Annotated in this window: 40 protein-coding genes (1 of these 40 only partly in view); 20 read left to right on the top strand and 20 right to left on the bottom strand. The window is 67.3% G+C overall.

Features of this window, described 5'->3' with window-relative positions; all coding sequences use genetic code 11:
* Positions 1-150: 150 nt before the first annotated feature.
* A complete protein-coding gene (locus QZ749_RS06205) occupies positions 151-396 on the bottom strand; it encodes a hypothetical protein (RefSeq protein ID WP_373896788.1) in 246 nt (81 codons plus the stop codon).
* 209 nt (positions 397-605) lie between these two features.
* Between QZ749_RS06205 and QZ749_RS06200 the strand changes: the two genes are divergently transcribed.
* Positions 606-2,867 carry a family 1 glycosylhydrolase gene (locus tag QZ749_RS06200; RefSeq protein ID WP_296944540.1) on the top strand — a complete coding sequence of 754 codons (2,262 nt, stop codon included), beginning with the start codon at positions 606-608 and terminating at the stop codon, positions 2,865-2,867.
* 196 nt (positions 2,868-3,063) lie between these two features.
* On the top strand, positions 3,064-4,044 hold the full coding sequence (locus tag QZ749_RS06195) for a VirK/YbjX family protein (RefSeq protein ID WP_296944538.1): 981 nt from the start codon (positions 3,064-3,066) through the stop codon (positions 4,042-4,044).
* Between the two features lie 124 nt (positions 4,045-4,168).
* On the opposite strand, the gene waaF is transcribed toward QZ749_RS06195, so the two are convergent.
* The 3 genes from waaF to QZ749_RS06180 are packed head-to-tail and all read right to left on the bottom strand — an operon-like array spanning position 4,169 to position 8,179.
* Positions 4,169-5,209 (bottom strand): lipopolysaccharide heptosyltransferase II, encoded by a 1,041-nt coding sequence (gene waaF / locus QZ749_RS06190; RefSeq protein WP_296944535.1) that lies wholly within the window; start codon positions 5,207-5,209, stop codon positions 4,169-4,171.
* Positions 5,206-6,945 (bottom strand): lipid A export permease/ATP-binding protein MsbA, encoded by a 1,740-nt coding sequence (msbA, locus tag QZ749_RS06185; protein WP_296944532.1) that lies wholly within the window; start codon positions 6,943-6,945, stop codon positions 5,206-5,208. The genes waaF and msbA overlap by 4 nt, the downstream gene beginning before the upstream one ends.
* On the bottom strand, positions 6,938-8,179 hold the full coding sequence (locus tag QZ749_RS06180) for an O-antigen ligase (RefSeq protein ID WP_296944529.1): 1,242 nt from the start codon (positions 8,177-8,179) through the stop codon (positions 6,938-6,940). The genes msbA and QZ749_RS06180 overlap by 8 nt, the downstream gene beginning before the upstream one ends.
* Before the next feature lie 55 nt (positions 8,180-8,234).
* Here QZ749_RS06180 and QZ749_RS06175 point away from each other — a divergent pair, with 55 nt between their 5' ends.
* Complete coding sequence (locus QZ749_RS06175; RefSeq protein WP_296944526.1) at positions 8,235-9,068, top strand: glycosyltransferase family 2 protein; 834 nt, start codon at positions 8,235-8,237, stop codon at positions 9,066-9,068.
* A gap of 70 nt (positions 9,069-9,138) precedes the next feature.
* On the opposite strand, the gene QZ749_RS06170 is transcribed toward QZ749_RS06175, so the two are convergent.
* The 6 genes from QZ749_RS06170 to QZ749_RS06145 all read right to left on the bottom strand — a co-directional run bounded on the left by QZ749_RS06170 (position 9,139) and on the right by QZ749_RS06145 (position 19,028).
* On the bottom strand, positions 9,139-11,790 hold the full coding sequence (locus QZ749_RS06170) for a hypothetical protein (protein ID WP_296944523.1): 2,652 nt from the start codon (positions 11,788-11,790) through the stop codon (positions 9,139-9,141).
* 393 nt (positions 11,791-12,183) lie between these two features.
* Complete coding sequence (locus QZ749_RS06165) at positions 12,184-12,309, bottom strand: hypothetical protein (protein ID WP_296944521.1); 126 nt, start codon at positions 12,307-12,309, stop codon at positions 12,184-12,186.
* Between the two features lie 83 nt (positions 12,310-12,392).
* Positions 12,393-15,887: a DNA polymerase III subunit alpha gene (gene dnaE, locus QZ749_RS06160; RefSeq protein ID WP_296944519.1), complete on the bottom strand. Its 3,495-nt coding sequence runs from the start codon at positions 15,885-15,887 to the stop codon at positions 12,393-12,395.
* Positions 15,888-16,010: 123 nt separating this feature from the next.
* Positions 16,011-16,727, bottom strand: a complete 717-nt coding sequence (locus QZ749_RS06155; protein ID WP_296944516.1) for a PEP-CTERM sorting domain-containing protein — start codon at positions 16,725-16,727, stop codon at positions 16,011-16,013.
* A 324-nt stretch (positions 16,728-17,051) separates the two neighbouring features.
* Complete coding sequence (locus QZ749_RS06150) at positions 17,052-18,176, bottom strand: acyltransferase (protein ID WP_296944515.1); 1,125 nt, start codon at positions 18,174-18,176, stop codon at positions 17,052-17,054.
* A 30-nt stretch (positions 18,177-18,206) separates the two neighbouring features.
* The gene (locus QZ749_RS06145; protein ID WP_296944513.1) at positions 18,207-19,028 is read right to left on the bottom strand and encodes a sterol desaturase family protein; all 822 of its coding nucleotides are present in this window, start codon (positions 19,026-19,028) and stop codon (positions 18,207-18,209) included.
* Between the two features lie 158 nt (positions 19,029-19,186).
* Here QZ749_RS06145 and QZ749_RS06140 point away from each other — a divergent pair, with 158 nt between their 5' ends.
* A complete protein-coding gene (locus tag QZ749_RS06140; RefSeq protein WP_296944511.1) occupies positions 19,187-20,071 on the top strand; it encodes a sulfurtransferase in 885 nt (294 codons plus the stop codon).
* A gap of 64 nt (positions 20,072-20,135) precedes the next feature.
* On the opposite strand, the gene QZ749_RS06135 is transcribed toward QZ749_RS06140, so the two are convergent.
* From QZ749_RS06135 to QZ749_RS06095, 9 genes are all read right to left on the bottom strand, one after another.
* Positions 20,136-20,687, bottom strand: coding sequence for a DUF4214 domain-containing protein (locus tag QZ749_RS06135; protein WP_296944508.1), 552 nt, complete (start codon positions 20,685-20,687; stop codon positions 20,136-20,138).
* A gap of 238 nt (positions 20,688-20,925) precedes the next feature.
* Positions 20,926-21,072 (bottom strand): hypothetical protein, encoded by a 147-nt coding sequence (locus QZ749_RS06130; RefSeq protein ID WP_296944505.1) that lies wholly within the window; start codon positions 21,070-21,072, stop codon positions 20,926-20,928.
* Between the two features lie 2 nt (positions 21,073-21,074).
* Positions 21,075-21,203 carry a hypothetical protein gene (locus tag QZ749_RS06125; RefSeq protein WP_296944503.1) on the bottom strand — a complete coding sequence of 43 codons (129 nt, stop codon included), beginning with the start codon at positions 21,201-21,203 and terminating at the stop codon, positions 21,075-21,077.
* 163 nt (positions 21,204-21,366) lie between these two features.
* Positions 21,367-22,899 (bottom strand): methyltransferase regulatory domain-containing protein, encoded by a 1,533-nt coding sequence (locus QZ749_RS06120; RefSeq protein WP_296944500.1) that lies wholly within the window; start codon positions 22,897-22,899, stop codon positions 21,367-21,369.
* A gap of 177 nt (positions 22,900-23,076) precedes the next feature.
* Positions 23,077-24,429: a TolC family outer membrane protein gene (locus tag QZ749_RS06115; protein WP_296944497.1), complete on the bottom strand. Its 1,353-nt coding sequence runs from the start codon at positions 24,427-24,429 to the stop codon at positions 23,077-23,079.
* 4 nt (positions 24,430-24,433) lie between these two features.
* Positions 24,434-25,792 carry an HlyD family type I secretion periplasmic adaptor subunit gene (locus QZ749_RS06110; protein ID WP_296944494.1) on the bottom strand — a complete coding sequence of 453 codons (1,359 nt, stop codon included), beginning with the start codon at positions 25,790-25,792 and terminating at the stop codon, positions 24,434-24,436.
* Positions 25,793-25,795: 3 nt separating this feature from the next.
* A complete protein-coding gene (locus QZ749_RS06105) occupies positions 25,796-27,637 on the bottom strand; it encodes a type I secretion system permease/ATPase (protein ID WP_296944492.1) in 1,842 nt (613 codons plus the stop codon).
* 437 nt (positions 27,638-28,074) lie between these two features.
* A complete protein-coding gene (locus tag QZ749_RS06100) occupies positions 28,075-30,753 on the bottom strand; it encodes a DUF4214 domain-containing protein (RefSeq protein ID WP_296944490.1) in 2,679 nt (892 codons plus the stop codon).
* 439 nt (positions 30,754-31,192) lie between these two features.
* Complete coding sequence (locus QZ749_RS06095; protein ID WP_296944488.1) at positions 31,193-32,683, bottom strand: FecR family protein; 1,491 nt, start codon at positions 32,681-32,683, stop codon at positions 31,193-31,195.
* A 243-nt stretch (positions 32,684-32,926) separates the two neighbouring features.
* Between QZ749_RS06095 and QZ749_RS06090 the strand changes: the two genes are divergently transcribed.
* The 15 genes from QZ749_RS06090 (at position 32,927) to QZ749_RS06020 (ending at position 53,662) form a co-directional block, all read left to right on the top strand.
* Positions 32,927-34,783, top strand: coding sequence for a CHASE2 domain-containing protein (locus QZ749_RS06090; protein WP_296944486.1), 1,857 nt, complete (start codon positions 32,927-32,929; stop codon positions 34,781-34,783).
* Positions 34,784-34,791: 8 nt separating this feature from the next.
* Positions 34,792-36,009 (top strand): tetratricopeptide repeat protein, encoded by a 1,218-nt coding sequence (locus QZ749_RS06085; RefSeq protein WP_296944483.1) that lies wholly within the window; start codon positions 34,792-34,794, stop codon positions 36,007-36,009.
* Positions 35,997-37,112: an acyltransferase gene (locus QZ749_RS06080; RefSeq protein WP_296944481.1), complete on the top strand. Its 1,116-nt coding sequence runs from the start codon at positions 35,997-35,999 to the stop codon at positions 37,110-37,112. Before QZ749_RS06085 ends, QZ749_RS06080 begins: the two co-directional genes overlap by 13 nt.
* A 70-nt stretch (positions 37,113-37,182) precedes the next feature.
* On the top strand, positions 37,183-37,542 hold the full coding sequence (locus QZ749_RS06075) for a VanZ family protein (RefSeq protein WP_296944478.1): 360 nt from the start codon (positions 37,183-37,185) through the stop codon (positions 37,540-37,542).
* A 32-nt stretch (positions 37,543-37,574) separates the two neighbouring features.
* Positions 37,575-38,333 (top strand): Crp/Fnr family transcriptional regulator, encoded by a 759-nt coding sequence (locus QZ749_RS06070; RefSeq protein ID WP_296944476.1) that lies wholly within the window; start codon positions 37,575-37,577, stop codon positions 38,331-38,333.
* 191 nt (positions 38,334-38,524) lie between these two features.
* Positions 38,525-39,325: an ABC transporter permease gene (locus tag QZ749_RS06065; RefSeq protein ID WP_296944474.1), complete on the top strand. Its 801-nt coding sequence runs from the start codon at positions 38,525-38,527 to the stop codon at positions 39,323-39,325.
* Positions 39,325-40,548 carry an ABC transporter ATP-binding protein gene (locus QZ749_RS06060; RefSeq protein ID WP_296944473.1) on the top strand — a complete coding sequence of 408 codons (1,224 nt, stop codon included), beginning with the start codon at positions 39,325-39,327 and terminating at the stop codon, positions 40,546-40,548. The genes QZ749_RS06065 and QZ749_RS06060 overlap by 1 nt, the downstream gene beginning before the upstream one ends.
* Complete coding sequence (locus QZ749_RS06055; protein WP_296944471.1) at positions 40,545-42,017, top strand: FkbM family methyltransferase; 1,473 nt, start codon at positions 40,545-40,547, stop codon at positions 42,015-42,017. The genes QZ749_RS06060 and QZ749_RS06055 overlap by 4 nt, the downstream gene beginning before the upstream one ends.
* Entirely contained in the window at positions 42,018-44,930 is a 2,913-nt protein-coding gene (locus QZ749_RS06050) for a glycosyltransferase (protein WP_296944469.1), read from the top strand.
* Complete coding sequence (locus QZ749_RS06045; RefSeq protein ID WP_296944467.1) at positions 44,931-46,373, top strand: UbiA family prenyltransferase; 1,443 nt, start codon at positions 44,931-44,933, stop codon at positions 46,371-46,373.
* A 17-nt stretch (positions 46,374-46,390) separates the two neighbouring features.
* Entirely contained in the window at positions 46,391-48,310 is a 1,920-nt protein-coding gene (locus QZ749_RS06040; RefSeq protein WP_296944465.1) for a hypothetical protein, read from the top strand.
* 69 nt (positions 48,311-48,379) lie between these two features.
* Positions 48,380-49,357 carry a glycosyltransferase family 2 protein gene (locus QZ749_RS06035; protein ID WP_296944462.1) on the top strand — a complete coding sequence of 326 codons (978 nt, stop codon included), beginning with the start codon at positions 48,380-48,382 and terminating at the stop codon, positions 49,355-49,357.
* A complete protein-coding gene (locus tag QZ749_RS06030) occupies positions 49,354-49,749 on the top strand; it encodes a GtrA family protein (protein WP_296944459.1) in 396 nt (131 codons plus the stop codon). Before QZ749_RS06035 ends, QZ749_RS06030 begins: the two co-directional genes overlap by 4 nt.
* Positions 49,746-51,866, top strand: a complete 2,121-nt coding sequence (locus QZ749_RS06025; protein WP_296944457.1) for a hypothetical protein — start codon at positions 49,746-49,748, stop codon at positions 51,864-51,866. Before QZ749_RS06030 ends, QZ749_RS06025 begins: the two co-directional genes overlap by 4 nt.
* Before the next feature lie 59 nt (positions 51,867-51,925).
* Positions 51,926-53,662, top strand: coding sequence for an ATP-binding protein (locus QZ749_RS06020; RefSeq protein ID WP_296944454.1), 1,737 nt, complete (start codon positions 51,926-51,928; stop codon positions 53,660-53,662).
* A 62-nt stretch (positions 53,663-53,724) separates the two neighbouring features.
* Here QZ749_RS06020 and QZ749_RS06015 read toward each other — a convergent pair whose 3' ends face one another.
* Positions 53,725-55,203 carry a DEAD/DEAH box helicase gene (locus QZ749_RS06015; RefSeq protein ID WP_296944452.1) on the bottom strand — a complete coding sequence of 493 codons (1,479 nt, stop codon included), beginning with the start codon at positions 55,201-55,203 and terminating at the stop codon, positions 53,725-53,727.
* 341 nt (positions 55,204-55,544) lie between these two features.
* Here QZ749_RS06015 and QZ749_RS06010 point away from each other — a divergent pair, with 341 nt between their 5' ends.
* Positions 55,545-56,176 carry the 5' portion of an EF-hand domain-containing protein gene (locus QZ749_RS06010; protein WP_296944449.1) on the top strand. It continues 7 nt past the right edge of the window, so only the first 632 of its 639 coding nucleotides appear in the window; it begins with the start codon at positions 55,545-55,547; its stop codon lies beyond the right edge, outside the window.

Here is a 56,176-nt window from a genome sequence, read left to right as displayed (position 1 = left end):
GCAAGGTGCTCAAGCACGTGCTGGCGACGCTGGCGGCCGGGCTGGCGTAACGCCGCCGCTCCCCGCCGGCACGGGGCCGCACCCGCGCCTGCCCGATCAACCCGGTCGGGCGGCCACCCCGTGCCGTCCGCGCCGGCGCGGCTTGCCGCGCTACCGCCGGCGCTTCTTCCAGTCGTAATCCGGCCCCGTCACGTCCACGCCCGGATGCCCCACCGCGTCCGGATGCTCGGAGCACATCGTCACGAAACGGATCGCCCCGCCTTCGCGCTGGCGCCGGCGCAGGTCTTCCATGAAACGCATCGCGTCCACCATCGCATCGGTGGCGAACGGCCGTGCCCGCGGACCGGCGGGGCCGTCGCCGTCGCCGTCGTCGGTGACGACGGTCCAGTACACCATGTACATCGATTCCTCCCTTCAAGTGGGGGTCCAGCATCGGCGCGCGCCGGGCGCGTGTCAAGTGCACCCGAATCGGGCATGCCTGGATATAACTTGCGTACATGACGTAGGACTACTCCTAAATCGCGCTTATATGTGGGCCAGACCACATAACGAGCCGTGCTGCTTGTCTAGGCTTAGACCTTGGATCAAATACGCAGGAAACGCTCATGAATTTCAACAGTCATATTCAGCCAGCAAGTTCTCCGCTCCAGCTCTGGGGCGGCCTCGAATGCACCGTCAACCGCGTACGCGACGAATACTTTTCCCAGATGGACCGCAACGGTCATGCAGAACGCCTGCAGGACCTGGAACGCTTTGCCTCGCTCGGCATCCGCGCCATCCGCTACCCGGTCCTGTGGGAGCGCACGGCGCCCGACGGCATCGACTCGGCCGACTGGTCGTGGCCGGACGAGCGCCTGCCGGTGCTGCAGCAACTCGGCGTCAATCCGATCGTCGGGCTGATCCACCATGGCAGCGGCCCGCGCCATACGAGCCTGGTGGCCCCCGATTTCCCGGAAAAGCTGGCCGACTATGCCGGCGCGGTGGCGCGGCGCTATCCCTGGGTCGAATACTGGACGCCGGTCAACGAGCCCTGCACGACGGCCCGCTTCTCCGGTCTGAACGGGGTCTGGTATCCGCACGGCGACACCCACGACGCCTTCATCCGTGCGCTGGTCAACCAGTGCCGCGCGACGGTGCTGTCGATGCGCGCGATCCGCGCCGTGAACCCGGACGCCAAGCTGGTGCAGACCGACGACCTGTCGCGCACCTACGGCACGCCGGAAATGGCCGAGATGACCAACTTCTACAACGAGCGCCGCTGGCTGGCCTGGGACATGTTGTGCGGGAAGATCGACCAGGACCACCCGCTGTGGAACTACCTGGTCGAGCACGGCGCCGGCGCCGACGAACTGCTGTGGTTCCGCGACAATCCCTGCCCGCCCGACATCATCGGCGTCAATTACTACATCACCAGCGAGCGCTGGCTCGACCACCGGCCCGAGCGCTACCCGGAGACGCACCGCTTCGAGCACGCCGGCGTCGCCCACGCCGACATCGAGTGCCCGCGCGTGCTGGCCACGCCGACGCCGGGCATCGGCCCGCTGCTGCAGGAAACCTGGGACCGCTACGGCCTGCCGATCGCGATCACCGAGGCCCATATCGACGCCAACCGCGAAGACCAGCTGCGCTGGCTGGTCGAGATCTGGAACGCGGCCCGCAAGGTGCAGCAGGGCGGCGCCGACATCCGCGCCGTCACGGTCTGGGCGCTGCTCGGCTCCTACGACTGGAACTGCCTGGTCACCGAATGCCGCGGCTACTACGAGTCCGGCCCCTTCGACGTGCGCGGTCCGCAGCCGCGCCCCACCGCCGTGGCCACGCTGATGCGCGAGCTGGCCAGCGGCCGGCCGCTGTCGGCCCCGGTGCTGCAGGGCCAGGGCTGGTGGCGCCGGCCGGGACGCTTCCTGGCCAAGCCGGTGGCCACGCCCACGGCGGTGGCCGACATCGCCGAACGCGGCGCATTCCGTTCCGCCTTCCCGCAGCCGATCCTGATCACCGGCGCGACCGGCACGCTGGGCCGCGCCTTCGCCCGCATCTGCGAGCGCCGCAACCTGGCCTGCCACGTGCTGACCCGGCAGGAAATGGACATCGCCGACCCGGCCTCGGTCGAGGCGGCGATCGTGCGCTTCAAGCCCTGGGCCATCGTCAACGCCGGCGGCTACGTGCGCGTCGACGAGGCCGAGGACGACGTCGAGCGCTGCATGCGCGAGAACGCCCACGGGCCGACCATCCTGGCCCTGGCCGCGATCCGCCACGCGCTGCGCTTCGTGACCTTTTCCAGCGACCTGGTATTCGACGGCACCCTGGGCCGTCCCTACGTCGAATCCGACCCCGTCGCGCCGCTGAACGTGTACGGCCGCAGCAAGGCCGACGCCGAGCGGCGCGTGCTCGACGCCGATCCACAGGCGCTGGTGATCCGCACCAGCGCCTTCTTCGGCCCGTGGGACGGGCACAACTTCGTCGCCCAGGCCCTGGACGCGCTCGGCAACGGCCGCGAATTCGTCGCCGCGGGCGACATGACGGTGACGCCGACCTATGTGCCGGACCTGGTGAACACCTGCCTGGACCTGCTGATCGATCGCGAATGCGGCATCTGGCACCTGAGCAACGGCGAGGCGATGAGCTGGGCCGAGCTGGCACGCCGTGCCTGCGCCGCGGCCGGCGTCGACGCGGCGGGATTGCGCGAGGCGCCGGCGGCAACGCTGGGCCTGCGCGCCGCCCGGCCGGGCAACAGCGCCATGACCAGCGAGCGCGGCCTGCTGCTGCCCTCGTTCGACGATGCGCTGGCGCGCTACCTGCGCGAGCGCGAGTGTGGCGGCGCCCGCCAGGACAGCGCTGGCACGCCCTACATCCAGTCCAGGGAGGCGTAATTACAACAGCCGGGGCCATATCGGCCCCAGCTGTAATGTTTCCTCCTGCCAAGGCATGGCATAGTATTTACCTCAAGCATCGCGGTTGATACACTACGTTACATAGCGTTACTTTACGCAACTCCAGTGTATCGAGGTTAGCCATGTCAGTCAGTCCGCGTCCCCGTCATCCGCATCGGCATGGCGGAGGGCGCACATGAAGCTCTACACGCCCGACCATGGCTTGGCCGAGCGCCTGATCGCGGCCGCCGTCCCGTCCGTCACGCTGCGCTCGGCGATACCGGGCGGAATGACGGGCCTGCGCTACATGCGCGAACTGGCCAAGATCCGCCTGCGCGCCCTGTTGCACCGGCGCGTCGCCCCGCACTGGCTGCACCTGCTCAATTCCCATCCGGCGTTCTCGGAATACGTGCGCCACTGCCCGCGCTTCCTCTACAAGGTGTTCCGGCCTTACAACAGCCATGCCTTGACGCCGGACCAGCGCCTGGAAGCGATCCGCGCCCACTACCTGTTCATGTTCCGGCGCGGCCTGGGCCAGACGGTGGCGCGCGCCAGCCAGGGACCCGTCGTGCTGGCCGAGGCGACCGGCAAGAGCGGCCGGCCCTACCAGGTCCAGCTGCGCACCGTGGACAGGTTCGACCGCGAGGGCGAACTGGTGCTGCAACTGGCGCAGGGCGACAAGATCGTCTATACGGTGGCGTTCACGGTGGCGCCGCGCGACGGCCTGCCGGCGCTGTCGATCGGCTGCGTCCAGGGCGGCAAGACGGACGATGCGCGCGAAGCGATCCGCCTGGCCACGCGCGACCTGCACGGCGTGCGTCCGAAGCAGCTGATGGTGATGCTGGTGCGCCAGCTGGGCCACGAATATGGCTGCGAACGCCTGCTGATGGTATCGAACCGCAACCGCGTGATCTACAAGGCGATCCGCAACGGCCGCGTGCTGGCCGACTACGACCAGCTCTGGGAAGAACTGGGCGCCGCCCGGCGCGCCGATGGCGACTACGAGATGCCGTGCGCGCCCTTGACGCCGCCGGACATGGAATCGATCCCGTCGAAGAAACGCTCGGAAGCGCGCAAGCGCCACGAACTGGTGCTGGCCCTGGCCGAAGGCGTCTGCGTGCGCCTGCGCGCGCGCCAATCGCTGCTGACGGCAACGACGCTGGCAGCAAGCCTCTAGACACTCATCAAGCCCCCTGCTCGCCCGCCCCCACCCTTTAACATCCCTCAAACCGGGGTCAGAGCCGGGCTCTGACCCCGGTTTGAGGGATGTCAATTGGGTTGGGTAACGGAAACGTGGGGCGTCACCGTTGCCCGACTTTTTCGAGGATCGGTGCGAGCTCGCTCCACACCAGGTCCACGCTCATCTTGTTCATGCAGTCATGGTGCCCCAGCGGGCATTCGCGCTTGCGGCAGGGCGAGCATGCCAGGCGCAGCGACACGGTGCGGGACATGTCGGACAGCGGCGGCGCGTAGTCGGGATCGGTGGAGCCGTACAGCGCCACCACCGGGCGGTTCAGCGCCGACGCGATGTGCAGCAGGCCCGAATCGTTCGAGACCACCGCGCAGGCCTGCGCGATCAGGGCGATCGCATCGTCCAGCGAAGTCTGGCCGGACAGGTCGACGATGCCGCCGGCGGCGCTGCCGGCCGCCGCGCGCACCTGCTCGCAGGTCTCGCGGTCGTTCGGCGAACCGAGCAGCGCGATCTGCACGCCCGGCACGGCGGCCGCCACGCGCGCGGCCAGGGCGCCGTAGTGCGCCGGCGGCCAGCGCTTGGCGATGCCGAACTCGGCGCCCGGCGCGAACACGACCAGCGGCCGGTCGAGGGCCAGGCCCAGGCGCGTGCGCACGTCGTCGGATTCCTCGCCGCCCACCACCAGGAACGGCCGCACCGGCTGCGGCGTCGGCAGTTCCGGCTCGCGCGCCAGGGCGGAATAGAACGGCACCATCGAGCGCGACTCGTCGTCGTGGTGCATCACGTTGATCATCCCGTAGCGCATCTCTCCCTTGTAGCCGACCCGGCGCGGGATGCGCGCCAGCCAGGGGATCAGCGCATATTTGAGGGTATTCGGCAGCACGTAGGCGTCGCCGTAGCCGCGGCTCTTGAGGATGCGCGCGTACTTCAGGCGCTCGCCCAGCTGCAGCGCGCGGTGGCGGAACGGCGTGACGAGGATGTCGTCGGCTTCGCGGATGCGGCGCCACACCGGCACCACCTGCGGCGGCGCCAGCACGTCGATGGGACGCTCCGGATGCTGCTGCTTGAGCATGCTCAGCAGGGGCTGGGCCATCACCGCGTCGCCGATCCAGTTCGGCGAGATGACGAGGGTACGCACCTTGCCGCTCATGAGGTCTCCACGGCGCCGGTGAACTGCAGGTGGTACAGCTTGGCGTACATGCCGCCGCGCACCAGCAGCTCCTCATGCGTGCCCTGCTCGACGATGCGGCCATGCTCCATCACCACGATCAGGTCGGCACCCTCGATGGTCGACAGGCGGTGCGCGATGACGAAGGTGGTGCGGCCCGCCATCAGCGTGTCCAGCGCCGCCTGCACGGCGCGCTCGGACTCGTTGTCCAGGGCCGACGTCGCCTCGTCCAGGATCAGGATCGGCGCGTCCTTGTAGATCGCGCGCGCGATCGCCACGCGCTGGCGCTGGCCGCCGGACAGGCGCATGCCGTTCTCGCCGATGTTGGTGTCCACGCCCTCGGGCAGGCGCGCCACCACGTCGTCCAGGTGCGCGGCCCGGACGGCGGCCTGCAGGCGCGCCTCGTCGACGACGTCGACGCCGTCGACGCCGTAGGCGATGTTGGCGCGCAGGGTGTCGTCGAACAGCACCACGTTCTGGCTGACCAGCGCCAGCTGGGCGCGCAGCGACGCCAGCCGGATGTCCTGGTACGGCACGCCGTCGAGCAGGATGCGCCCGCCCTGCGGCTCGTAGAAGCGCGTGACCAGGTTCACGAAGGTCGACTTGCCGCCGCCCGACATGCCGACCAGGGCCACGGTCTGGCCGGGCCGCGCGTCGAGCGAGACGCCGTCCAGCGCCCGCGCCTGCGTGTTCGGGTAGGAGAACACCACGTTCTCGAAACGCACGTGGCCCTCGGCGCGGCCCAGCGTGCGCGTGCCCGGATCGTTCTCGGCGGGCGCGTCGATCATCTCGAACACGCTCTCGGCGGAGGCGATCCCGCGCTGCATCGGCCCGTTCACCTCGGCCAGCGCCTTCAGCGGCGTGAGCAGCATCAGCATCAGCGTGACGAACTGGACGAATTCACCCTGGGTCATGCCGGCCTGCAGCGCCAGCACGACGACCAGCGACAGCGCCAGCGAGGTGGCGATCTGGGTCACCGGCGTGGTCGCCGCGAACGCCACCGTCATGCGCTGCGAGAAGCCGCGCAGGGCCTCGCTGCGCTGGTGGAAGCGGCGGCTCTCGTAGCGCTCGCCGGAAAACACGCGGATCACCTGGTGGCCGCGCGCCGCCTCCTCGACGACCTGGGTCATCTCGGCGGTGACGCGCTGGTTCTCGCGGTTCAGCTGGCGCAGGCGCTTGCTGGTGGTGCGCACGATGACGGCCGTCAGCGGCACGACGACGATCGCGACCAGGGTCAGCTTCCAGTTCAGCCACAACAGGGAGCCGAGCAGGCCGATCACGACCAGCACGTCGCGCACGCAGGCGACGAATACCGAATTGATGGTGTCGACCACCTGGCGCACCTCGCCCACCACCGTGTTGATGATCTTGCCGGTCGACTCTTCGTGGAAGCGCGCCACCGGCAGGCGCAGCACGCGCTCGAACACCATGGCGCGCAGGTCGTTCAGCACGCGGCTGATGACCCAGTTGTTCAGGTAGGCGGTGGCGAAGGTGCCGATGCCGCGCAGGACGAAGACCGAGACCAGCGCGCCGGGAATCCACCACAGCGAAAAGCCCGGCTGGTCGCGGAAGCCTTCGTCCATCAGCAGTTGCAGCGCCTTGGCGAGCAACGGCTGGGTGGCGGCGGTGAGCGCCATCGCCAGCAGCGAGCCGAAGGCACGCCCGCTGTACGGTTTGACGACCGCCCAAAGGCGCTTGATGATGACACTGTTATCCAATTTTTTCTTTCGCATTCAGGCAGAAGCCCACCAGCATGAAGACCATGAGGGCGTAGAACAGGCTGCCTTTCATCGACCAGAAGATCACTTCGGTCAGTCCGAATCCCATGTAGCCGAGCACGACGACGACACCGGCCAGCGCGGCCGCGAACTGCGGCGCACGCATGTCCCGTCCCAGGCGGCGCAGGAAGAACGCCAGCGGCGCCGCCAGGATCGCGGCCCACAGCGCGAAGCCGACCACGCCGCCCGTCGCCAGGGCCTGCAACCCGTCATTATGCAGGTGCGGCAGCTCGAGCACCATCGGATCGAGCGTTCCCGCGCGCGCGTACTCGGCCAGGCGCGCGCGGCCTTCCTCGAAATCGCGCCCCAGCAGCGGCCGTTCCTCGACCAGCATCAGGGCGCCCTTCCACAATTCGAGCCGGCTGCCGACATTGGTCCAGACCTGGCCGCCGGCATACCAGTCGCGCGCCTCGTCCACGCCCTCGACGAAGCGTGCATGCAATCCCAGCCCGGGCGCGAACCACACGGCCGCCAGCACCACGGCGGCGCCCGCCAGCAACATGCCGCCGCGGCGCGTACCGAACATGCCGCGCCGCGGCAGCAGCACCAGCCCCATCAGCAGCAGGCCGAGCCAGCCGCCGCGGGTGCCCGTCATCAGCGACGCGGCGATCCCGGCCAGCGCGCCGGCGCCGGCCAGCAGCGCCTGGCGCGGCCGGTCGCGCAGGTCGATCGCGCCGACCAGGGCCAGCAGTCCCAGCAGCAGGGCCAGGTCGCCGAAGGTGATCGCATTGATCAGTCCGCCCGGCCGCTCGATGCCCAGGCCGAGGCGTTGCCAGGCGATGAACGGCAACGCCGCCAGCCCGCCGGCGGCGGCGCCCCACCACAGGGTGGCGCGCGGCGGCCGCGCCGCGAGCACCATGGCCAGCGCGCTCGCGGCGAACAGCATGCGCGCCGGCTTTTCCACCGGTCCCATGGAAGCGCCGCGCAACACGGCGCAGGCCAGCACGAACAGGAAGTGCAGCAGGAAGGCCAGCACCACCCAGCGTATCTGCGGCCAGTGGCGCCGCAGCGCATCCCGAGCCGGTTTGAACGAGATCAAAGCGCTGATCAGGAACAAAAAACTGACAAGACTGACGCCGAACAGGGTGACGAGGCTCAAAAAGGGTAACAAGAATGCCAGGGTGCCGATCCAGATCCGGGCCGGCTCCCGCGTGTTCGTCGAATTACTGTTCATTGATGTTCTTGTGGGATACTCTTGCCCCTGAATACAGCAGTGTACATCGGACCTTATGCGGCACGCACAGACAATCTCGGTCGTGATCACCACCTATAACCGGCCAGACGCGCTGGAGGCGGTGGTGCGGGCATGTTTCATGCAGAACGACAAGAATTTCGAAATCATTATCGCTGATGACGGCTCGACTGCCAACACGCGTGCCTGCGTGGAACGGCTGGCGGCGGCCAGCCCGGTGCCGTTGCGCCACGTCTGGCAGCCCGACCAGGGGTTTCGCGCCGCCATGGCGCGCAACCGCGGCACGCTGGCCGCGCACGGCGACTACATCGTGTTCCTGGACGGCGACTGCATCCCCCAGCGCGATTTCATTGCGCGCCACCGCGCCCTGTCGCAGCCCGGCTGCCTGGTATCGGGCAGCCGCATCCTGCTCGACGAAGCGCTGACGCGCCGGGTGCTCGACGAGGGCATCGACGTGGCCGCCGCGCCGCTGTCCGCACGCCTGGGCTGGCGCCTGCGTGGTCATATGAACAAGATCATCCAACTGGCAGTGCGCTGGCCCGACCTGGGACGCACGAAAAAATCATTCAGCTGGCGCCGCATCAAGAGCTGCAACCTGGGCGTCTGGCGCAGCGACCTGGAGCGCGTAAACGGCTTCGACGAGAGCTTTACGGGTTGGGGCCACGAGGATTCCGACCTCGTCGTGCGCCTGTTCCATGCCGGCGTGATGCGCAAGGACGGCGCCTTCGCCACCGAAGTCTTTCATCTATGGCACCGCGAGGCCCGGCGCGACCAGGAATCGAGCAACCGCAAGGTGGTGCTGGAACGCGCCGCGGCCAGGGTCACGCAGGCCGCCGTCGGCCTGCGCGAGCACGCGCACGAGGCGGCGTAGCCCGCCGCGTGCAACACGCCTGCGCACCCTCCATGCCGGCTGTGCCGGGCATGGAGGACGCCTCGCACACTCAGGGCTTGGCCGAGAGGGAAATGCGCCCCATCAGCATGGGGCTGCGATTGAGCACGGCCGGCACGGGCGCCACGACCAGCTTCGCATCGCCAACGAAGAACAACGTCTTGCCGTCAGGGCTGATCGTGCCCAGCGCACGCGTATTGCATTCATAGGCGCTGACGTTGCAAGTCGGGTAATCCGCCAGGTCGAAATAACCCAGCAGCGGCAAGTTCGTGGTGGTAATCATGCGCGTACTGGTGTCGAAAACGTAGACGCGCGGCATGACCGTACTACCGCTGTACAAACCGCTACTGTTATATGCCAGCACATACAGGCGCGAACCGTCCGGCGAGAACACGGGGGTGCGGCCAAAATAACTGGTATCCGGCAAGTTGACCTTCCCCACGATATTGAAGTCACGGTCCCACACCGTGTACGTGCCTTCGGCAAAACGTTCGCCGCGCAGGCTTTGTGCGGCTTCGTACCAGAACGTCAGGCCAGCAGTGCTGGGCGTCGCCACGGTATCCTTGCTATCGAGCGTGACCATCGGCGGCGCCGGCGTATAGCTGGCCGATTGCACGATATGAATACGCGCGCCGTCGCCCGAGGCGACAGCCCAGCCGAACCCGAAGTTGCCGCCGATATTGCCGAACTTGCGCGTGACAACATCGAAATAGGACATGCCTCCAGCGCCGCCATCGACGCCCGATCCGCCGTTGAACAATGCCTTGCCGTCGTTCCGCATGACGAGGTCGGGCAAGGAATTGAGCTCGTATCCATCGACATACGCGGCTTTGTAGCTGCCTTGCTGCGCCAGCGTGTCCGGGTCCAGCAGCAGTACCTGGCCACTGGCGGAAGTCACCACCAGGCTCTTGCCATCAGGTGACAGCACGACCCCTTCGGCCCGTTGCACGGAAACGCTATCGGCGCCCCACGTGGCACCATTCTTCTTGAAGCGCATCACTGCACCCAGCGTCTTGTTGGCCGTATAAACGGACTGGCGCTCTGCATCGAACACGATGCCACCCTTGGCGCCCTGCGCCACGACGGCAGCATACCCAAGAGCAGGCTGTTCCACGACCTTCAATGCGACGGTGCCGGAATCGATGCCCAGGCTGTTGGCCAGCGCGACCGTCGTCCGTCCCTGTTGCTGCGCGGGCAACATCAGTTCGAACTGCGTATCGTTGACGCGGGTAATCCGGGTCGGCATGACGCCGGTGATCCGCAATGCTTGCGTCAGGTCGGCGATACCGTCCAGGCCGCGACCGCGCACGATATAGTTACCAGCTTCGCCAGGGAGACGCGTCGAGGGACTGATGAAGTGCAATTCCGGCACTTTCTTGTTCAGCGTAATGGTGAACTTGGTCGGCGCCACCTTGCCGCTCGCCAAACTGATCGTCAATTCAGCCGTGTGCGACGCAAAATTTTCCATCGAAGCCACGCGTGCCGCATCGACCGACACATCCACTTGGTGGGTACGGGTCGCTCCGGTTGCACGCGACAACTTCAACCAGTTGGCGTTGCTGGAAACATTCCAATCCTGGACCGGCAGGTTCGGGATATCGATGCTTAACCTGCCGCCAAGTTGGGATATGGCGCTGTTGCCGTCAACCGTGATCGTGGACGGGCCGGCAATGGCCCAGTTGGCCGCAATGACGTTGAAAGTGATCGGCACCGATACCGGGGCCACGTCCGGTCCTGCGGATAACAGCAAGGTGGCCTGATAATTTCCGCTTGCCAGGTTGGTGGCGGATGCGGTCAGGGTCAGGGTACCCGGCGCGCCGGCCACGACCGACAGCCAGCCGTTGGCGTTGCCGCCATACTGCACGGTACTCGACAATTCCTTGGCCCATGCCGGCAGCGCCACGTTCAGCACATGGCTGTCGCTCACGGTGCCTGCGGTCGCCGTGAAATCATCCGACCTGCGGTCAGGCGTGATACTGGTAATGCTGGCCCCATCCGTGCCGACCTCGTAAGTGACGGGCACGACTTTCGATCGGCCGCCGGCATCGAGGGTAATCATGCCTTGGTAGATACCCGGCGCCTTGACGTCCCCAGTGATCGTGAAGCCTTGGTTTGTGATATTTGAAACCTTTATCCAAGGCACATTGCTGACAGCCGTGAAGCTGGTCACGCCAGCAGGCAATTGCACGGCGACATTCGCGGTAGGGCGTACACCGGCCACGGCGCGCAATCCCACGGTCGTCGGGGTCGCCGTCAAGCCTGGAGCAATGGTAATGGTGTAAGGAATTTCAACGGGAGACCCCTTGATGTGCTGGGTGCAACGTTCGTCCGTGCAGGCGAACAGGCGCACGCTTCCCTTGTATTCGCCGGCCGTCAACTGGGACTTTGGCTGAATGGCAAAGCGCACTTGATCGGCAACAACCTGCATCACGATACTGTCCAGCGAGGCGCCAAGATCCAGGCCGCCCGCGTAAATGGTAGCGGGCGGCGTGCCGCCGCTGCCGCTGCCGATCACGACCTGGGCTGGAATGGCCGAACCTTCATCGCCTTTGAACGACAGGGCGCTGCGATCGATGGAAACCGAGAACCCGGACCCGGGAGAGGGAGTGGTGCCGGTGCCGGTACCGGTGCCGGCGCTGCCGTTGGCAGGGGTGCCACCGCCACCGCCTCCTCCACATGCGGTCAGCACGGCTGCGAATGCCATGACCGCAACCGCCTTCACAAACTTGCACGAAGTAATCATATGTAACTAATCAATCAACGGAAACATTGAATTGTAGTACGTGCCCGTTGTAATTACATCGAGGAATCAAAAATTATGTGAATGACTTCCCATGGTGACAAAATGTGCATTTTTGCCATGACAAAGCGTGCTAAGCTTCCATATCCAACAGGCTTGGCTGGCGGCGCATTCGCCGTGCATGCCCGACCACGCTGTCAACGTCGAAACCGCGTAGCTCCGAGGCCGACGCCGACAGCACGACGGCCGACAATGTCCCCCGTGGTCCCCACTGCAGGGACTTGACACCATCGTCCTGGTAGATACCGACCACCGGGGTGACAGGACCATGATTGCCGCGGCTTTTGCGCGGCGACGTCACAAGCGTCCGAAATCGAGGACGTAGCGCACATCATTCCGGCCTTTGTCCGGCGCCATGGCGAGCGCCGTGACGAGACGCTGGCGCTGCAGCCAGCGCTCGACCGGGTTCCTGTCGTTGAACACCCCGTCGGTATCACTCGTGCATGCTCCAGACGGGACGAACCGCACGGCCGGCGACGGCAGCGATGCTACCCGTCGGGCAGCGCTCAATACTCGACCGCCACCTCTTTCGCCCCCAGCTGCAGCTCGAGCGCGTATTTCAATTCGTCGGACGGCGCCACCCGCCAGTCGTCGCCCAGTTGCAACGTGCACGGGATGCCCTGCGGCGTCACGCGCAGGCTGACCGGCAGGCCGTCCTGCACGCGGTAGGGTTGCAGGATCTCGGCCAGCTTCGCGGGCGAGACCGAGCAGGCCACGTCCATCTCCAGCTTGTGGCCGTACTGGATGCGCGCCTGGGCGATGTCGAACGCCTTTTCCGCCGTGATGCGCAGGCCGCCATTGAAGCGGTCCTCGGACACCTTGCCGACCACCAGCAGGAACTCGTCCTCGCGGAAGATGTTCTTGTTCTGCTCCATCAGCTCGCTGTAGATCGTCACTTCCACCACGCCCGACTTGTCGTCCAGCTGGACGATCAGGATCTTGCCGCGCTGGGTGAGCTGGGTGCGCACGCCGGTGATCACGCCGCACAGCATGCGCGGGTCGCGCGACGGCTCCAGGTCCGACAGCTTGGTCTTGGCGAAGCGCCGCACTTCCTTCGCGTACGAGTCGAACATATGGCCCGACAGGTAGTAGCCCAGCGCGGTCTTTTCCTCGGACAGCTTCTGGCGGTCGGTCCAGGGCGTGGCCTTCACGTATTCCGGCGGCGCCACCAGGTCGCTGTCGTCGCCGCCGAACAGGCTGACCTGGTTGGCCGACGCCGCGGCCTGGTCGGCCACCTCGATGGCGAACGACACGGACGCCAGCAGCACCGCGCGGTCGACGCCGAAGCAGTCCATGGCGCCGGCGCGGATCAGCGATTCGACGGTGCGGCGGTTGATCTGCTTGCGGTCGACGCGCTTGCAGAAGTCGAACAGGTCCTTGAACCTGCCGCCCGATTCGCGCGCGGCGATGATCGCCTCGATCGCGCCCTGCCCCGCGCCCTTCACGCCGCCCAGGCCGTAGCGGATGTTCGACACCTGCTTGCCGGTGACGGACGGCGGCGGCCCCTCCGGCGTGAAGCGGAACTGCGATTCGTTCACGTCCGGCGGCAGGATCGTCAGCTTGCAGACGTCGATCGCATCCTCGACCAGGATCTTGATCTTTTCCGTGTCTTCCATGGCCAGCGACATGTTGGCGGCCATGAACGCGGCGGTGTGGTGATGCTTCAGGTAGGCCGTGTGGTAGGACAGCAGCGCATAGGCGGCCGCGTGCGACTTGTTGAAGCCGTAGCCCGCGAACTTTTCCATCAGGTCGAAGATCTCGTCGGCCTTCTCGGTCGACAGGCCGTCCTTGGCGGCGCCGGCGCGGAAGATCTCGCGGTGCTCGGCCATTTCCTCGGCCTTCTTCTTGCCCATCGCGCGGCGCAGCATGTCGGCGCCGCCCAGCGAGTAGCCGCCGACGATCTGCGCCATCTGCATCACCTGCTCCTGGTAGACCATGATGCCGTAGGTCTCGGACAGGATCGACTCGGTGCGCGGGTCGGGATAGTCGAACTTCTCGCCGTGCTTGCGCTTGCAGAAGTCCGGGATCAGGTCCATCGGGCCCGGGCGGTACAGCGCCACCAGCGCGATGATGTCCTCGAAACGGTCGGGACGCGCGTCCTTCAGCATGCCCTGCATGCCGCGCGACTCCAGCTGGAACACGGCGACGGTCTTCGCCTCGGTCAGCAGCTTGTAGGTGGGGCGGTCGTTCAGCGGCAGCTTGGCCAGGTCGAAGTCGGCCATGGCCGGATCGAGCGCGCGGATGTAGTTGACGGCGCGGTCGAGGATGGTCAGCGTGGTCAGGCCCAGGAAGTCGAACTTCACCAGGCCGACGGCTTCGACGTCGTCCTTGTCGTACTGCGACACCACGCCGGCGTCGCCGCCCTGCGTGTACAGCGGGCAGAAGTCGGTCAGCTTGCCCGGCGCGATCAGCACGCCGCCCGCGTGCATGCCGATGTTGCGGGTGATGCCCTCGACCTGCTGCGCCAGGTCGAGCAGCTGCTTGACCTCCTCCTCGTTGTTCAGGCGCTCCTTGAGCAGCGGCTCTTCCTCGATCGCCTCGGCGATCGACACCGGCTTGCCCGGCTTGAACGGAATCAGCTTGGAGACGCCGTCGCAGAAGGTGTAGCCGAAGTCGAGCACGCGGCCGACGTCGCGGATCGCGCCCTTGGCGGCCATCGTGCCGAAGGTGGCGATCTGCGACACGGCGTCGCGGCCGTACAGGTCCTTCACGTGCTGGATGACCAGTTCGCGCTTTTCCTGGCAGAAGTCGATGTCGAAGTCGGGCATCGAGACGCGTTCGGGATTCAGGAAGCGCTCGAACAGCAGGTTGTACTTCAGCGGATCGAGGTCGGTGATCTTCAGCGCGTAGGCGACCAGCGAACCCGCACCGGAGCCGCGGCCCGGGCCGATCGGCACGCCGTTGTTCTTGCCCCACTGGATGAACTCCGCCACGATCAGGAAGTAGCCCGGGAACTTCATCTTGATGATGGTGTTGTTCTCGAACTCCAGGCGCGCCTCGTAGCGCGGACGCTCCTTCTCGCGCTGCTCCGGGTCCGGGTAGAGTTGCACCAGGCGCTCTTCCAGGCCCTTCTTCGTTTCGGCGACGAGGAATTCGTCGATGGTCATGCCCGGCGTGGGGAAGTTCGGCAGCTGCGGCTTGCCCAGCGTGAGCGTGACGTTGCAGCGCGTGGCGATCTGCACCGAGTTGGCCAGCGCGCCCGGCAGGTCCTTGAACAGCTCGGCCATCTCGGCCTGCGACTTGAAGCACATGCCTTCGTTGAAGCGGCGCACGCGCTTGGCGTTGGCCAGCATCTCGCCTTCGGCGATGCAGACGCGCGCCTCGTGGGCGATGAATTCTTCCTTCTTGATGAACTGCACCGGATGGGTCGCCACCACCGGCAGGCCCAGGCGGCCGGCCAGCGCCACCGAATGGCGCACCTGCTGCTCCTGGTTCGGCTGGCCGGCGCGCTGGATCTCGACGTAGAAGTGGCCCGGGAAGATGGACGCCCAGCGCCGCGCCGCGGCTTCGGCCCTGGCCAGGTCGCCGTTGTCGATCGCCTGGCCGATGTCGCCGAACTGGGCGCCGGACAGCACGATCAGGGCATTCGCCTGCGACACCTCCGGCTCCAGCGTCGAGACGGACGTGGCCAGCGCTTCCAGCCACTCGACGCGGATCTCGGCCCGGCCCTTGTACTGGTTGGTCAGCCAGGCCTTGGCCAGCAGGTCGCACAGCTGCAGGTAGCCGGTGCGGTTCTTGGCCAGGATCAGGAGGCGGAACGGCTTGTCGCGGTTGTCCTCGTTGGTGATCCAGGCATCGACCCCGACGATCGGCTTGACCCCCTTGCCGCGCGCCGCCTTGTAGAAGCGGACGAGGGCGAACGCATTGGCCAGGTCGGTGACGGCCAGGGCCGGCTGGTCGTCCTTGACGGCGGCCTTGACCAGGTCGTCGATGCGGCACAGGCCGTCGACGATCGAGTATTCGGAATGAACGCGCAGGTGGGTGAAAGTCGGGGAAGTCATCCCGGCATTTTACCGCGTGCGGCCGGGAGACGGGATGGGCGGTTTGCTTTCTGGAATCCCGGCGTGGCGAATCGGCCAATGAAAAAAGCCGGCTTGACGGCCGGCTTTCGTGTGCGGTAAAGCTCAGGCCTTCTTGCGGCGGCGGGCAACGCCCAGGCCGGCGGCGGCCAGGCCGAACAGGGCCAGCGAGGCCGGTTCCGGCACGGCGCTGACCGTGACGTTCTGGACATTGAAGCCGACGCCGTTGCCGATGTTCGCGGTACGGAAGCCGATGTCGCTGAAATTGGTCAGCGAGATGTTGCCGGACGCCTGGGCATCGGCGCCGGTCAGCGTCGCCAGTTCCTCGGCGGTCGGGTTGACCCACATCTTGAAGCTGTCGTAGGACGAGCCGGTACCGATCGAGCCGTCCTTCTTGTACAGCAGGGCCGTCACGTGGTAGGTCGTGTTGGCGGCCAGGGCGCTGTCGCCCACGTACACTTCATTGCCCAGGCTCAGGCGCAGGAACAGGTCGTCCTTGCAGCCGCTGACGTCGCCGCCGCAGTTGGCCTTCATGCCGAAGTTCGGACCGTTCCAGTTGCCGAACCACAGGCCGAGGTAGGCATTGTTCTTCGGCGTGCCGGTGAACGAGAAGCTGAAGTCGACGAGCACGGCGCCGGTCTGGTTGGCGATGCCGTAGGTCGCGGCGTTGTCGCTATTCGTGGTGAACGTCTGTTGCTGCTTGTTGCCATCGTAGAGCGTCGTGCTGGTGTACCACGACGGGGTCACCGGCGTCAGTGCTGCCGAGGCGCTGCCTGCGAACGCCATCAGGACCGTGGCGCAGAGGATGGAAAACTTGGACATGAATTTTTCTCTCCAGTTGGGTTAATTGCCACGCATAGCTAGCAACTACCGTGCCACATAGATAAAACCTTTCATTATCAATGACTTAACCATTCAACTTGGGATCATGTCAATCGCAATGTAAATTTCCTCGACGTCTTGTTATTAAATTCTGAAAAGATTTGTTTTCTTAGGGAAAGCGTACGCCAGCGATCCGCGATGTCAATGCCAGATGCTCACGATCCGATCCGATCCGATTATCGACAGCAATAATTTCCGCGAATCAAGAACATGTCTTAACCGACTTTACAGACGGATCGCCATGCCCACTCTGGATGGTTTCCCTCAATCCTTGGCGCGCACCGGCGCGGCGGCTGGCGCCGGCGACGGGCTCCCGCCGTAGTTGCGGCGCATGCGCAGGAACGGTTCTTCGATGGCCTGGTAACAGAGGGTGGCCAGCGCCCACGTCGCACCGTAGCCGATGGCGAGCAGGAGCGCCCCGTCGAGGACCGCCTGCCCGGTCGGACGCCAGGCACCGGCATGGCGGAACAGCACGTCCAGCAGGCCCATGTGCAGCAGGTAGAAGGAAAAGCTGATCTTGCCGCCCTGGCACAGCATGCGTTCGACGATGCCGGGCAGCGCCGGACGGAATGCCGCCCAGGCCACGATGAAGGCGGCCCAGCCGGCGCTTTCGACCATCGACCAGAGGATCCAGAACGCCGACTTGGGCGTCGCGCCGAACGGCGCGAGGCGCTGCATCGTCGCGGTGTCGTAGACGACCAGCGCCGCCGCGCAGGCCAGCAGCCAGGGGGCGTGGCGCTGCAGCCAGGCCTGGCGCTGGCGGTACAGCATCGCCGCCAGCATCCCGACGAGGAACTGGTCGAAGCGGCCGACGAAGGTGCTGAAGTACATCAGCGTGCTGTTGTCGTTGACGCCATAGGCGGCCAGCTTGAAGAAGACCATCAGCACCAGCAGCTTGAGCAGGTAGCGCTTGCCGCCCTCGATCGCGAAGCGCGCGAGGAAGGGGAACACCAGGTAGAACAGGAATTCCAGCGAGATGGTCCAGGCCGCGCCCGTGACCGCCGTGCCCGAGGTCGGCGCATGGCCCAGGTTGGTGGCGAACACGTACAGCAGGTCCTGCGGCTGGAAGGTGTCGCGGCCGATCGACGTGGCCACCAGGAAGATGACCAGGAACAGCGGCACGATGCGCAGGACGCGGTTGCGCACGAAGTCGCGGTAGACGATGGTCTTCTGGACCAGCGCGATCTGCATGAACAGGAAGCCGGACAGCGTGAAGAACAGGCCGACCCCGGTGTGCCCCTGCGTGACCAGGGCCGCCCAGCGGCTTTCCAGCGCGGGACCGCCGTTGCCGTGGTACTGGAGGTAGAAATGGAACAGGAACACGAGCGTGGCCGCCAGCCAGCGCAGCTGGTCGAGCCTCGGTTGGTACGGGATATTCAGGGATTTCATCTGCTGGGGATGTGAGCGGCCGCGGCCGCCTCAAGCCTTGCCGCGCAGCTTGGTGAACGGGCGGAACAGGAATTCGCGCAGCGTCTTCGCTTCGTCGTGCTCGTCGATGCCGGTGTCGGGCCACTCGTCCTTCCTGGGGAAGCGGGCGGTGCGGAACACGATGTCCCATACCGACGTGAACGAACCGAAGTTGGTGTTCCAGTGCTCGCGCTCGACCGAATGGTGGATGCGGTGGAAGCGGTTGTCCGCCACCACGTAGCGCAGCGGACCCAGGTTCAGCCTGGTATGCGAATGGATGTACTGCCCCTGCACGCCGATCAGCAGCCAGACGATGGCCGGCGCGAAGCCAGGGTCGAGGTGGATCAGCAGGCTCGACGGGATGATCACGAACGGGATGCGCAGGATCTCTTCGGTGAAATGGTGGTTGCTGTTCCAGGCGCTCATCTCGCGCAGCGCATGGTGTTCGGCGTGGAAGGCCCACAGGATGCGGTTGCTGTGCTGGGCGCGGTGGAACCAGTAATAAAAGAACTCGCCGACGATGACCGCCACGACGGGCGTGACGATCCAGCCGACGACGTTGAGGACCTTGCTCGACGACTGCGACAGGCCGGCCATGCTGAGCGACACCAGCGGCTGGATGCCGAGGTCGGCCCACAGGGCATTGAACGCCGTCATCGAGGCCACCGTGATCGCGATGTAGACGACCCAGAAGGCGGCGCCGCGCAGGCGCGACGCCATCGAATACTTGTTGTGGCCGATGAGCAGCTCGAGCACGAAGAAGAGCATGGAAGCGTACAGGATGCGCCATCCATAGTCGAGTATGCCGTGCCAGGCCAGTGTCAGGTATTCCATGCGTGCGGGGATCCTTGCGTCGTCGCGCCGAACCGATGTCGAACATGCCAGTTCGCGTCAAATGCAACGATGATAGCCGAAGCCGGGCCGCCGGGATAGGCGCCGGGGGCGCGGGGGGGCTTATAATGTCGGCTGTAAAGCCTTGAAACGACCGTCCCATGCAAGCCACTTCCTACATCAACATCGCCGCCTATAAATTCGTCACGCTGGAGAACCTCGAGGAACTGCGTCCGCGCTACCTGGACCAGTGCACCGCGCTGGGCCTGAAGGGCACCGTCCTGCTGACGCCCGAAGGCATCAATATGTTCCTGTCCGGCACCCGCGAGAACATCGACCGCTTCCTGGACTGGGTGCGCAGCGACGCGCGCCTGGCCGACCTGGAATGGAAGGAAAGCGTGTCGGCCGAACAGTCGCACCGCCGCATGCTGGTGCGCATCAAGAAGGAAATCATCACGATGCGCATGCCCCTGATCAAGCCGGAACTGGGCCGCGCGCCGTCGGTGGCGCCGAAGACGCTCAAGCGCTGGCTCGACCAGGGCCACGACGACGAGGGCGTCCCGGTCGTGATGATGGAAACGCGCAATGCCTTCGAGGTCGACGTCGGCACCTTCGACAACACGCTCGACTACCGCATCGACAAGTTCAGCGAGTTCCCGGACGTCGTGGCGAAGCACAAGGACGCGCTGCAGGGCAAGACGGTGGTGACCTTCTGCACCGGCGGCATCCGCTGCGAAAAGGCCGCCATCCACATGCAGAACATCGGCTACGACCGCGTCTACCAGCTCGACGGCGGCATCCTGAAGTATTTCGAGGAAGTCGGCGGCGACCACTACACGGGCGACTGCTTCGTGTTCGACTACCGTACCGCCCTCAATCCGAAACTGGAACCGACCGAGACCACGCAGTGCTTCGCCTGCCGCGCGGTGGTGACGCCGCGCCAGCAGCTGTCGCCGGACTACGTCGTCGGCACGTCCTGCCCCCATTGCGCCGGCACGGCAGCCGCCGGCAACGCCGACGCCGCGGTCGCGCTCACGCAGCCCTGACCGCTTGACGCAACGACAGCCCGGACCGCGCAAGCCGTCCGGGCTGTTCTTTTGCCCTGCCCGTTCAGACGATGAGTTCGTGCGCGGCGCTGGTCGGCGTGCCGACGATCTCGGCGATCTTGGCATCGATGACGCCGGGGTCGATGGCGCTGGCGGCGCTCTGCAGGTCGACGATGGAACCGATGAAAGCCTTGGCGATCGCATTCGCCGTGCCGCCCTGGTAGGCGGCCTGCTCGGTCGCCAGGTCGAGGTGGTCGGTGAACGACATGGCGACGGCCACGCGGCCGTTGAAGACGACCTTGTCGTCGTTCTGGGCGCCGGCCGCCACCTGCGACACCACGTTGTCGATCGTGATCGTGTGGTTGTTCAGCGCATTGACCCAGAAATCGATCCCCGCCGTCTCGCCGGCGCGACCGAACAGGTTGTGGTACACGGCATCCACGACGGCGCGGTTATCCATATTGGCATAGCTGGCCCGGTATTCCTCGGAACCCGCGAACGCCGCCGAGATCTGCTGCATGCCCGTCACGGCATTGGCCGACAGGACATCGGTCCAGAATGCCAGCCCTTTCGCGTCCGCAGGACGCGAGAAATAAGCGATATATAACTTTTGCACATCATTAACATAATTGGCCATCGCTGCCTCCATATCGAATGTCAATAAAGCATACATTAATTAAAATGAAAACGGCGCAGCAAACCCGGGCATTAAATAGATGAAAAAAGGAAATAATCTCCATAGGAAATTATTAGTAAATCTTTCTATTTGAAGTTCATTTCATTAAAAATAAATATTATTCAGGAAAATAAAAAACCGCCCTGTCGAGGGCGGTTCCAGAGCGGCGTGCGGAGCGTCAGTCCGGCGCGCGGAAGGTGTAGGTCACGTTGTGGGCCTCGTCCAGCGCAATCTCGCCCATGCCGACGATCTTGATGACGTAGTCATTCTGGTCGATGACGTCGTCACCGTTGTTCAGCACCAGGTAGGATCGGTCGCTGCCCATGTTCACGAGCCCACGCTCATGTTGCCGTCAGCGATCGCATCGGTCCAGAATGCCAGGCCGGCGGGATCCGCGGGACGGCCGTAATAGGCCAGGTAGAACGAATTGATCGTGGAATCGTAGGTGCTTGCCATCGTGATGCTCTCGCTGCACATGTATTGCAGGCTGAAAATCAATATAACAGGCGTAATTAATAATTCCACAGAGAAATCAACTTCGAGACCCTACCTCCTGTCGGTTTGCACCAACAATCCACTATTATTCAACAAAATCCTTGCGTTATCGGCAAGGGCGTATTCAGGCGATGCCGAGTTCCCGCAACAGGGGCAGGCGTACCTCAGCTGCCTGCCGGGCCTGGTCTTCCAGTGCGCGCAACTGCAGCGCGGCCGAGGAAAATGGCTTGTCCCCGTCGAGCAGGTTCTGGCCCTGCCGCTCCAGCAGGTCCATGGCAAAGCGCGCCCAGCCTTCGGGTTCCGCGATCCCCTGCCGCTGCGCCAGCAGGAACAGCTGCTCGATGCGCCCCACCTGCACGCCACCGCCGGTCACGGGCGAGGCCAGGAAGGCCATGTCGCCCGACGAGCGCGCATGCTGCAGCAAGGCGCCGTTCAGGCGCGCGGTGGCCGGTCCGGCGCGCTCGATCGCCTCCACGTCCTGCACGGTATGCAGCGTGCCGTTCCCCACCAGCACCATGATCGCCTGGATCGCCTGGCCCTGGCTGACGCCGTGGCGCGCGACGGCCTGTTCGACCTCGCCGATCGAGCGGTGGCGGTGGTCCGCCAGCGCCTCGACCACCGGCTCGTAGACCGGGCGGTGCAGTGCCGCCTCGCCCAGCAGGCCGGCGACGGTGAACTTGACCTGGGCCGGCGGCACCGCCAGCACGACCCGCTCGGCGCGCAGGCGCTCGATCTGCTCGAGCGGCCGCAGGCGGCGCAGGCCGCGCACCCAGTAGTCGCGCCGGAAGCGCTGGTTGACGATGAAGTCGCGCACGGTTTCCTGGAACACCGGATCGCCGATGCCGGCCAGCATCTGCTGCTGCTCCTTGTTCAGGTTGAGCGCCGCCACGTGGTCGAGGTAGTGCGCCGAGCCGGCGAACTGCAGCTTCAGCGACGCCATGCAGTCGGCCATGCGCGCGAACGGCATCGGCATCCAGTCCTTGTTCAGGTACTCGTGCACCAGGTAATTGCGGTCCTGGCTGCGCAAGCGCTTGACCAGTTCGGCAACCGCCGGATTGGCCCGGGCATAGCCGGCGCCTTCCAGCATCTTCTCGATGAAGTCCAGGCCGGCGCCGATGCGCTCGACGAGCGGGGTACCGTGCGCCGCCATCGTATCGACGTAGGCGGTGAGGAGGTCCTTGAGCGGCGTCATGGCGGCCCAGCCGGGCTGGGTGTTGTAGCTGACGTAAAGCACGCCACCGACCTTCAGCTTGCGCTTGACGAAATCGGCAATCAGGGCGCGGTTGGCGTCCGACACCCAGCTCCAGATGCCGTGCAGGCCGATGAAGTCGAAATCCGGCAAGTCCTTGCGGCTGCAGTATTCCTCGAAGGACTGGTCGAACAGGCGCCCGGCCAGCGGCGTGGCGCCGGCCAGTTCGCTGGCGAAGGCGGCGTGCGCCGGGTTGAAGTCGGTGCCGTGCCATGCGATGCCGGATGCCGCGTCGTGGACATTGACGCTCACGCCCTGGCCGAAGCCGAGTTCGCAGGCTACGCGCACGTCCGGGGGCACGATGCCGCTGTCGAGCAGGGCGATCCGGGCGCGCAGCGGATTCAGCTCGGTGTAGTAGCCATAGGTGTAGGCGATATCGGTGACATACCCATCAGACCAGTCTTGCATGGACGTCCTTTCAGAGTCGTTTCGGAAGGCACGGGCTTGCGGTCGCTGCCCGTTACCGAGAGTCGGCAACGCAGGACTGTAGCATTCGTGCACGCAAGAATGGCGCGCCACCAGAAAAAAAACGGCCCGGGCGCTTGCGCGCACGGGCCGCCTGGCCGTCTCGTGCCGGCGTCGACGTCAGCGGAAGTAAGCCGCCACTTCGCGCACCGCGGCGTCGTCCAGCGTGCCGGCGCCGGCGCGCAGGCGCAGCAGGCCGAGCAGGTAGTTGTAGCGGGCCTGGGCCAGGTCGCGCTGGCTGGTGTACAGCTGCTGCTGGGCGTTGAGCAGGTCGAGGTTGATGCGCACGCCGCCCTTGATGCTCTGCTCGGTCGCGGTCATCAGGAGCTTGCCCGATTCGACGGCCTTTTCCAGCGCGCCGACCTTGGCCACGCTGTTCTGCACCACGTCGTAGGACTTGCGCAGGTCGACCAGGATGCGGTTGCTGCGCACGTCCAGGTCGGACCTGGCGCGCTCGTAGCCCGCCGCCGCCTGGCGCGTGCTGGCATTGATGGCGCCGCCCTGGTAGATCGGGATGTTCACCTGCACGCCCAGGGTCCGGTTGACGGTGTTCTGGGTGTAGGTGGTGATCGATTCCGAATCGCCCTTGCTGTAGCTGCCGACGAAATCGATGCGCGGCGCATGGCCGGCCTTGTTGCGCTGGATTTCCAGGCGCGCGTTCTCGATCGCCAGGCGCGCCGCGGCCAGTTCCGGATTGCGCTCGAGCGCGGTCGCGCGCCAGTCGTCGAAGTTCTTGTCGAGCTTTTGCGGACGCAGGTTCGGGCCGAGCTTGTCGAGCGCGCCCGGGTCGGTGCCGATCACGCCGGCCAGCGTACTGCGCATGGCCACCGCATTGTCCTGCGCTTCGATCAGCTGGGCTTCGGCCAGGTCCAGGCGCGCCTGGGTCTCGAGCATGTCGGTGCGCGTGCCCTCGCCCTTCTCGAACAGGTGCTGGTTGACCTTCTGCTGCTCGGCATACATGTCGCGCTGCACGCGCGAGAGTTCCACCTGGTCCTCGGCGAACAGCGCGTCGGCGTAGGCGCTGACGACGCGGATGATGACGTCGTTGGTGTTGGCCGCGAACTGGGCCGCGCCCTGCCTGGTCTGCACCTTGCCCTGGCGGTAGCGCACGAAGCCGTCCAGGTTCAGGATCGGCTGGCGCACTTGCACGACCGAGGAGCGGCTGATGTAGTGCGGATGGGTGGCCGGCAGTTCGACGCCGTTGACGATGTTGGAAATGTCGGCGACGTTGCGGCTGTTCGAGAAGCTGGCCGAGATCTGCGGCAGCAGGTTCGAGCGCCCGATGATGGCGTTTTCCTTGGCCGCCTCGTTCTCGTAGAAATTCATCCGGTAGGCCGGATCGTTCTTGAGGGCCAGTTCATAGGCCTGCTGCAGGCTGACGGCATGGGCGCTGCCGCCCGCCGCCAGCAGGACGCAAGCCAGGGCCAGCGCGCCCTGGCGCAGGCCGGTCGATCGTTTCGATACCTTGCTCACGCGTTCATTCCTCGCTCATCGACGATTTGGCGCGGTCGAACACCGGCTTGAGCAGGTAGCTCATCATGGTGCGCTCGCCGGTCTTGACGAACAGTTCCACCGGCATGCCCGGGCGGATGTCCATGTGGTGCGAGGCGACCATCTTCTGGCCCGCGTCCGACACCTTCACGCGCACCTTGTAGAACGGCGTGCCGGTACGCTCCTCGACGCTGCGGTCGGCCGAGACGGTTTCGACCACGCCCGGGATGTGCGGCGTACGGTTGGCGTTGAAGGCCGAGAAGATCAGCTCGGTCTGCAGGCCCGGATGCACCTTGTCGATCAGGTTGACCGGCAGCTGGCCCTCGACGATCAGCGGATCGTCGGTCGGCACGATGTCCATCATCTTGAAGCCGGGCGTGACCACGCCGCCGTTGGTGAACACGGCCAGGCCCACCACGGTGCCGTCGACCGGCGCCTTGACCTCGACGTTCGACAGTTCGAACTGCTGGGCGCTCATGCGCGCGCCCTGGGCTTCGGCTTCCTTCTGGGTGTCGGCCAGCACGGTGCGCACTTCCTTCTGGTAGTCCTGCACGCGCTGCGCCTTGCGCAGGGTCATCTCGACCACCTGGCGCTGGGCGCGCCCGATGTTGCCGATGTCTTCCGAAATGGCGCCCTGCAGCTGGGCGTAGGTGCGCTCCAGGTCGAGCAGGCGGTTGCGGGCGACGTAGCCGTCCTTGGCCAGGTCGCGCATGCCGTCGAGCTGTTCCTTCAGGAATTTGACCTGTTCCTTCTTGCTGTCGCGCGATTCCTGCAGGCCCTGGATCTGCACCTTGAGGCCGGCGATGTTCTCGTCGACGCCGCCCAGTTCGTTCTGCAGCGAGGACTGGCGCGAGGACAGCAGCTGCTGCTGCAGCGTCATCATCTCGGCCACGCGCGGTTCGCCGGCGCGCTTGGCCAGCTCTTCGGGGAAGCGGATCGTCTTCAGGCCGTCGCGCTCGGCGATCAGGCGCGCCTCGGTGGCGCGCGCGGTCAGATACTGCGCCTCGGTCACGTCGTAGCCGGCCTGGGCATTGATGGCATTCATGCGCACCAGCACCTGGCCCGCCTTGACCACGTCGCCGTCCTTGACCAGGATCTGCTGGATCGTGCCGCCGGACTGGTGCTGCACGGCCTTGCGGTTCGATTCCTTGGCCACGGTGCCGCTCATCGGCACGCCCTTGTCGAGCGGCGCGAAGCAGGCCCAGACCAGGAAGCCGACCACGCCGACCAGGACGATGATCCAGCCCATGCGCGTCCAGGCCCGGTCGTCGGTATTCACCGTCAGCGGCGCCACGTCATGGGTGATGACGTCGGTCGCCGCTTCATTCTTGGAAATGAGCTTCATGGTTTATTCGTTTCCTTGTTCCGTTTGCGCGGCAGGCTGCGCCGCCTTGTCTTGTGCGGCCTGGGCGGCCTGTGCCGCCTGCGCGCGGGCCTGCGCCTGGGCCTGGGCTTGCGCCTGGGCCTGTTGCTGGACGGCCTGCTGCTGCGCCACCGCCTTCTGGTTGGCTTCCTGCAGCGCCGCCAGCACCTGCTCGGTCGGGCCGAACGCCTGCGCCGCGCCGTCGCGCAGCAGCAGCAGCTTGTTGGTGGCGCCGATGATGCTGGTGCGGTGGGTGATCAGGACGATGGTCTTGCCGCGGCGTCGCAGGTCGAGCACGGCCTGCACCAGCGCCTGCTCGCCCATCTCGTCCAGGTTCGAGTTCGGCTCGTCCAGCACGATCAGGGCCGGGTCGCCGTACATCGCGCGCGCCAGGCCGAGGCGCTGCTTCTGGCCGCCGGACAGGCCGGCGCCGCCGTCGCCCAGCGGCGTGTCGTAGCCCTTGGGCAGGTGCAGGATCATGTCGTGCACGCCGGCGCGCTTGGCCGCCTCGACGACCTTCTCGGCATCGACCTCGCCGAAGCGGGCGATGTTGTCGCTGACGGTGCCGCTGAACAGCTCGATGTCCTGCGGCAGGTAGCCGACGTTCGGGCCGAGTTCGCCCTTGTTCCACTGGTAGATGTCGGCGCCGTCCAGGCGCACCTTGCCGGCCAGCGCCGGCCACACGCCCACCAGCAGGCGCGCCAGCGTCGACTTGCCCGAGCCGCTCGGGCCGATCACGCCGACGGCGTCGCCCGGGGCGATGGCGAAGGTCACGCCGCGCAGCACCTGCTGGTTGCTGCCCGGAGGACCGGCGACCACGCCTTCGACGGCCAGCGCGCCCTTCGGCTTGGGCAGTTCCATGCCGGCGCCGCGTTCCGGATTGGCGGTCAGCAGCGTGCTCAGGCGCTCATAGGCGCTGCGGGTGCTGCTCCACGACTTCCAGACGGCGATCACCTGCTGCACCGGCGCCAGCGCGCGGCCGACCAGGATGGAAGCGGCGATCATCATGCCCGGGGTGATGCGGCCTTCGATGGCCAGCAGCGCGCCGAAGCCCAGCACCAGCGACTGCAGGGAGGTCTGGACGAACTTGGTGATGGAACCGACGACGCCGGCCTTCTGGCTGGCCTCGGCCTGCAGGTTCAGGAAGCGGCTGTGCAGCTTGAACCAGCGGCTCATCAGGTTGGGCAGCATGCCCATCGACTCGATGACCTCGGCGTTGCGCAGGTTGTTGGTGGCCAGGTTGCCGGCGGCGATGGCCATGGTGTTCGCTTCGCTCAGCGGCTTGCGCGACACCTTCTCGTTGATGACGGCCAGGATGATCAGCACGATCGTGCCGCACAGCGCGAACACGCCGAGCCACGGCTCGAAGAAGAAGATGACGATCAGGTAGAACGGGAACCACGGCGCGTCGAAGAACGCGAACAGCGCGTTACCGGTCAGGAACTGGCGCAGGTTCGTCAAGTCGTTCAGCGCCTGGCCCGCGTTGCCGCCGGCCTTTTTCAGGTTCTGCTCGAACGCGGCCGTGTACACGCGCTTGTTGAGCAGCATGTCGAACTTGGCGCCGACGCGCACCAGCACGAAGCTGCGCATCATTTCCAGCGAGGACATCAGCAGGTAGCCGCCGAGCATCATCAGCGTCAGCATCAGCAGCGTGATCTCGTTGCGGCTGGCCAGCACGCGGTCGTACACCTGCAGCATGTACAGCGAGGGAACGAGGGCGAGCAGGTTCGTGATGGCGCTGAACGTGCCGATCGTGATGAAGGTGCTCTTGAAGCCGCGCAGGGCCAGCTGGATCTCGTTCTGTGGTTGGGATAGTTGTTTAATCATCTTTAGGCCGTGGAAGCCTTTCGGGCACGTTGTCGATGTGAGTAAAGGTGCTGGATCGCCTGGCGGTCACAATACGGGCGCAGGCAGAGCGCAATTATCGCCCAAAAGCGCTCCAAGATGTGATGTGGATCACATTTCGACAAGGGATTTTGTTGCTTTTATGTAGGAAAGCTGACTGTGGGTAAATAGTCAGCATCCATCTGCGTCGTACGGCGTGTGCGACGGCGAGGAAAAAGAAAAAGGGCCATGCTTTGCAGCATGGCCCCCTTGGCTGGTCGGGACTGTGTGGACCGGCATCGCGTCATTCCATCCGGCCGAAACTCAGCAGGGAAATCCCCGCATTCGACGGCACTGCAGAAAAGGCCGCTGTTGCCGGTTGCGTCAGCCCGTCAGCCAGGTTGCGCAAGGCAGGGCCGTACCGAAGTACGGCCCGTCAATCATTGCTCCGGGGTGTGACCCAGGGCGATGACCAGTGCGTCCAGGTTGACGGCGCCGGTCAGCTTGACGACGACGTCGGCTGCGTCCACCGAACCGACGGTGCCGGCATCGTGGAACACGTAGGTGTCGCCACCGAACGAGAACACCAGGCTGTCCACGCCGTCAGCCAGGGTAGCGGCAGCAGCGTCTTTCAGTGCCAGGTCGAAGTCGGTCTGGGTGGTGGTGAACTTGGCAGCTGCGGTCACGCCGTCGATGTGCAGGGTGTCCGAGGTAGCAGCCAGCGTCTTGCCGCCGGTAGCCAGAACCAGGCTCAGGCCGGTGATGGTGTCCACGTTGCCGTAGGTCGATGCACCTGCGTTCAGGGTGACGTGGTCGATGCCGGCGCCCAGCTTGACGGTTTCGACAGCGGTGTTCGACGAGGTGTAGGTCAGGCCATCGATCTTGCCATCGCTGTTGGCGCTTGCCAGGGCCGACGCGTCGACGCTGACCAGCTTGGTGCCGTCGACGTTGGTGATGACGGCCGAACCGTTGCCCGACAGGGTGACCGAAGCCAGGTCCTTGTTGACGGTGGCGCTGTTGGTCAGCGACAGCTTGGCGACCGTGGTCTCGCCATCGGCATCGGCGCCGTTGGTCAGGGTCACGATTGCCGACTTGGCGTGGCCAGCCAGGGTAGCGGTCGCATCGGCGGTGCCGGCAGCCACGGTCAGCTTGACGACGTCGGCGTTGGCGGTGATGGTGCCATCGGCTTTCGAGGTCAGGTTCAGGGTGCCGCCGTAGGTGATGGCGCCGCTGCCGCTCACCGAGTAGCCGTTGGCGGTCGCGGTCAGGTCGCCGTTGGCGACGATGGTCTGCGCACCGACTTTGGTCACGACCGAAGCATTGCCCAGGTCGATCGTAGCGTAGGTCGAAGCCAGCTGCGATGCGTCCAGCGCGCCTTCGGTGCCGGTGAACTTGATGGTTTCGAAGTTCTTCAGCAGCTTGTTGAAGACGATGTAGTCGTCGGCGGTGCGTTCGCCAGCGCCAGCCAGCTGGATCGTGTCGGTGCCTGCGCCGCCGTCGATGACGTCGGAGGTTGCCAGGGCAGCGCCGGTCAGGGTGACGGTGTCGTTGCCTTCGCCGCCCATGATGTTCAGGCCAGCGCCTGCAACCTTGGTGACGTTGATCTTGTCGTTGCCAGCGCCAGCGTCGACGGTGGTCAGGCCGGTACCGGTGGTCAGCACGTTGATGGTGTCGTCGCCTGCGCCGGTCGAGACCGATGCGTTCTTGGCAGCAGTGCTGCCGGCGGCAGCAACGGTCTTGTAGCTGACGGTGACGGTGTCTTTGCCAGCGCCGGTGGCGATGGTCGACACGGTGTCTTTGGCGACGTAGGTGATCGCGCCGCTCGAAGCCGATGCGTCGACCGAGGTGACGTTGCCGGTCGCGTCTTCAGCTTCGGTGACGGACAGGGTGGTCTTCACGGCGGTGTTGACCGAAACCTTGCTGACCGATGCGCCCTTCGAATCGGTACCGGCGACGATGTTCAGTGCCAGCGAAGCGGCGGTCGACGACTTGGTGTCTTCCTTGGCGATCGAACCCGACACGGTCACCGACGACAGTGCGTCGCCCGACACGTTCAGGGTAGCGACATTGGTCGCGGCCGCGCCGGTCACGCCGCTCAGGGCGATCTTGGCCGAGCTAGCGGCAGCCAGAGCGCTCACGCTCAGTGCAGCATCGCCGGTCGCTTTGGTGACGTTGGTGAACGTGGCGGTGGTGCTGGCAGCCAGGTTCATGACGCCCGCAGCAGCGGAAACCTGGTTGATGTTGGTCGCGCCGATGAATTTGGCTGCGTCGACCATGCCGTCGGCGTTGCCGAACAGGCCATCCTTGGCGGCGGTGTTGTCGATGTTGATGATCTCGACGTTGCGCACGGTGCCGACTTGCGAGGTGTTGAACTTGCCATCGGCCGACGAGACGACTTCGATGTTCAGGGTGTCGATGCCGGCGCCGCCGTCGATGACGTCGTTGGCGCTCAGGGTGGTGGCGGTCTTGCCATCGGCGGTCACGCCCGAAGCGTAGGCGTTGAACACGTCGTTGTTGTTGGTGCCGACCACGTTGTCGATGCCGACGGTCAGGGTCTTGGTGTCGCCGACCGGCAGGTTCTGGCCGATGACGGTGCCGATGGTCACGCTCAGGTTGGCCGGATCGATGGCGGTTGCCAGCGAGTTGGCATCGGTCACGCCTGCCAGGAAGCCCTTGGCGACGGCGTTGGCCTTGTCACCGCTGTAGCCCAGGATCTGGTCGGTGTTGGTCAGGCTGTTGGTGAAGGTGGTAGCGGCCGAGACTTTCGAAGCGTAGGCGGTCTTGTCGGCGTTCTGCGCGCCCGAAGCGATCTGCTCGACGGCGTTGCTCAGGGTCATGGCGCCGGTGTTGACGGCGTTGGTCCAGAAATCCAGGCCCGGCAGGTCGGCGCTGTGGCCGAACAGGTTCTTGTAGATGGCGTTGATGGTGTTACGCAGGTCCATGCCGGCGTAGGTGTCCTTGTACTCTTGCGAGCCTGCGAAAGCAGCAGCGACTGCAGAGGTGTCGCCGCCAGCAGCGGTCACGATCGCGTCCCAGTACTGCAGGCCGTAGTAGTCGGCCGGACGGTTGAAGTACGCGACGTACAGCTTCTGGATTGCTTCGGCGTTTTGGATAGCCATGTATTGCTCCTAAATAGATCAATGATCAAGAAAGTTCAACTTGCAGTACTTCAAGATGATAGCTGCAGCCCAACGCGTCGAATCATGACAGAAGGGCCGCGGCAAATATGTGATGGCCATCACAAATTCAAACATTCTTAAAAGAAATTGCAAGCTTTTTGTGGCCGCTTTTTGCGGCGGCTCATTATCAAAGAAAGTTGCCTGGTGCGCAATGGCTCTCTTATATCGTTTACGTCATTCTCCATGGGAGAATGACCTCCGACGCAGGGAAGATCGTCCATGCCGACGCCAAACCCCGGAAACCGTAACCGGAATCGACGGATCGTCGGCACGCCTTACAATCGGATACAAATTTCCTGAAAAGATGTGGCGCGGCTTTGCAACATCGGAATAAAAAAAAGCCACCGCAGCGGGTGGCTTATTTTGCAATGGCAGTAGTCTATTGCTTATTCACGCCCCAATAGGTTGCGCCATTCACGAAATGCGTCGCATCGATGCGGCCGTCGAAGATATAGGCCGCCGAACCGCCCTTGTCACCGCTGAGCACGCCATCGACGCTCATATTGGTGGGCGCCTTGTAGAAATCGTTACCGTACAGGCGGCCATTCCTGCCGACGACGCCGTCCGCATGCATCTTGTAGGTATCGCCTTCGGACGTGACCACGTCGAAACCCGTCGAGAACGAGCGCGCGCCGAAGTCGACGCTGAGGTGGCCATTGCGGACCTGCGCCTGCGCCGGCTTGTCGTCGAAGGCATCCGGATAGATATAGGCTTCGCTACCGCGCAGGTCGAAAGCGACCGTGCCGCGGGTGTCGGCCACGTAATCGGCGCCGGGCGTGAGCAGCAATGCATAGTTCTTGCGCACGGCGAGCAGGGTATTGCCAGCAGCAATCTCGCCGGTCAGGTCGACCGTGGCCGAGCGCCCCGCCACCGGCGTCCAGCGTCCCCAGACGATCTGCCGATCGGGCAACGGCGTCACCGGCGGCGTCGGGTCGACTGGTTGCTGCGGCTGCTGGGGTTCCTGCGGCTGCTGCGGCTGTTGAGGTTCCTGCGGCTGCTGCGGTTGCTGCGGCTCCTGTGGCTGCTGCGGTTGTTGCGGCTCCTGGGGTTGCTGGGGCTGCCCCGGCTGTTGAGGTTGCGAAGGCTGCGTCGGCGTCGACCCGCCGCCGTTGTTCGACACCAGCTGCGCCAGCGCCTGGCTCTTGCGCGGATCCAGCGACGGCTCGGCGCCGATGGCGGCCGAACTCGACGACGACGCCCCCGTCCCCGCCTTGGCGACCGGCTCGTCCGCGCGCGGCGGCGACACCAGGTCGGGCGCGTTGGCGCCGCCCTGCAGCAGTTGCGGCGACGACTGGCCGCGCTGCACCTGCAGCAGCTGGCCGCGCTGGGCGGCCGACAATTCGCGGCTGGTCGTGCCTTCGCACGGTCCCACGCCGTCCGGGCGGCAGGCGCCGACGAAGCCGCTGACCACGACGCCACCGGTCAGCACGGCCACGCGCGAGGTATCCTGGTCGGTGTAGACGGTGAAGTCGGTGCCGCGCACGCCGATCGCGGCCACCGGGGTATTGAAGCGGAAATTCTGGCGCGCCAGCTTGACGGCCTCGCCCGACTTGCTGCGCGCCACGCCCTTGATGAGCTCGAGCTTGACGCGGGTATTCTTCGGCTCGCGGGTATCGACGTGGTAGGCGACGATACGCGCCTCGGTGTTCGGACGCAGGATGAACAGGCCGTTGTCGACCGTCTTGACGTAGAGGAAGCCATCGGCGCCCGTGCTGAGCAACTCGCCTTCCTGCACGGCGAGTCCTTCCGCGCCGGCGCGGTCGGCCACCTTTGCCGCGCCGGCGGCAAAGATCACCTTGCCGGCCTCGGCGGCGCCGGCGTGCGCGGCGACAGCCAGCGAGCCGATGACAAATAGATGGCGCAACGACATATTCGATCCCCTTGTTGCCCGAATTATCCCCTCCAGGCAAATGATTTCTGTGACAGCCGTCACATTTTAGTGCAAACTCTGGAGCAATTGCTCAGCGTTACATTTTGTAGTGGCCCGGACTCACAATTGTTGGGAGGCCGCCACGCCAGCGGCTATACTTACCCCTTTACTTAAAACAATTTTCGTTTCCCTGGCGTGCGTCGCTTCGCTTTTCCTCTCCCTGCCGGCGGCCCGGTCCGGTTCATGCCGTCCGTCGGCGCGGTGCGTGCGGCCATCGCCGTCGCCGCCGTGCTGCTCGCGGCGTGGCTCGAATGGGGCGGCGCGACGGGCGCGCCGCGCTTGGGGGACGAGGCGCTGCGCGACGCCATCGTGCGCACCCGCGCCACCGTGGCGCCGGAACCGCGCATCCTCGTCGTCGACATCGAAGAGTCCAGCGTCAAGGAAATCGGCGCCTGGCCCTGGCCCCGCGCGCGCCTGGCCGACCTCGTCGAAGTGTTGTTGACGCGCTACAGTGCGCGCGGCGTGGCCCTCGACATCGTCCTGCCCGACCCATCCGACCGCGCAGGCGACACCCGCCTGGCGCTGCTGGCCGAGCACGGCCCGGTCGTGCTGGCCCAGGCCTTCGACTACGATCCCCAAGGCATGCGTCCGCAAGCGCTGCGCGGCGGCGTGCCGGCCGGCGCCACCCGCCTGCATGGAGGACCGGGCGTCCCGGCCAGCGGCTACATCGCCAACCATGCCGGCCTGGCGCGCGCGCCCCACGTCGGCAACATCGGCTTCATCCCGGATGCCGACGGCGTGCTGCGCCGGGTGCCCCTCCTGACCCGCTTCGACGGCCGCGACTATCCGGCGCTGGCGCTGGCGCTGGCCGATTGCTGCGCGGGCACCGCCGCCACGCCGGTGCCCGCATCGCTGCGCGTCTCGTACCGGCGCGACTGGCGCGCCTACACGGTCGTCGGCGCCGCCGACATCCTGGCCGAACGCATCGACCCCGCCAGCGCCGCCGGGCGCCTGGTGCTGGTCGGCTCGTCCTCGCTGAGCCTGGGCGACCGCGTCGCCACGCCGCATGGCGCCAGCCGTCCCGGCCTGGGCGTGCAGGCGGCGGTACTGTCCGACCTGCTCGACCTGCGGGACGGCGCCGTGCCCGCGCCCTGGCCCGGGCGGGTGATCGCCCTCGCCTTCGCCGCCGCCGCCGCGCTGGCCGCCTTCTTCGCCTTCCCGCGCCTGTCGGCGCTGGCCAGCGTCGGACTGCTGCTGGGCCTGTCGCTGCTGTGGGTCGGCGCCGCCTGGGCGACGGCGCCGCACGACCCCGTGTTTTCCACCACCGGGCCCCTGGCGGCGAATTTCTTCCTGCTGCTGACGGCCGTGCCGCTGCAATGGCAGCTGGCGCAGCGGCGCTCGCACCACCTGCTGAACACGCTGCGCCAGTACGTCGCCCCGGCCGTGGTCGAGGAACTGATGCGCAGCGACCTGCGCGATCCGCTGGCCCCGCGCCAGCTCGACGTCACCACGCTGATCGCCGACATGGAAGGCTATACCGGCCAGGTCGAAGCGCTGTCGATGGAACAGGCGGCCGTGCTGACGCGCACATTCCTCGACTGCCTGACCGAACCCGTGATCGAACGCCGCGGCACGCTCGACAAGTACACCGGCGACGGCCTGGTGGTGTTCTGGGGCGCGCCGCTGCCCATCGAGGAGCACGCCGACCTGGCGCTGGACGCGGCGCGCGAGATCGTCGCGCGCGTGCGCCGCCTGAGCGACGCGCGCGAGGCCCTCGGCCACCCGCGCCTGCGCGTGCGCATCGGCATCGAGAGCGGCCCGGCGATGGCCGGCGACTTCGGCACCTCGTTCCGCAGCATCTACACGGCCGTGGGCGACAGCGTGAACACGGCGTCGCGGCTGGAACAGGCGGCGCGCGACTTCGCGCACGACGTCATCGTGGGCGCCGGCACGGTGGAGCGGGCGCGCCGCCACCGCTTCCTGGCGCTGGGCGAGCGCCGCCTGCGCGGCAAGGGCAAGCCCACCATGCTGTACACGCCGGTCGACGACGCGTCGTCCGCCATGGCGCCGGCCGCGCCGGCACGGGAGCTGCGCGCATGAGGATACCCGTGCGCCGGGTCCTCCCGGCCATGCTGGCGCTGCTGCTGGCCGGCCGCGCCCTGGCGCAGGACGGCAGCGACCTGCCGCGGGACCTGTACCAGGACGCGCTGCAATCGATCGCCGAGGGCCGCCGCAACGACGCCTCGAGCGAGCTGCGGCGCCTGATCGACAAGGAGCCGCTGCACGCCGGCGCCTGGCTCGACCTGGCGATGACCCAGTGCGCGCTCGGCCACGGCGACGAGGCCGAGCGCCTTTTCGCCGTCATCGAGACCCGCTTCGCGCCGAACGCCGACATGCTGCGCCTGATCGCCGAGACCCGCGAGGCCGGCTGCGCCGCCTGGCGCCCGCTGTCGACGTACTCGCTGACGGCCGGACGCGGCATCGACCAGAACGTCAACCAGGGCGCCAGCCGTTCGAACTACGTGCTCGACACGCCCAGCGGGCCGATCGAGTACGCGCTCTCGTCCGACTTCCTGCCGCACCACGACCAGTACACGATGGCGGGCGGCGACGCCACGCGCGAACTGACGCCCAACGGCACGCTCGGCTTCGCCCAGTTCCTGGCGCGCCGCAACGACCGGCTGCACCGCTACGACAGCGCCTCGCTGTTCGCTGGCGTCGACACGCCCTGGCGCTTCGGCCGCTGGACGCTGCGCACCACCGGCTCGCTGGGCGCCGTCAGCCTGGGCGGCCACTACTACCAGCGCCAGGCCCAGCTCCAGGCGCGCGTCGGCCCGCCGCTGCCGCTGCCCCGGGGGATGCAGTTCAACCTGCTGGCCGGCGCCACGCGCACCGAGTTCCAGACGCTGGAGAACTTCGATTCCAGCACCTACGAATTGCGCGGCCTGCTGACGTGGCGTGGCGAAGGCCGCTACGCCAGCGCCAGCCTGGGCCGCCTGGAAGACCGTTCCAGCGACCAGCGTCCCGGCGGCAGCCGGCGCGGCTGGTACGGCAACGTGCTGGTACGCCGTGCGCTGCCGCTCGGACTGACCGGCGAGCTAGCCTACACGGCCCAGACCTGGAACGGCTCGCTGCCCTATTCCGCCGGCGTGATCGACGCCGTGCGGCGCCAGGTCACGCAGTCGGCGCGCGCCACGCTGAGCTATCCGGTGGCGAAGAACCAGTTGCTGCAGCTCGAGGGACGGGCCGTGCACAACCGCGAGAACATCTCGATCTTCCAGTACAACAACCGCCAGCTGCAGCTGAGCTGGCAATGGCAATATTGAACCCGATGCGCCTGCTCCCTCCCCCCACGCGCACGCTGGCCGGCGCCATCGACGGCCACGACAACGGCTTCAACCTCGTGCGCCTCGTCTGCGCGCTGCTGGTGGTGGTATTCCACGGCTGGCAGCTGAACCTGGCCAGTCCGGGCGCCCACGATCCGCTCACCCGCCTGCTGGCGCCGCACACCGACCTGGGCGGCCTGGCGGTCGGCGTGTTCTTCCTGGTCAGCGGCATCTTCATCACCCAGAGCTGGGTACGCGACCCGCACCTGCTGCGCTTCGCCGTGCGCCGGGTGGCGCGGATCGTGCCGGGGCTGTTCGCCTGCCTGCTGCTGACCACGCTGGTTGCCGTCGCGTTCTTTTCCGACCAGGGCTGGCACGGCCTGTTCGAGCGCGCCACCTGGCGCTACGTGTTCGGCAACACCTTCCTGCACGGCCTGCGCTACATCATCCCGCCGCAGGAACTGAGCCTGCCCGGCGTGCTCGGCGGCCAGCCGCTCAACGGCCCGCTCTGGACGCTGTACTGGGAAGGCCGGATGTACGTGATGGTGGCCCTGCTCGGCCTGGCCGCCGTGCTGCCGCTGCGCACCTGGCTGCGCGGCGCGGCCATCTTCCTGCTGCTGGCCGCCAACCTGTTTCCCGAGGTCGCCGCCGGCTACCTGTGGGAGGCACGGATGTGGTCGCTGTTCCTGTGCGGCATGCTGCTGTACACGCTGGCGCCGGACCTGCGCATCGGCGCGCGCCACGTGGCATGCGCGGCCGCCTTCGTGGCCATGAACGCCACCCGCTGGAGCGACCTGAACCATCATCCGCTGACCTGGTTCGGCATCGCCCTGCTGGCCTGCACGGCCGCGCTGGCGGCGGGCGCCGGCGGCGTGCGCACGGCGCCGCTGCGTCACCTGCAGCGCCACGATTATTCGTATGGCATCTATATTTACCACTGGCCGGTGCTGCTGCTGCTGCGCGCCGTGCTGCCGCCGCTCGGGCCGCTGGCCACGACCGCGCTGGGCATGGCCGCCACCGTGGCGCTGGCCGTGCTGAGCTGGCACTGGGTGGAAGCGCCGGCGCAGCGCGTCGCGCGCGCCTGGTTGCGCCGCGGAATGTGACATTGCCGCCACCAAATGCGCACGCATCGGCATCCGGCATGGCGCCGGATGAGCACGAGCGGCTACAATCATGCTGTCCGATTTTTCGATGAACGTAAACCCGATGTGGAACCTGGTGTTGCTGGGCCTGGCAACCGCCGCCGTGGTGGGAGGTTGCCTGGTGCCGAACCGCTGGCTTCCGCCTCTGCCGAACGACAAGCTGCTGCATTTCGCCAGCTTTGCCATCCTGAGCCTGCTGGCCCTGCGCGTGGCCGACGGCCGCCTGCAGGCAGCGCTCTGGCTGCTCGGGCTGCTCGTCCTGGGCTGGCTGATCGAATGCCTGCAGATGCTGGTGCCCGACCGCGATTTCTGCTGGCGCGACATGCGCGCGAACGCGGCGGGTATCCTGTTCGCCGCGGCATGTGCCCAACTTTATGTCGTGCTCGCCTGATGCAGCATGACCGAACCACCTGAACCGAACCGATGACGTCTATCCAACAGGAAGCCATGGAGTCCGCCGCGCCGCCCCCGGCCACCGCCGGACGGGCCCAGGAAGAAGTACAGATCCAGATCCACCTGCGCAAGATCCCCCTGCTCGCCGAACTGAGCGACGAGGAGATCCTGCAGATCAAGCCGGAATTCCGCATCCGCCAGTACCACAAGCGCGACATCGTGCTGCAGAAGGGCGGCAGCGGCGACGGCCTGCTGTTCCTGCTCTCGGGCCAGCTGCAGGTGATCGACATCACCGAGGATGGCCGCGCCATCGGCCTGCGCATGCTGGCGCCGGGCGACTTCTTCGGCGAGATCGCCCTGATCAACAACTCGACGCGCTCGGCCTCGGTGGTGGCGCTGTCCGACGTGCTGGTCGCCTTCCTGCCGGCGCCCATCGCGATGCACCTGTTCGCGCATTCGCCATCGGTGGCCAGGCAGATGCTGCGCCACCTGGCGCAGAAGATCCAGCGCGACTCGGAATTTCGTGCCTTGCTCAGCATCAACAATACGGCCAAGCGCATCTATGCCTTCCTCACGCTGATGCAGCAGAAGAAGGCCGGCGAACCGGGCGCCCCGGCCGTGGTGGAAAACCTGCCGACCCACCAGGACATTGCCAACATGATCAATACCAGCCGCGAGACGGTCACGCGCGCGCTGCTGACGCTGGTACAGCAGGGGATCGTGCAGAAGGATTCGCACCGCCTGATCATCCTGGATCCGGAAGCGCTGAAGAAGCTCGTCCAGAGCTGACCGTGCGTGGCGGCGGCGGCGCGGATGCCGCCAGATGTCACGGCATGGCGACAAAACGCATCACACCGTTACATCTGTAACAAGTGTGTGGTAATGCCATCGAGTATAATTTCCTGCTCACTTGGCAACGCCACCGCTATGACCCGACTCCCGATACTGCCCCAGCCGGCGCATCCTGCCAGGATCGCCCCATGATTTCGCCATTGATGCTACGCGGCCTGTGGGCCTATCGCGGCTTCGTGCTGGGCAGCGTGAAACGCGAGTTCCAGACCAAGTACATGAATGCGATGCTGGGCGCGCTGTGGTCGCTGCTCAGCCCGCTCGCGATGATCGTGGTGTACACCGTCATCTTCGCCGAGGTCATGCACAGCCGCCTGCCCGGCAGCCAGTCCGGCTACGCCTACAGCATCTACCTGTGCGCCGGCATCCTCACCTGGGGCCTGTTCGCCGAGATCGTCGCGCGCGGCCAGACCATGTTCCTGGAGCAGGCCAACCTGATCAAGAAGATCAGCTTCCCGCGCATCTGCCTGCCGCTGATCGTGGTGCTCAATGCCCTGGTCAACTTCGGCATCATCTTCGGCCTGTTCATCGTCTTCCTCGTCGTTTCCGGGAATTTTCCCGGTCCGGTGTTTTTCGCGCTGGTGCCGCTGCTGGCGCTGCAGGTGCTGCTGGCGATCGGCATCGGCATGGTCGCCGGCGTGCTGAACGTGTTCTTCCGCGACGTCGGCCAGTTCATGACGATCCTGCTGCAGTTCTGGTTCTGGTTCACGCCGATCGTCTACCCGGCCTCGATCCTGCCGGAGGCCGTGCGCTCCTGGCTGGCCTGGAACCCGATGGCGACGCTGGTGCAGGGCTACCAGGACATCCTGGTCAAGGGCCAGGCGCCCGACTGGGCCGCCCTGCTGCCCGTGCTGGCGGCCGCGCTGCTGCTGTGCGCCTTCGGCCTGCGCCTGTTCCGCAAGCGCGCCGGCGAAATGGTGGATGAACTCTGATGGGCACGATCGTCGTCGAAGGCCTGGGCAAGGCCTATAAACAATACCCCACGCGCTGGTCGCGCCTGGCCGAATGGATGCTGCCGGGCGGCGCGCGCCACAAGCTGAAATGGGTGCTGCAGGACGTCAGCTTCCGCATCTCGCCAGGCGAGGCCGTGGGCCTGATCGGCATCAACGGCGCGGGAAAGAGCACGCTGCTGAAACTCATCACCGGCACCACGCAGCCGACCACCGGCGCCGTCCACATGGAAGGCTCGGTCGCCGCCCTGCTCGAACTGGGCATGGGCTTCCATCCCGACTTCACGGGCCGCGAGAACGTCTTCATGGCGGGCCAGCTGCTGGGATTGCAGGTCGAGGAGATCCGCCAGCTGATGCCGCAGATCGAGGCCTTCGCCGACATCGGCGACTACATGGACCAGCCGGTGCGCGTGTACTCGAGCGGCATGCAGATGCGCGTGGCGTTCGCCGTGGCCACCGCGCGCCGCCCGGACATCCTGATCGTCGACGAGGCCCTGTCGGTGGGCGACGCCTGGTTCCAGCACAAGAGCTTCGAGCGCGTGCGCCAGTTCCGCCGCGAAGGCACGACCCTGCTGCTGGTGTCGCACGACAAGCAGGCGATCCAGTCGGTGTGCGACCGCGCCCTGCTGCTCGACGGCGGGCGCCTGGCGCGCGAGGGCCGGCCGGAAGAGATCATGGATTACTACAACGCCATGATCGCCGAGCGCGAGAACGACGGCACGGTGCGCCAGCTGGCCGACGGCGAAGGCCGCACCCAGACCGTGTCCGGCACCGGCGAGGCGACCGTCGCCGACATCGCCCTGCTCGACGAGGCCGGCCAGCGCGTCGAGGTCGTCGACGTCGGCAGCCCGGTGACGCTCGAGGTGAAGATCGCCGTGCGCGCGCCGATCCCGCGCATGGTGCTCGGCTACATGATCAAGGACCGCCTCGGCCAGCCGATGTACGGCACCAACACGCACCTGAAGGAGCTGCCGCTGGACGACGTGCGCCCCGGCGAGGAGATCACCTACCGCTTCCGCTTCCCGGTGAACCTGGGGCCGGGCACCTATTCGGTGGCCACCGCCATCGTCAGCACCGACACCCACCTGGTCAACAACTATGAATGGCGCGACCTGGCCCTCGTGTTCACCGTGATGAACATGCGCCGCCCGCATTTCGAGGGCACGGCCTGGCTCGACCCCGTCATCGACATCCACCGCCCATGACTTTCATTTCCTACGCCCAGAATGCCGAGGACGTGCTGCTGTGGCGCGCCCTCGGCCGCATCGAGAACGGCTTCTACATCGACGTCGGCGCCAACGACCCGGTCGAGCATTCCGTCACCAAGGCCTTCTACGACGCCGGCTGGCGCGGCATCAACGTCGAACCCCTGCCGGTCCACGTCGCCGCCTTCGACGAACAGCGCCCGGGCGACGTCAACCTGGCCGTCGCGGCCGGCAGCGCGGACGGCGAACTGACCCTGTACGACGTACCAAGCGTGCGCGGCTGGGCCTCGCCCCAGCAGGACGTGGCCGAGATGCACCGCGCCGAGGGCCATGCGGTGGCCGAACTCAAGGTGCCGGTGCGCACGCTGTCCGCCATCTGCGCCGAGCACGTGCGCGGCGAGATCCACTTCCTGAAGATCGACGTCGAGGGCTTCGAGGGCGAAGTGCTGCGCGGGATGGACTTCGCGCGCTGGCGTCCGTGGATCCTGGTGATCGAGGCCACGCTGCCGGGCAAGCGCGAGACCAACCATGAAGCCTGGGAACACCTGGTCACCAGCCAGCGCTACCGCTTCGCCTGGTTCGACGGCTTGAACCGCTACTACGTGGCCGACGAACACGCGGAACTGCGCGAACACTTCGGCATCCAGCCGAACGTGTTCGACGCATTCATTTCCTGGCACCTGGACCGCGCCTGGAACGACGGCAAGCGCCTGCAAGGCGCGCTGGAGGAGACCCAGGGCAGGCTGGCCGAGCAGGCCCGCCAGACCTGGGATGCGACGCAGCGCGCCGAGCAGGAAGCGCAGCAGGCCGCCGCCGAGGCCAGGCGCGCCGACTGGGAGGCCGGGCGCGCCGGCCGGGCCGAGGCGCGCAGCGCCGAGCTCGAGGAAAGCCTGCGCATCGCCGGCGAAGCGCAGCAGCGCGCAGAGCAAGACCGGCTGCGGGTCGCCGAGGCGCACGAGCGCGAACGCCGCTATGCCGCCGAGGAGCGCCAGCGCGCCGCCGACGAACTCGCGGCCCTGAACGCCAGCCTGGCGCAGCTGCAGGACAGCCACCAGCAACTGTCCGACTGGGCCGGTGGCATCGAACGCCGCCTGATCGCCTCGGAAGCCTGGGCGCAGGAACTCGGGCAGCGCCTGCAGGACATGCACCACAGCACCTCGTGGAAGATCACGCGGCCGCTGCGCGCCGCCGGCAGCGTCGTGCACGCGCTGCGCCGCCCGCAGCTGGCGCGCCGCATCGTCACGCGCCTGACCGCAAACGAAAAGCTGCGCCGCCTCCTGATCCCGGTCCTGCTGCGCAATCCGAAACTGCAGCAGCGCGTCAGCACCTCGATCGCCGCGATCAAGCTCGACCCGCCGCAGCAGGCGCCCGCCGGCATCGACGTGCCGGATCAACTCAAGGGCCTGCCGGCCTCGGTCCGCGTCGTGCTGGCCGACCTGCAGCGCGCCCGCAGCAAGCAAGAGAACTGAATGCGTATCGTCATCGATTTCCTGGACGGCCGGGACGCCGTCACTCCCGCCAGCCTGGCGCGCGCGCGCGAGCTGGCGGCCGACCTGGCGCGCGACGCGCGCGGCGCCACGCTGTGGGTGGCCGCGCCGGGCGCCGCCCCCGACGTCGTCGAGACGCTGCGCCTGGCCTTCGCCGGCCTGCTCGGCCGCGAGCGCGTGCGCGCGTTCGCGCTGCACGCCGACCAGCGGCTGGACGCGGCGCTGCGGCGCCAGGCGCTGGCCGGCCTGCTGCCCGACGTGGTGCTGGTCGCGCCGGGCGCGCCGGGTGCGCCGGATGCGGTGAGCGAGTTCGCGACCGTCGCGCTGGACGCCGGCGCCACCGTGGCCGAGCTGCGCCTGCGCCTGGAAGCGACGGCCGCCGAGCGTCGTCCGGCCGCCTCGCTGGCGCGCCCGCGCCTGGCCTACGTCTCGCCGCTGCCGCCGGAAAAATCCGGCATCGCCGACTACAGCGCCGAACTGGCGCCGGAACTGGCGCGCTACTACGAAGTCGAACTGATCGTCGAGCAGGAACACGTCGACGACGTCCGCCTCGCCGGCCTGCCGCAGCGCTCGGCCGCCTGGCTGCGCGAGCACGCCGGCAGCTACGACCGCGTGTTCTACCACTTCGGCAATTCGCCCGTGCACAAGCACATGTTCGCACTGGTGCGCGACGTGCCGGGCGTGGTGCTGATGCACGATTTCTATTTCGGCAACGTGGTCGACTGGCTCGAGCACCAGGCCGTGCTGCCGCAAGGCTTCCTGAAGGGCATGTACGAATCGCATGGCCTGTCCGGCCTGCACGCGCTGCGGCGCGACGGCCGCAACCCGACCGTCTGGAAGCATCCGGTCAACCGCGGCGTGCTCGACCACGCCAGCGGCGTCATCGTCCACTCCGCCTACCCGAAGCAGCTGGCCGAGCAGTGGTACGGCCCCGGCGCCGCCGACGGCTGGCGCACGATTCCCCTGTTGCGCGGCAAGCCGCCGGGCCACGGCGGCCCGGACGCGCGCGCGCGGGCGCGCAAGCGCCTGGGCATCAAGGCGGACGACTTCGTCGTCTGCACCTTCGGCATGCTCGGCCCGACCAAGCTGAACGCCGAACTGCTGGACGCCTGGCTGGCCTCGACGCTGGCCGCCGACAAGCGTTGCCGCCTGGTGTTCGTCGGCGCCAACGACCCCGGCGCCTACGGCGTCGAACTCGACAAGAAGCTGCACGCGAGCGGCGCGGCGAAACGCATCGCCATCACCGGCTTCGTCGACGCCGCCGCCTATGCCGACTGGCTGGAAGCCTGCGATTGCGCGGTCCAGCTACGCGGCGCCTCGCGCGGCGAGACCTCGGCCGCGGTGCTCGACTGCCTGCTGTACGGCGTGGCGACGATCGTCAACGCGCACGGCTCGACCGCCTCGCTGGCGCAGGACCTGCTGGTGATGCTGCCCGACCACGTCGAGACGGCGGCGCTGGCCGCCGCCCTCGAACGCCTGCACGGCGACGCGGCGCTGCGCGCCAGCCTGGGCCAGCGCGCCGCCGCCTACATGGAAGCCGAACACGCGCCGGCCCATGCCGGGCGCCTGTGCTACCAGGCCATCGAACACTTCGCCCGGCACGGCGAGCACGCCGCCTACCGCGCCGCGGTCAGCGCCGCGGCGCCGCTGTGCGCGGAAGAGGAATTGCCGGCGCTGGCCGCCGCCATCGCCTTCAATCGCGTGCCGACGGCGCCGCGCCAGCTGCTGGTGGACGTCTCGGCGCTGGTCCAGAAGGACCTGCGCACCGGCATCCAGCGCGTGGTGCGCAGCGTGCTGCTGGCGATGATCGCCGATCCGCCGCCGGGCTACCGCATCGAACCCGTGTTCACGGTCGGGAACGGCCAGCCCTACCACTACGCGCGCCGCTACGGCCTCGAACTGGTCGGCGCGACCGGGCTGGCGCTGGAAGACGCGCCGGTCGACCTGCGCCCCGGCGACATCTTCTTCGGCCTCGACCTGTTCCTGAGCGGCACGGCCCAGAACGTCGAACTGCTGGCGGACATGCGCACGCGCGGCGTGGAAGTCTATTTCTGCATGTACGACATCCTGCCGATGCTGCGCCCGGACGTGTTCCCGTTCGGCACCGAGGTCCACTTCGGCGCCTTCCTGCGCGCCGTGCACCGGGTGGCCGACGGCATCGTCTGCATCTCGCGCGCCGTGGCCGACGAGCTGGCCGGCTGGATCGGCGCGGAAAACCTGCAGCGCCGCTCGCCCTTGCAGCTCGGCTGGTTCCACCTGGGCGCCGACATCGACGCCAGCGCGCCCAGCAGCGGCTTGCCGCCGGACGCCGAGCGCGTGTTCGCGGCGCTGGCACGCCGTCCAAGCTTCCTGATGGTCGGCACGGTCGAGCCGCGCAAGGGCCACGCCCAGGCGCTGGCCGCCTTCGACCTGCTGTGGGAACGCGGCGTCGACGCCAACCTCGTCATCGTCGGCAAGGAAGGCTGGATGGTCGAGCAGGTCGCCGCGCGCCTGAAGGACCATCCGGAACTGGGACAACGCCTGTTCTGGCTGGCCGGCGTCTCGGACGAGATGCTGCTCAAGCTGTATGCCGGCTCCTCGGCGCTGCTAGCGCCGTCGGAAGGGGAAGGCTTCGGCCTGCCGCTGATCGAGGCGGCCCAGCACGACATCCCGATCATCGCGCGCGACATCCCGGTGTTCCGCGAAGTGGCGGGCGCGCATGCGCATTACTTCTCCGGCCTGGCGGCGGGCGACCTGGCCGACGCCGTCGCCGGCTGGATCGCGCTGTGGCGCGACGGCCGCGCGCCCACGTCGACCGGCATGCCCTGGCTGACCTGGGACCGCAGCGCGCGCCAGGTGCTCGACGCGATCGTCGGCCACCAGTGGTACCGGGTGCTGCCCGGCACGGAGGGCTGAATGGCAGGCATCGAACACGGCGCCGGCACCCCGGCGCGCAACGTGCCCCTGGTCGTCGACCTGGACGGCACGCTGATCTTTTCCGACCTGCTGTGGGAATCGATCGTCCTGTTCCTCAAGCGCCACCTGCTGCAGGCCTGGATCCTGCCGTTCTGGCTGTTGCGCGGCAAGGCCGGCTTCAAGCACGCGGTGTCCGGCGGCGTCGAGCTCGACCCGGCCGCCCTGCCCTACGACGCGGCGCTGCTGGAATTCATCCGCCGCGAGCGCGACGGGGGCCGCGAGATCGTGCTCGCGACCGGCGCCGAGACGCGCCTGGCGCGCCTGGTGGCGAACCACGTGGGCCTGTTCGACCGCGTGCTGGCGACCGACCCCGGCGTCAACTTCACGGCGCACAACAAGGCGCGCGCGCTGGCCGCCCAGTACGGCGAAGGCGGCTACGACTACATCGGCAACTCGACCGCCGACCTGCCCGTGTGGCTGGGCAGCCGCAACGCCTATTCGGTGACCCACCAGCCGTTCAAGCTGGCCGACGGCCGCGTCACCAGCCAGCTCGGCACGCGCCGCGGCGGCATCGCCCGGGCCCTGCTGAAGGCGCTGCGCCCGCGCCAGTGGATGAAGAACCTGCTGGTGTTCCTGCCGATGGTGGCCGGCCACGCGCTCGACGCCGGCACCTTCGGCGCCGCGCTGTTCGCCTTCCTGGCGTTCTCGATGTGCGCGTCCAGCGCCTACCTGCTGAACGACGCGCTCGACGCCCAGGACGACCGCCTGCACCCGACCAAGCGCCACCGCCCGATCGCCAACGGCACCCTGCCGCTGGGCCTGGCGATGGTCGCCAGCCCCCTGCTGGCCGGCGCCGCGCTGGCCCTGTGCGCCTGGTACAGCCCGCTGCTGCTGCTGGCGGTGGGCGTGTACTTCGTCACCACGGTCGCGTATTCCGTCTACCTGAAGCGGCTCATGATGGTCGACATCGTCGTGCTGGCGCTGCTGTACACGCTGCGCGTGCTGGGCGGCAGCGCCGCCACCGGCATCGCGCCGTCGTTCTGGATGCTGGCCTTCTCGTTCTTCCTGTTCCTCAGCCTGGCCCTGCTCAAGCGCCACAGCGAGCTGGCCAACCTGGCGCGCGCCGGCAAGGAAAAGACGCGCGGGCGCGGCTACACGACGGCCGACCACCTGCCGATCGGGATCATGGGCGTGAACGCCGCCTTCGTCGCGATCATGGTGTTCATGCTTTACTTTAATTCGGACAATGTGCTGGTGCTGTACGCGCGTCCGCACTGGCTGTTCGGCACCCTGCCGCTGCTGGCGTTCTGGCTCGGCCGCCTGTGGATCCTGTCCTTCCGCGGCGAGGTCAACGAAGACCCGGTGCTGTACGTCAGCAAGGACAAGACCAGCCTGGCGGTGCTGGCGCTGTGCGCCGCGCTGGCCCTGATCGCCTCCTACTGACAACGAAAGGATACGGCATGCCCTTCTCGACCGCCGGCTGGCGCTTTCCCGTCCTCCTGCTGCTGTGCTTCGTGCTGGGCATCGCCCTGCGCCCGGTCTCGCTCAGCGGCGACGTCGTCGAGTACGCGACCGACACGGTCGCCATGGCCGCGCACGGCACGCCCGACATCCGCCTGGACGACATCGCGCGCACCCGCCGCCTGGCGCCGCCGCTGACCGAGCCGCTGAACCAGCTCGAGCAGGGCATGCGGCGCGGCGACCGGGAGCTGTACGCCGCCTTCGTGCGCGGCCGCGACGACAAGGTGTATCCGATCCACTTCTTCGGCTACCCGGCGCTGGCCGCCGTCCCCTTCCTGGCGCTGGACGCGCTGGGCATCGATCCGTTGCGCGCGTTCCAGGTGGTGAACTACGCCGCCGTCCTGGTGCTGGCGCTGGCGCTGCGCCGTTTCTTCCGCTCCGACGTCAAGGCCGCGCTCGCGCTGCTGCTGTTCTTCGCCTGCGGCGGCGGCCTGTACATCAACTGGACCAGCCCGGAATGCGTCAGCGCCGCCGGCCTGCTGGCGGCGCTGCTGTTCCTGCTGAGCGGCGCGCCGCTGGCGGCCGGCCTGCTGGGCGGCGTGGCAGCGCTGCAGAACCCGACCATCGTGTTCTTCTTCGCCTTCGGCCCGCTGATCAAGCTGTGGCTGGAATACCGCCGCGAAGCATCGTTCGGCGCCAACCTGAAGGCGCAGCTGACGCCCGCCAACCTGACCGGCCTGGCCGCCGGACTGGCCGTGTTCGCGTTGCCGGTGCTGTTCAACTTCTACCAGTACGGCGTGCCCAACATCATCGCCAAGAAATTCTCCGACCCGCATTTCGTCGGCATGGCGCGCCTGGTCTCGTTCTTCTTCGACCTCAACCAGGGCATGATCCTGGCGATCCCCGGCGTGGCCGTGCTGCTGGCCGCCTGGGGCTGGAGCCGCCGCGCCGCCGGCACGCTGGCGCTGTGCCTGCTGTTCACGCTGGCGCTGGCGCTGCCGGCGCTGGCCGTGCAGAACTGGAATTCCGGCGCCGCCGGCGTGATGCGCTACGCGTTCTGGGCCGCGATGCCCCTGCTGCTGGCGCTGCTGCTGCGCGTGCGCGAGCGGGCGCGCTGGCCCGTGCCGCTGGTGGCCGGGCTGGCGCTGGTGCAGGCGGCGGCGATGGCGCACGCGGTCAGCTACACCTATGTCCAGATGAGCCCACTGGCGCGCCTGGCGATGCGGGTCGCCCCGCAGTGGTACCACCCGGAACCGGAGATCTTCGCCGAGCGCATGGGCCACAACGACGACTACATCCGCCCGGCCCAGGCCTATGCCTTCCGGGCCGGGGCGATGAGCAAGACGCTGTACTTCCCGGCCGAGCCGGCGTCAATCGCGCAGCTGTGCGGCAGCGACGGCGCGCTGGCGCCGGACAATGCCTACGTCGACAGCGCCTACGGCTGGCGCTACATCGACGGCCCGGTGCGCTGCATGCACAGCGGCCTGCGCCAGCGCACCCTGCAGGCGGCGCAGTTCCGCGACCGCGACGGCATCGCGCTGGACGCCGGCTGGAGCGGGGTCGAATTCAACGGCGGCGCCTGGAACGGCGCCTGGTCGCAGGGCGCGCGCTCGCGCCTGGTGCTGGCGCCGGCGGCGGGTGCGGATGCGGGCGCGCGGCCGGCCAGCCTGACGCTGCTGGGCCAGTACCTGGACGGCAACCGCCGCACCCGCGTGCGCATCGACGGCGTCGACCTGGGCTGGCAGGAACTCGACCGCCCGGTCGTCCTGGCGCTGCCGGCCGGTCCCGCCGGGGCGCCCGTCACCATCGAACTGGAGCACGAGGCGCCGCACGCGCCGGGACCGGGCGACACGCGCGCACTGGCCTTTTTCCTGCGCGAAGTCCGGCTGCACGAGGACCCGAGCCTCGCGCACCGTTGAGCAGCTTCGACAAGGCGGCGCCCATGCGCTACCATTTGACTTTTACACAACATCAGCGAAATCGCATCCATGAGCCAGCCAGCGTCGATTGCCGTCGTCATTCCCAGCTATAAGGTGACCCGCCACATCCTGGGCGTCGTCGCCGGCATCGGACCGGAGGTCGGCCGCATCTACGTCGTCGACGACAAGTGCCCGGACCATTCCGGCGACTTCGTGCAGGCCAACTGCACCGACCCGCGCGTGGTCGTGCTGCGCCATGCGCAGAACCAGGGCGTGGGCGGCGCCGTGATGACCGGCTACCGCGCCGCCATCGCCGACGGCGCGTCCGTCATCGTCAAGGTCGACGGCGACGGCCAGATGGACGCCTCCCTGATTCCCGCCTTCGTCGCGCCGATCCTGTCGGGCGAGGCCGACTACACCAAGGGCAACCGCTTCTTCAACCTGGAGCGCATCCGCTCGATGCCGCCGATGCGCCTGTTCGGCAACGCGGTGCTGTCATTCCTGACCAAGCTGTCGTCCGGCTACTGGGACCTGTTCGACCCGACCAACGGCTTCACCGCGATCCACGCCGACGCCGCGCGCTTCCTCCCGTTCGACAAGATCAGCAAGCGCTACTTCTTCGAGACCGACATGCTGTTCCGCCTGAACACGCTGGGCGCCGTCGTGGCCGACGTGCCGATGGACGCGGTCTACGGCGACGAGGTCAGCAACCTGAAGATCTCGCGCATCGTCACCGAATTCGCGGCCAAGCACGTGCGCAACTTCTTCAAGCGCCTGTTCTACAACTATTACCTGCGCAATATGTCGCTGGCCTCGATCGAGCTGCCGCTGGGCGTGCTGCTGCTCCTGTTCGGCATCCTGTTCGGCGTGTCGCACTGGGTCGACGCGGCGCGGCAGGACGTGGCGACGCCGGCCGGCACCGTGATGCTGGCCGCGCTACCGGTGATCATGGGCGTGCAGCTGATCCTCGCCTTCCTGGCCTACGACATCGCCTCGGTGCCGCGCCGCCCGCTGCACAAGAAGACCCGCTACCGCAAGCAGGGATGAGGACCGCTTCCGCCCTGTCCGACCTGGTGGCGCGCTCGCGCCAGGTCGTGGTGTTCCTGGCCGGCGGCGTGCTGTCGGCCGCCGTCGACATCGGCGTGCTGCAGCTGCTGCTGCACGCCGGCCTGCACTTCGCCGGCGCCACCACGGCCGGCTTCCTGTCCGGCCTGCTGGTGAACTACGCCTGGCACAGCCGGGTGACCTTCGACGCCGCGGCCACGCCGGCGAGCTTCGGGCGCTACCTGTGCGTGGTGCTGCTCAACTACCTGCTGACGCTGGGCTGCGTCGCGCTGGCGCAGGCGCTGCTCGGCATGCCGCTGGCCGGCAAGATCGCGTCGCTGCCCCTCATCTCGATCAACAGCTACCTGCTCGGCAAATACTGGATCTTCAAATGAACGCTCCCCGCCCCGACGCTCTCGCGCCGACGACGCGCTCCGCGCTGGTCCCCCGCTCCGGCCGGCAGCTCGCCATCCTGGTGCTGTTCGCCGCCATCGCGGCCTACCTGGTGCTGCGCACCTGGGGCACGCAGCCGCAGATCATGGCCGACGAGTGGTACTACAGCAAGCTGTCGCGCCTGCAGGACCTGGGCGCATCGATGCTGCCGTCCTACCTCTACCTGTGGATCGCGCGCGGCAGCAATGCCTGCGGCACCCGCTTCTACGACTGCGTGCACGTGGCGAACGTGCTGTTCATGGTGGCCAGCGCGCCGTTCATCTACGGCATCGCGCGCCAGGTCGCGCGTCCCGGCGTGGCGCTGGCGCTCGCCGTGGCGGCCACGCTGGCGCCGCTGAACCTGTACACCACCTACTTCATGCCGGAGACGGCGTACTTCCTCGGCTTCTGCATCCTGAGCTGGGTGGCGCTGACGCGCGGCCACTGGCACTGGACGCGCTGGAGCCTGGCGCTGGGCGTGGTGCTCGGCCTGCTCAGCCTCGTCAAGGTGCACGCGCTGTTCCTGATCCCGCCGCTGGTGCTGTTCATCGCCTATGCGCGCTGGGCGGCCGGGCCGCGCTGGCTGCCGTCCGCCGTCGGCGCCGCCGCGCTGGCGCTGGGCGTGGCCGCCGCGCTCAAGTTCGGCATCGGCTGGCTGCTCGCCGGCAAGGACGGCCTGCAACTGCTGGGCAGCTTCTACCAGGCCAATGCCAATTCGGCCGGCAACCGCTCGCTGGCCAGCCTGCTCGGCCCCGCCCTGGTCAGTGCGCGCGGCCACCTGATGGTGCTGGCGGTGCTGGTGCCGCTGCCGCTGGCCGTCACGCTACATTCGCTGCTGCGCCTGCGCGGCCACGCCCAGGCCGGCAAGGCCGAACTGCTGCAGGTGTGGGCGCTGCTGGTGCTGGGCGCGACCGTCTGCGTGACCTTCCTGTTCACGGCCACGCTGGTCAATCCGGGCGCGCCGGCCGACGAGGGCCTGCGCCTGCACATGCGCTACTACAATTTCGTGCTGCCGCTGCTGTGGCTCGTCGCGGCGGCCACGCTGGACCGGCCCGACGCCCCCGCCCCCGCGGCGCGGCCGGCGCTGCGCTGGGCCATCGCCGCGGTCGTCGCCGCCCTGCTGGTGCTGGCGCTGGCGTGGCTGCCCGCGTATGCGTTCAATGCGGTCGACGGTCCGGACATCTTCATGTTCAAGCCGGACGGCTGGCGCGGCCGCACGATCATCGCCCTCGGCCTGGCGACGCTGCTGCTGTGGGCCCTCGGCAAGCGGCTGGCCGCGCGCCTGTTCCTGCTGGTGGTGCTGCCCCTGAACCTGCTCGCAGGCCTGTCGATGTCGCACAAGATCACGCTGCACAACCACATCGAGACGACGGCCGACCGCGCCGGCGCCCTGGTGCGGGCGCGCGTGCCGGCGGCCGAGCGCGGCCAGCTCACCGTGGCCGGCACCGACGCCGTCGAGATCATCCGCACCCAGTTCCACATCGACGACGCGAACAGCCAGCTGATGCTGGTGCCGGATAATGCCCCGATCGCGGAGTACGAGGTGCCGACCCACCAGAAATGGCTGCTGGTGCTGCGCCACCATCCGCTGCCCGCGACCTACAAGCCGGTGTTCGCCAACGAGGAATTCTCGCTGTACCGGCTGGCGCTGCCCGAGCGCAGGATCGGCGCCACCGATTTCAGCAAGCCCCTGGCCGGCATCGTCACGGGCGCCGAGGGCCTGTCGAAGGAGGAATCGTTCGGACGCTGGTCGGAGGGGCCGCGCGTCGTGCTGCACCTGGCCACGGCGCTGCCGCCCAGGGTGCGGCTGCGCATCCGCGCATCGAGCTACGCCGACAACGCCGACAAGCCGTTCACGCTGCGCATCGGCGGCGCCAGCGCCACCTTCCGCGTGCCGAACCATCCGATGAAGGAAATCCTCCTGACGATGGACACCGACGGCGCGCAGCGCAGCATCGTCATCGAGGTGCCGCATCCGGTATCGCCGAAGGAAGTCGACCACACCGACGATACCCGCCTGCTGGGGATCGCGCTGGGCGGGATCGTCGTCGCCGAGCCGCTGCCCGAATCCTCGCCCTGAAGTCTGCGGCGCTCGGTGCGCGCGCTAACGGTACGCGCACCGCCGCCCATACTAGAATCGTGCATCGCCCGACACTGGAGAACGACGCGATGGTCATGGGAAGCAGCAAGGACGACGGCCTGAAAAAGGATCTCGACAGGCAAGGCGGCGGCCAGAGCATCGGCGTGCCGGCCGACGGCACCGTCGAAGGCAATTCCGAATCGCCGATGGGCAATCCGGGGTTCAAGCACTGGCAGGCCAGCTACGTCGCGCACGACGGCCTCGGAGAGCGCGACAACATCTTCTTCGCCGCCGTCGAGATGACGCGCATGCCCATGCTGATCACCGATCCGCGCCTGCCGGACGACCCGATCGTGTTCGCCAACGGCGCCTTCCTCGACCTGACCGGGTACCGGCACGAGGACATCATGGGCCGCAACTGCCGCCTGCTGCAGGGGCCGCAGACCGACCGCGCCACCGTCACCGAGGTACGCCAGGCCCTGAAGGAAGAACGCGCCGTCGCGGTCGACCTGCTGAACTACAAGGCCGACGGCACGCCCTTCTGGAACGCGCTGTTCATCGGCCCGATCTTCGACAAGGACGGCAAGCTGCTGTACTTCTTCGCGTCGCAGATGGACATCACGGCGCGCCGCCAGACCCAGGAATCCTACCTGCAGGCGCAGAAGATGGAAGCGATCGGCCAGCTCACGGCCGGCATGGCGCACGACTTCAACAACCTGCTGCAGGTCATCAACGGCAACCTCGAGGTCGCGCTGATCAGCCTGGGCAAGCCGGACGACGCCCGCGCCGCCCTCGAACGCGCCCAGCGCGCCGCCATGCGCGCCGGCAAGCTCACCCAGCAGCTGCTGACCTTCGCGCGCAAGCAGCGGCTGGAGCCCAGGCCGATCAACATCAACAACCTGGTCGTCGACTTTTCCGAGATGCTGGTGCGCACGCTGGGCGACCGCGTCGACTTGCGCCTGGACCTGCGTCCCGGCCTGCCCGCCTGCCTGCTCGATCCGACCCACCTCGAGATGGCCCTGCTGAACGTCCTGATCAACGCGCGCGACGCCATGCCCGAGGGCGGCGAGGTGACGGTGGCCAGTGCGCTCGTGCGCGATGCGGAGCGCCTGAAAAAGCACGACCTGCCGCCCGGCACCTACGTCGACCTGTGCGTGATCGACAAGGGCAAGGGCATGGCGCCCGAGGTGCTGCGGCGCGCCACCGAACCCTTCTTCACCACCAAGGGCCCGGGCACGGGCCTGGGCCTGGCGATGGTGCACGGCTTCGTGCAGCAGTCGCAGGGCCGCCTCGAGATCGACAGCAAGGAAGGCGAAGGCACGACGGTGCGCATGCTCTTCCCGGTCGCCGACGGCGGCGTCGACCCGGCCGCGCACGACGCCCGCCCGCAGGACGACGCGCCGGCCCCCGGGACGGACGCCGACGGCGCCGCTGCGCGCCCCTGCGTGCTGGTGGTGGAGGACAACGACGACGTGCGCGAACTGGCCGAGAGCGTGCTGGGCATGGCCGGCTACGCGGTGCTGCCGGCCGCCAGCGGCGAGGAGGCGCTGCGCCTGCTCGAAGGCGGCGCGCAGCCGGACCTGCTGTTCACCGACGTGATCATGCCGGGCGGGATGACGGGGCTGGAACTGGTCGAGCGGGTGCGCGTGCTGTACCCGCAGATGCCGGTCCTGGTCACCACCGGCTACATGGACGAACTGCCGGGACGCGGCACGGGGCTGGACATCCTGGCCAAGCCGTACCGGCACGAGCAGCTGCTGGCGCGGGTGGAGGCGACGCTGGGCCAGGACGCGTGAGCGGCCGGCGCCGGGCGTAAAAAAGGCCTGTCCGCGGACAGGCCTTCTTCATGCGCGCGCGCTCACGGCTTGGGCAGGCCGCCCAGCAGCGCCGCCAGCTTGGGCTTGGGCTTGGACGGCGCGGCCGGCGCGTGCTCGGCTTCCTTGCGCGGCGCGGCCGCCGGCTCGTAGGGCTTGAGGAACCACGGATCGATCTTGTCGCGGCGCGGCCCCGGGCGCGGGCCGGCGCTGCGCTCGCCGCGGTCCGGGCGCTCGCTGCGCGGGTGGTCGCTGCGCGGGTGGTCGCTGCGCGGGTGGTCGCTGTCGCGGCGGCCGCGGCGTTCGGCATCGCGCGCGCCGTCGCGCGCGCCCCGGCCCGGCACGAAGCCGGTCAGCTCGCCGCGCGTGATGGTCTGCTTGATCAGCTTCTCGATGTCGGCCAGCAGGCGTTCGTCCTTGTCCGAGTACACCGACAGCGCGTCGCCGGTGGCGCCGGCGCGGCCCGTGCGGCCGATGCGGTGCACGTAGTCCTCGGCGTTGTACGGCAGGTCGTAGTTGATCACGCACGGCAGGTCGGTGATGTCCAGGCCGCGCGCGGCGACGTCGGTCGCCACCAGCACGTCGATGCTGCCGTTCTTGAAGGCGTCGAGCGCGGCGATGCGCTCCTGCTGGGTCTTGTCGCCGTGGATGGCCTGGGCCTTGATGCCGGCGTTTTCCAGGGTGCGCGACAGGCGCGAGGCGCCGATCTTGGTGTTCGAGAACACCAGCACCTGCTTCAGGTCGCGCGAGCGGATCAGGTGCTGCACGACCTCGGGCTTCTGCGCTTCCTCGACCTTGTACAGCACCTGGGTGATCGAGGTGTTGGTGGCATTGCTGCGCGCGACCTCGATGGTCAGCGGATCGGTCAGGAAGCTCGATGCCAGTTTCTTGATCTCGGGCGAGAAGGTGGCCGAGAACATCAGGTTCTGGCGCTTTTTCGGCAGCAGGTTGATGATGCGCTGCAGGTCGGGCAGGAAGCCCATGTCCAGCATGCGGTCGGCTTCGTCCATGACGAGCATCTGCACCTGGCCCAGGCTGATGTTCTTCTGCTCCACGTGGTCGAGCAGGCGGCCCGGCGTGGCGATGACGATCTCGACGCCGCGGCGCAGGATCTCGGTCTGCGGCTTCATGTCCATGCCGCCGAACACGACGGTGGAGCGCAGCGGGGTGTGCTGGGCGTAGGCCTTGACGTTGTCGGCGACCTGGATCGCCAGTTCGCGGGTCGGGGTCAGCACCAGCGCGCGCACGGCGTGGCGTGCCGGCGACATGCTGGTGTTCGCATGCGGCAGCAGCAGCTGGATGATCGGCAGCGAGAAGCTCGCGGTCTTGCCGGTGCCGGTCTGGGCGGCGCCCATGACGTCGCGGCCCTGCAGGACGATCGGAATGGCCTTGGCCTGGATCGGGGTCGGGTGGACATAGCCCTGGTCCGACAGCGCACGCTGGATTTCAGGCGCCAGGCCGAAATCGGCAAAGCGCACGGTCGGCGCGCCGCCAGTTTCTTGAGTGGTCGGTGTTTCAGACATGTTTTCTTTCGGGCGTTAAGCGCGGTTTCCAAGCTTCATCAGCTCTACGCCGGGCTGCGGCCGGGCATGGCCAACGCGGGGAAACCGGGGTGACAAGATGCGCCTGGGGCGCTGGTTCGCGGCGGATGTCAATACCGCACGGACGTAGAGAGTCTGAATCGCGCTCAAGGTTACCTCAAAACCACCCCTCTGTGTATGAAATCCGCGTTTTTCCTGCCCATCGTGCTGAATTTCCAGTCAACTTCCTCTTTACATTCCTTTACCCGGCTTTACACCTCGCCCTCTCTTTTCTCATACGCAACGACCGATAATGGCATCCAACTACCACAAGGGAGCATGACATGGTTGCAGGCATTGGCAGCGGCAATGTGCCGAACCGGGCCGATTCGGTCTTTTCCAGGCTCGACACCAGGAACCAGGGATACCTCGAGAAAGCCGACCTGCAAAGCGCGCTGGGCGCGGCCGGCGACGGCGACCGGGGCCCGGCCGTCGACCTCGACGCCACGTTCGGCGCGCTCGACGGCGACAGCGACGGCAAGGTCACCAAGAGCGAGATGACGGCGGCGATGACCAGGCTGTCCGGCCAGCTCGACGCCCAGTACGACGCTACGCGCGTGGCCGGCGGCCAGGGTGGCATGCAGGGCATGGGCGGCGGCATGCAGCGCATGGGGGACGCCGGCGCGGCCAAGGAGACCGACGCGACGAGTTCGACCAGCAATACCTACGTGGCGGCGGCCGACACCGACGGCGACGGCACCGTCAGCGACACCGAGCAGGCGGCCTATGACAAGACCGTGGCGAGCGGCGAGCTCGACGCGTCCGGCGGCCCGGGTAAGGCCGGCGGCCGTCCGCCGCGCGATCCGGTGCGCGAACTGGCGCATGCGATGAACCTGTTGAAGACCTACGCCGATCACGGCGGCAGCGACGGTCCGGCGGCAGCGACCGGGTCGACGGCGGCAAGCGTCAGCGTCGA

The sequence above is a fragment of the uncultured Massilia sp. genome (assembly GCF_913773735.1).
Taxonomy (GTDB): domain Bacteria; phylum Pseudomonadota; class Gammaproteobacteria; order Burkholderiales; family Burkholderiaceae_D; genus Telluria.
This window is presented reverse-complemented; position numbering and strand designations above follow the sequence as displayed.

Bases quoted from the DNA above. Each gene is read 5' to 3' on its own strand.
- QZ749_RS06035 (WP_296944462.1), top strand. From the start codon at position 48,380: ATGAGCCAGCCAGCGTCGATTGCCGTCGTCATTCCCAGCTATAAGGTG.
- QZ749_RS06080 (WP_296944481.1), top strand. From the start codon at position 35,997: ATGGCAATATTGAACCCGATGCGCCTGCTCCCTCCCCCCACGCGCACG.
- QZ749_RS06145 (WP_296944513.1), bottom strand. From the start codon at position 19,028: ATGGAATACCTGACACTGGCCTGGCACGGCATACTCGACTATGGATGG.
- QZ749_RS06070 (WP_296944476.1), top strand. From the start codon at position 37,575: ATGACGTCTATCCAACAGGAAGCCATGGAGTCCGCCGCGCCGCCCCCG.
- QZ749_RS06060 (WP_296944473.1), top strand. From the start codon at position 39,325: ATGGGCACGATCGTCGTCGAAGGCCTGGGCAAGGCCTATAAACAATAC.
- QZ749_RS06025 (WP_296944457.1), top strand. From the start codon at position 49,746: ATGAACGCTCCCCGCCCCGACGCTCTCGCGCCGACGACGCGCTCCGCG.
- QZ749_RS06050 (WP_296944469.1), top strand. From the start codon at position 42,018: ATGCGTATCGTCATCGATTTCCTGGACGGCCGGGACGCCGTCACTCCC.
- QZ749_RS06150 (WP_296944515.1), bottom strand. From the start codon at position 18,176: ATGAAATCCCTGAATATCCCGTACCAACCGAGGCTCGACCAGCTGCGC.
- QZ749_RS06075 (WP_296944478.1), top strand. From the start codon at position 37,183: ATGCTGTCCGATTTTTCGATGAACGTAAACCCGATGTGGAACCTGGTG.
- QZ749_RS06195 (WP_296944538.1), top strand. From the start codon at position 3,064: ATGAAGCTCTACACGCCCGACCATGGCTTGGCCGAGCGCCTGATCGCG.
- waaF (WP_296944535.1), bottom strand. From the start codon at position 5,209: ATGAGCGGCAAGGTGCGTACCCTCGTCATCTCGCCGAACTGGATCGGC.
- QZ749_RS06090 (WP_296944486.1), top strand. From the start codon at position 32,927: ATGCCGTCCGTCGGCGCGGTGCGTGCGGCCATCGCCGTCGCCGCCGTG.
- QZ749_RS06125 (WP_296944503.1), bottom strand. From the start codon at position 21,203: ATGGCAAGCACCTACGATTCCACGATCAATTCGTTCTACCTGGCCTAT.
- dnaE (WP_296944519.1), bottom strand. From the start codon at position 15,887: ATGACTTCCCCGACTTTCACCCACCTGCGCGTTCATTCCGAATACTCG.
- QZ749_RS06105 (WP_296944492.1), bottom strand. From the start codon at position 27,637: ATGATTAAACAACTATCCCAACCACAGAACGAGATCCAGCTGGCCCTG.
- QZ749_RS06170 (WP_296944523.1), bottom strand. From the start codon at position 11,790: ATGGCATTCGCAGCCGTGCTGACCGCATGTGGAGGAGGCGGTGGCGGT.
- QZ749_RS06130 (WP_296944505.1), bottom strand. From the start codon at position 21,072: ATGGGCAGCGACCGATCCTACCTGGTGCTGAACAACGGTGACGACGTC.
- QZ749_RS06065 (WP_296944474.1), top strand. From the start codon at position 38,525: ATGATTTCGCCATTGATGCTACGCGGCCTGTGGGCCTATCGCGGCTTC.
- QZ749_RS06100 (WP_296944490.1), bottom strand. From the start codon at position 30,753: ATGGCTATCCAAAACGCCGAAGCAATCCAGAAGCTGTACGTCGCGTAC.
- QZ749_RS06155 (WP_296944516.1), bottom strand. From the start codon at position 16,727: ATGTCCAAGTTTTCCATCCTCTGCGCCACGGTCCTGATGGCGTTCGCA.
- QZ749_RS06110 (WP_296944494.1), bottom strand. From the start codon at position 25,792: ATGAAGCTCATTTCCAAGAATGAAGCGGCGACCGACGTCATCACCCAT.
- QZ749_RS06205 (WP_373896788.1), bottom strand. From the start codon at position 396: ATGGTGTACTGGACCGTCGTCACCGACGACGGCGACGGCGACGGCCCC.
- QZ749_RS06030 (WP_296944459.1), top strand. From the start codon at position 49,354: ATGAGGACCGCTTCCGCCCTGTCCGACCTGGTGGCGCGCTCGCGCCAG.
- QZ749_RS06175 (WP_296944526.1), top strand. From the start codon at position 8,235: ATGCGGCACGCACAGACAATCTCGGTCGTGATCACCACCTATAACCGG.
- QZ749_RS06045 (WP_296944467.1), top strand. From the start codon at position 44,931: ATGGCAGGCATCGAACACGGCGCCGGCACCCCGGCGCGCAACGTGCCC.
- QZ749_RS06040 (WP_296944465.1), top strand. From the start codon at position 46,391: ATGCCCTTCTCGACCGCCGGCTGGCGCTTTCCCGTCCTCCTGCTGCTG.
- QZ749_RS06120 (WP_296944500.1), bottom strand. From the start codon at position 22,899: ATGCAAGACTGGTCTGATGGGTATGTCACCGATATCGCCTACACCTAT.
- QZ749_RS06055 (WP_296944471.1), top strand. From the start codon at position 40,545: ATGACTTTCATTTCCTACGCCCAGAATGCCGAGGACGTGCTGCTGTGG.
- QZ749_RS06200 (WP_296944540.1), top strand. From the start codon at position 606: ATGAATTTCAACAGTCATATTCAGCCAGCAAGTTCTCCGCTCCAGCTC.
- QZ749_RS06140 (WP_296944511.1), top strand. From the start codon at position 19,187: ATGCAAGCCACTTCCTACATCAACATCGCCGCCTATAAATTCGTCACG.
- QZ749_RS06180 (WP_296944529.1), bottom strand. From the start codon at position 8,179: ATGAACAGTAATTCGACGAACACGCGGGAGCCGGCCCGGATCTGGATC.
- QZ749_RS06095 (WP_296944488.1), bottom strand. From the start codon at position 32,683: ATGTCGTTGCGCCATCTATTTGTCATCGGCTCGCTGGCTGTCGCCGCG.
- QZ749_RS06015 (WP_296944452.1), bottom strand. From the start codon at position 55,203: ATGTCTGAAACACCGACCACTCAAGAAACTGGCGGCGCGCCGACCGTG.